This is a genomic window from Streptomyces sp. NPDC001502 (genome assembly GCF_042894785.1).
Lineage (GTDB): Bacteria > Actinomycetota > Actinomycetes > Streptomycetales > Streptomycetaceae > Streptomyces > Streptomyces kutzneri.
This window is the reverse complement of sequence record NZ_JBIAVW010000033.1, coordinates 1-57374: the sequence shown is the minus strand read 5'-3', so window position 1 is coordinate 57374 and position 57374 is coordinate 1. Positions and strand designations below refer to the sequence as shown.

Annotated in this window: 50 protein-coding genes and 1 riboswitch (1 of these 51 running past the window's edge); of the genes, 18 read left to right on the top strand and 32 right to left on the bottom strand. The window is 71.9% G+C overall.

Going from position 1 to position 57374, the window contains the following annotated elements; all coding sequences use genetic code 11:
• From ACFY0D_RS36930 to ACFY0D_RS36910, 5 genes are all read right to left on the bottom strand, one after another.
• Positions 1 to 770, bottom strand: partial view of a Na+/H+ antiporter gene (locus ACFY0D_RS36930; protein WP_390802269.1) — the 5' portion only. It extends 823 nt beyond the left edge of the window; only the first 770 of its 1593 coding nucleotides appear in the window; the start codon lies at positions 768 to 770; its stop codon lies beyond the left edge, outside the window.
• A 194-nt stretch (positions 771 to 964) separates the two neighbouring features.
• Positions 965 to 1432 (bottom strand): GNAT family N-acetyltransferase, encoded by a 468-nt coding sequence (locus tag ACFY0D_RS36925; RefSeq protein ID WP_351156165.1) that lies wholly within the window; start codon positions 1430 to 1432, stop codon positions 965 to 967.
• Complete coding sequence (locus tag ACFY0D_RS36920) at positions 1429 to 2370, bottom strand: RluA family pseudouridine synthase (RefSeq protein ID WP_301371694.1); 942 nt, start codon at positions 2368 to 2370, stop codon at positions 1429 to 1431. Before ACFY0D_RS36920 ends, ACFY0D_RS36925 begins: the two co-directional genes overlap by 4 nt.
• Before the next feature lie 41 nt (positions 2371 to 2411).
• Positions 2412 to 2954 carry a signal peptidase II gene (gene lspA / locus ACFY0D_RS36915; RefSeq protein ID WP_258309950.1) on the bottom strand — a complete coding sequence of 181 codons (543 nt, stop codon included), beginning with the start codon at positions 2952 to 2954 and terminating at the stop codon, positions 2412 to 2414.
• 136 nt (positions 2955 to 3090) lie between these two features.
• Positions 3091 to 3840 carry a TraR/DksA family transcriptional regulator gene (locus ACFY0D_RS36910; RefSeq protein WP_390802268.1) on the bottom strand — a complete coding sequence of 250 codons (750 nt, stop codon included), beginning with the start codon at positions 3838 to 3840 and terminating at the stop codon, positions 3091 to 3093.
• Positions 3841 to 4440: 600 nt separating this feature from the next.
• Between ACFY0D_RS36910 and ileS the strand changes: the two genes are divergently transcribed.
• Entirely contained in the window at positions 4441 to 7599 is a 3159-nt protein-coding gene (gene ileS, locus ACFY0D_RS36905; protein WP_390802267.1) for an isoleucine--tRNA ligase, read from the top strand.
• Positions 7600 to 7863: 264 nt separating this feature from the next.
• On the opposite strand, the gene ACFY0D_RS36900 is transcribed toward ileS, so the two are convergent.
• From ACFY0D_RS36900 to rsmH, 16 genes are all read right to left on the bottom strand, one after another.
• Entirely contained in the window at positions 7864 to 9102 is a 1239-nt protein-coding gene (locus ACFY0D_RS36900; protein WP_390802266.1) for a DivIVA domain-containing protein, read from the bottom strand.
• 82 nt (positions 9103 to 9184) lie between these two features.
• On the bottom strand, positions 9185 to 9481 hold the full coding sequence (locus ACFY0D_RS36895; RefSeq protein ID WP_390802265.1) for a YggT family protein: 297 nt from the start codon (positions 9479 to 9481) through the stop codon (positions 9185 to 9187).
• 60 nt (positions 9482 to 9541) lie between these two features.
• Positions 9542 to 10159: a cell division protein SepF gene (locus tag ACFY0D_RS36890; RefSeq protein ID WP_350996358.1), complete on the bottom strand. Its 618-nt coding sequence runs from the start codon at positions 10157 to 10159 to the stop codon at positions 9542 to 9544.
• A 149-nt stretch (positions 10160 to 10308) separates the two neighbouring features.
• Positions 10309 to 11028 carry a YggS family pyridoxal phosphate-dependent enzyme gene (locus ACFY0D_RS36885; protein WP_390802264.1) on the bottom strand — a complete coding sequence of 240 codons (720 nt, stop codon included), beginning with the start codon at positions 11026 to 11028 and terminating at the stop codon, positions 10309 to 10311.
• Positions 11015 to 11779, bottom strand: a complete 765-nt coding sequence (gene pgeF, locus ACFY0D_RS36880) for a peptidoglycan editing factor PgeF (protein ID WP_390802263.1) — start codon at positions 11777 to 11779, stop codon at positions 11015 to 11017. The genes ACFY0D_RS36885 and pgeF overlap by 14 nt, the downstream gene beginning before the upstream one ends.
• Before the next feature lie 17 nt (positions 11780 to 11796).
• Positions 11797 to 13002: a cell division protein FtsZ gene (ftsZ, locus tag ACFY0D_RS36875; RefSeq protein WP_052872570.1), complete on the bottom strand. Its 1206-nt coding sequence runs from the start codon at positions 13000 to 13002 to the stop codon at positions 11797 to 11799.
• 279 nt (positions 13003 to 13281) lie between these two features.
• Positions 13282 to 14172 carry a cell division protein FtsQ/DivIB gene (locus tag ACFY0D_RS36870; protein WP_390802262.1) on the bottom strand — a complete coding sequence of 297 codons (891 nt, stop codon included), beginning with the start codon at positions 14170 to 14172 and terminating at the stop codon, positions 13282 to 13284.
• 31 nt (positions 14173 to 14203) lie between these two features.
• Positions 14204 to 15298: an undecaprenyldiphospho-muramoylpentapeptide beta-N-acetylglucosaminyltransferase gene (gene murG / locus ACFY0D_RS36865; RefSeq protein WP_301371687.1), complete on the bottom strand. Its 1095-nt coding sequence runs from the start codon at positions 15296 to 15298 to the stop codon at positions 14204 to 14206.
• A 6-nt stretch (positions 15299 to 15304) separates the two neighbouring features.
• On the bottom strand, positions 15305 to 16666 hold the full coding sequence (gene ftsW / locus ACFY0D_RS36860; protein ID WP_390802261.1) for a putative lipid II flippase FtsW: 1362 nt from the start codon (positions 16664 to 16666) through the stop codon (positions 15305 to 15307).
• A 70-nt stretch (positions 16667 to 16736) separates the two neighbouring features.
• Positions 16737 to 18254, bottom strand: coding sequence for a UDP-N-acetylmuramoyl-L-alanine--D-glutamate ligase (gene murD / locus ACFY0D_RS36855; RefSeq protein WP_390802260.1), 1518 nt, complete (start codon positions 18252 to 18254; stop codon positions 16737 to 16739).
• Positions 18236 to 19306 carry a phospho-N-acetylmuramoyl-pentapeptide-transferase gene (gene mraY, locus ACFY0D_RS36850; RefSeq protein WP_390802259.1) on the bottom strand — a complete coding sequence of 357 codons (1071 nt, stop codon included), beginning with the start codon at positions 19304 to 19306 and terminating at the stop codon, positions 18236 to 18238. The genes murD and mraY overlap by 19 nt, the downstream gene beginning before the upstream one ends.
• Positions 19303 to 20733, bottom strand: coding sequence for a UDP-N-acetylmuramoyl-tripeptide--D-alanyl-D-alanine ligase (gene murF / locus ACFY0D_RS36845; RefSeq protein WP_390802258.1), 1431 nt, complete (start codon positions 20731 to 20733; stop codon positions 19303 to 19305). Before murF ends, mraY begins: the two co-directional genes overlap by 4 nt.
• Entirely contained in the window at positions 20730 to 22454 is a 1725-nt protein-coding gene (locus ACFY0D_RS36840; RefSeq protein ID WP_390802257.1) for a UDP-N-acetylmuramoyl-L-alanyl-D-glutamate--2,6-diaminopimelate ligase, read from the bottom strand. The genes murF and ACFY0D_RS36840 overlap by 4 nt, the downstream gene beginning before the upstream one ends.
• A gap of 44 nt (positions 22455 to 22498) precedes the next feature.
• Complete coding sequence (locus tag ACFY0D_RS36835; RefSeq protein WP_390802256.1) at positions 22499 to 24520, bottom strand: peptidoglycan D,D-transpeptidase FtsI family protein; 2022 nt, start codon at positions 24518 to 24520, stop codon at positions 22499 to 22501.
• 90 nt (positions 24521 to 24610) lie between these two features.
• Entirely contained in the window at positions 24611 to 25123 is a 513-nt protein-coding gene (locus ACFY0D_RS36830; RefSeq protein WP_390802287.1) for a hypothetical protein, read from the bottom strand.
• A 23-nt stretch (positions 25124 to 25146) separates the two neighbouring features.
• Entirely contained in the window at positions 25147 to 26076 is a 930-nt protein-coding gene (rsmH, locus tag ACFY0D_RS36825) for a 16S rRNA (cytosine(1402)-N(4))-methyltransferase RsmH (RefSeq protein ID WP_053702208.1), read from the bottom strand.
• Positions 26077 to 26439: 363 nt separating this feature from the next.
• Between rsmH and ACFY0D_RS36820 the strand changes: the two genes are divergently transcribed.
• From ACFY0D_RS36820 to ACFY0D_RS36805, 4 genes are all read left to right on the top strand, one after another.
• Positions 26440 to 27054, top strand: a complete 615-nt coding sequence (locus ACFY0D_RS36820; protein ID WP_390802255.1) for a beta-class carbonic anhydrase — start codon at positions 26440 to 26442, stop codon at positions 27052 to 27054.
• Positions 27055 to 27191: 137 nt separating this feature from the next.
• Positions 27192 to 28202: an AAA family ATPase gene (locus ACFY0D_RS36815; protein ID WP_390802254.1), complete on the top strand. Its 1011-nt coding sequence runs from the start codon at positions 27192 to 27194 to the stop codon at positions 28200 to 28202.
• A complete protein-coding gene (locus ACFY0D_RS36810) occupies positions 28202 to 29578 on the top strand; it encodes a DUF58 domain-containing protein (RefSeq protein WP_390802253.1) in 1377 nt (458 codons plus the stop codon). The genes ACFY0D_RS36815 and ACFY0D_RS36810 overlap by 1 nt, the downstream gene beginning before the upstream one ends.
• A complete protein-coding gene (locus tag ACFY0D_RS36805; RefSeq protein ID WP_390802252.1) occupies positions 29575 to 31989 on the top strand; it encodes a transglutaminaseTgpA domain-containing protein in 2415 nt (804 codons plus the stop codon). Before ACFY0D_RS36810 ends, ACFY0D_RS36805 begins: the two co-directional genes overlap by 4 nt.
• 437 nt (positions 31990 to 32426) lie before the next feature.
• Here ACFY0D_RS36805 and ACFY0D_RS36800 read toward each other — a convergent pair whose 3' ends face one another.
• The 3 genes from ACFY0D_RS36800 to ACFY0D_RS36790 are packed head-to-tail and all read right to left on the bottom strand — an operon-like array spanning position 32427 to position 36050.
• Complete coding sequence (locus ACFY0D_RS36800; RefSeq protein WP_030016832.1) at positions 32427 to 33059, bottom strand: TetR/AcrR family transcriptional regulator; 633 nt, start codon at positions 33057 to 33059, stop codon at positions 32427 to 32429.
• Positions 33060 to 33088: 29 nt separating this feature from the next.
• The gene (locus tag ACFY0D_RS36795; RefSeq protein ID WP_390802251.1) at positions 33089 to 35185 is read right to left on the bottom strand and encodes a YhgE/Pip family protein; all 2097 of its coding nucleotides are present in this window, start codon (positions 35183 to 35185) and stop codon (positions 33089 to 33091) included.
• Complete coding sequence (locus ACFY0D_RS36790) at positions 35157 to 36050, bottom strand: ATP-binding cassette domain-containing protein (RefSeq protein ID WP_390802250.1); 894 nt, start codon at positions 36048 to 36050, stop codon at positions 35157 to 35159. Before ACFY0D_RS36790 ends, ACFY0D_RS36795 begins: the two co-directional genes overlap by 29 nt.
• 172 nt (positions 36051 to 36222) lie before the next feature.
• Here ACFY0D_RS36790 and ACFY0D_RS36785 point away from each other — a divergent pair, with 172 nt between their 5' ends.
• The 5 genes from ACFY0D_RS36785 to ACFY0D_RS36765 all read left to right on the top strand — a co-directional run bounded on the left by ACFY0D_RS36785 (position 36223) and on the right by ACFY0D_RS36765 (position 40422).
• Positions 36223 to 36717 (top strand): SAV_6107 family HEPN domain-containing protein, encoded by a 495-nt coding sequence (locus tag ACFY0D_RS36785; protein ID WP_390802249.1) that lies wholly within the window; start codon positions 36223 to 36225, stop codon positions 36715 to 36717.
• 73 nt (positions 36718 to 36790) lie between these two features.
• Positions 36791 to 37549, top strand: a complete 759-nt coding sequence (locus ACFY0D_RS36780; protein WP_390802248.1) for a methyltransferase — start codon at positions 36791 to 36793, stop codon at positions 37547 to 37549.
• A 294-nt stretch (positions 37550 to 37843) separates the two neighbouring features.
• On the top strand, positions 37844 to 38245 hold the full coding sequence (locus ACFY0D_RS36775) for a DUF3040 domain-containing protein (RefSeq protein ID WP_351156223.1): 402 nt from the start codon (positions 37844 to 37846) through the stop codon (positions 38243 to 38245).
• 82 nt (positions 38246 to 38327) lie between these two features.
• Positions 38328 to 38954 (top strand): DUF4126 domain-containing protein, encoded by a 627-nt coding sequence (locus ACFY0D_RS36770; RefSeq protein WP_351156226.1) that lies wholly within the window; start codon positions 38328 to 38330, stop codon positions 38952 to 38954.
• Between the two features lie 49 nt (positions 38955 to 39003).
• Complete coding sequence (locus ACFY0D_RS36765; RefSeq protein ID WP_390802247.1) at positions 39004 to 40422, top strand: phytoene desaturase family protein; 1419 nt, start codon at positions 39004 to 39006, stop codon at positions 40420 to 40422.
• A gap of 4 nt (positions 40423 to 40426) precedes the next feature.
• Here ACFY0D_RS36765 and ACFY0D_RS36760 read toward each other — a convergent pair whose 3' ends face one another.
• The 5 genes from ACFY0D_RS36760 to ACFY0D_RS36740 form a co-directional block, all read right to left on the bottom strand.
• On the bottom strand, positions 40427 to 41302 hold the full coding sequence (locus tag ACFY0D_RS36760; protein ID WP_390802246.1) for a hypothetical protein: 876 nt from the start codon (positions 41300 to 41302) through the stop codon (positions 40427 to 40429).
• A gap of 50 nt (positions 41303 to 41352) precedes the next feature.
• Entirely contained in the window at positions 41353 to 42267 is a 915-nt protein-coding gene (metF, locus tag ACFY0D_RS36755; RefSeq protein WP_389113670.1) for a methylenetetrahydrofolate reductase [NAD(P)H], read from the bottom strand.
• Between the two features lie 142 nt (positions 42268 to 42409).
• Complete coding sequence (gene thiE, locus ACFY0D_RS36750) at positions 42410 to 43045, bottom strand: thiamine phosphate synthase (protein ID WP_390802245.1); 636 nt, start codon at positions 43043 to 43045, stop codon at positions 42410 to 42412.
• 86 nt (positions 43046 to 43131) lie between these two features.
• Positions 43132 to 43497 (bottom strand): Rv2175c family DNA-binding protein, encoded by a 366-nt coding sequence (locus ACFY0D_RS36745; RefSeq protein WP_030724382.1) that lies wholly within the window; start codon positions 43495 to 43497, stop codon positions 43132 to 43134.
• Between the two features lie 138 nt (positions 43498 to 43635).
• Positions 43636 to 44856: an NAD(P)/FAD-dependent oxidoreductase gene (locus ACFY0D_RS36740; protein WP_390802244.1), complete on the bottom strand. Its 1221-nt coding sequence runs from the start codon at positions 44854 to 44856 to the stop codon at positions 43636 to 43638.
• Positions 44857 to 44937: 81 nt separating this feature from the next.
• A riboswitch (TPP riboswitch) is annotated at positions 44938 to 45049 on the top strand.
• Between ACFY0D_RS36740 and thiO the strand changes: the two genes are divergently transcribed.
• The 6 genes from thiO (at position 45047) to ACFY0D_RS36710 (ending at position 51893) form a co-directional block, all read left to right on the top strand.
• Positions 45047 to 46225: a glycine oxidase ThiO gene (thiO, locus tag ACFY0D_RS36735; protein ID WP_390802243.1), complete on the top strand. Its 1179-nt coding sequence runs from the start codon at positions 45047 to 45049 to the stop codon at positions 46223 to 46225. It overlaps the preceding riboswitch by 3 nt.
• Entirely contained in the window at positions 46222 to 46422 is a 201-nt protein-coding gene (thiS, locus tag ACFY0D_RS36730; protein ID WP_390802242.1) for a sulfur carrier protein ThiS, read from the top strand. Before thiO ends, thiS begins: the two co-directional genes overlap by 4 nt.
• Before the next feature lie 5 nt (positions 46423 to 46427).
• Positions 46428 to 47222: a thiazole synthase gene (locus ACFY0D_RS36725; protein ID WP_390802241.1), complete on the top strand. Its 795-nt coding sequence runs from the start codon at positions 46428 to 46430 to the stop codon at positions 47220 to 47222.
• A 1271-nt stretch (positions 47223 to 48493) separates the two neighbouring features.
• Positions 48494 to 50410 (top strand): Stk1 family PASTA domain-containing Ser/Thr kinase, encoded by a 1917-nt coding sequence (gene pknB, locus ACFY0D_RS36720; protein ID WP_390802240.1) that lies wholly within the window; start codon positions 48494 to 48496, stop codon positions 50408 to 50410.
• 9 nt (positions 50411 to 50419) lie between these two features.
• On the top strand, positions 50420 to 51277 hold the full coding sequence (locus ACFY0D_RS36715; RefSeq protein WP_390802239.1) for a deoxyribonuclease IV: 858 nt from the start codon (positions 50420 to 50422) through the stop codon (positions 51275 to 51277).
• 91 nt (positions 51278 to 51368) lie between these two features.
• Complete coding sequence (locus tag ACFY0D_RS36710; RefSeq protein WP_390802238.1) at positions 51369 to 51893, top strand: DUF4396 domain-containing protein; 525 nt, start codon at positions 51369 to 51371, stop codon at positions 51891 to 51893.
• Between the two features lie 13 nt (positions 51894 to 51906).
• Here the strand turns inward: ACFY0D_RS36710 and ACFY0D_RS36705 are convergent, their stop codons facing one another.
• Positions 51907 to 52539, bottom strand: coding sequence for a sulfite oxidase-like oxidoreductase (locus ACFY0D_RS36705; protein WP_390802237.1), 633 nt, complete (start codon positions 52537 to 52539; stop codon positions 51907 to 51909).
• 173 nt (positions 52540 to 52712) lie between these two features.
• Between ACFY0D_RS36705 and bfr the strand changes: the two genes are divergently transcribed.
• Positions 52713 to 53189 (top strand): bacterioferritin, encoded by a 477-nt coding sequence (gene bfr, locus ACFY0D_RS36700; RefSeq protein WP_301371661.1) that lies wholly within the window; start codon positions 52713 to 52715, stop codon positions 53187 to 53189.
• Between the two features lie 6 nt (positions 53190 to 53195).
• Here the strand turns inward: bfr and ACFY0D_RS36695 are convergent, their stop codons facing one another.
• Both ACFY0D_RS36695 and ACFY0D_RS36690 read right to left on the bottom strand, forming a co-directional pair.
• A complete protein-coding gene (locus tag ACFY0D_RS36695) occupies positions 53196 to 53453 on the bottom strand; it encodes a bacterioferritin-associated ferredoxin (protein ID WP_037864914.1) in 258 nt (85 codons plus the stop codon).
• Positions 53454 to 53635: 182 nt separating this feature from the next.
• Positions 53636 to 54991 (bottom strand): class II 3-deoxy-7-phosphoheptulonate synthase, encoded by a 1356-nt coding sequence (locus tag ACFY0D_RS36690; protein ID WP_390802236.1) that lies wholly within the window; start codon positions 54989 to 54991, stop codon positions 53636 to 53638.
• Between the two features lie 339 nt (positions 54992 to 55330).
• Between ACFY0D_RS36690 and ACFY0D_RS36685 the strand changes: the two genes are divergently transcribed.
• Complete coding sequence (locus ACFY0D_RS36685; RefSeq protein ID WP_390802235.1) at positions 55331 to 57232, top strand: anthranilate synthase family protein; 1902 nt, start codon at positions 55331 to 55333, stop codon at positions 57230 to 57232.
• Positions 57233 to 57374: the final 142 nt, after the last annotated feature.

The window sequence follows — 57374 nt, the reverse complement described above, 5'->3', positions numbered from 1 at the left end:
AGCACGTCGTCGGCGTCGCTCGCGTACTCGGCGAGGAACAGGGCCGTCGTCAGCACGGCCAGCACCCCCGACCCCTGGAGTTCCTCGGCCACCACGTACGCGACGAACGGCACCAGCAGCGTCAGCCCGATCTGCAGGGTGGCGTCGCCGAGCCGCCCCATGAGCCGGTTGGCGATCCACCCGAGCGCGAGCCCGACGGCCACGGCCACCACGGCGGAGAGCACGAACTCCCCGAGCGCGTCGGGCCAGGAGAAACTGCCGCTCACTACGGCGGCGACCGCCACGTGGTACAGCACGATCGCCGTCACGTCGTTGAAGAGCCCCTCGCCCTCCAGGATCGACACCATGCGGCGCGGCAGCCCGAGCGATCCGGCGACGGCGGTGGCGGCCACCGGGTCGGGCGGGGCGACGAGCGCGCCGAGGGCGAGGGCGGCGGCGATCGGCAGCCCGGGCACGACGGCGTTGGCGACGGCGGCGACGGCACCGGTGGTGACGAACACCAGGGCCACGGCCAGCAGCAGGATGGGCCGGACGTTGGCGGCGAACTGCCGCCAGGACGTGCGCTGCACGGAGGCGTACAGCAGCGGCGGCAGCACCAGCGGCAGGATGAACTCGGGCGGGATCTCGACGTTCGGCACGGCCGGCACCAGGGCGAGGATCACCCCGCCGATGGTCATCAGGACGGGCGCGGGCAGTTTGAGCCGGTCCCCCAGCGGCACCGTGACCACGGCCCCGAGCAGGAGCACGAACAGCAGAGCAAGCTGATCCACTCCCCCACCCTGCCAGTCCGCTGCGCTTGGCGGTGCGGGTCGGGGGCCGTGTCGGGGCTCCGCCCCGAACCCCCTACGGCGCTCCGCGCCCGCGCCTCAATCGCCGGCGAGGCTGAAAGATTCAGCCTCTCCGGCGATTGAGGCGCGGGGGTCCGGGGGCAGCGCCCCTGGCAACGGCGGCCGCAGCGTTCCGGCTACGGGAGGGGGCGGCGCATCGCGCGGTGGGGGATGCCCGCGTCCTGGAATTCCGGGCCGTAGGCCACGTATCCGAGCCGCTCGTAGAAGCCCAGCGCATGCGTCTGCGCCCCCAGGTCCACCGCCGACAGGCCCCGACGGGCCGCCTCGGCCTCGATCGCGCGGACCAGCGCCACACCCACGCCCAGCCCGCGCGCGGACTTGGCGACGGCCAGCCGGCCCAGCGAGCCGACCGCCGGGTCGCCCGTCTTGCCGAGGGCCGCCGGTCCGTGGAGCAGCCGGCCCGTGCCCAGCGGCACCCCGTCCGCGCCCACGGCCAGGACGTGCACCGCGTCCGCGTCGTACGCGTCGTACTCGATCGACTCCGGCACCGACTGCTCGACCACGAAGACCTCGGACCGCACCGCGAAGCAGGACTTCAGGTCCTCCTCCGAGGCGGCGACCCGCACCTCGACCGGCGAGGTCACTCGCTCTCCGCCCGGATCACGTCCAGCGCGTGCTGCAGGTCCGCCGGGTAGGTGCTCTCGAACTCGACCCACTGCCCGTCCGACGGGTGCTCGAAGCCGAGGCGCACCGCGTGCAGCCACTGCCGGGTCAGACCGAGCCGCTTGGCGACGGTCGGGTCGGCGCCGTAGGTCAGGTCGCCGACGCAGGGGTGCCGGTGCGCGGACATGTGCACGCGGATCTGGTGCGTACGCCCGGTCTCCAGCTTGATGTCGAGCAGCGAGGCGGCGCGGAAGGCCTCGATCAGGTCGTAGTGGGTGACGGACGCCTTGCCGTCCTGGATCACCGCCCACTTGTAGTCCGCGCTGGGGTGGCGGCCGATCGGCGCGTCGATCGTGCCGCTCATCGGGTCCGGGTGGCCCTGCACCAGCGCGTGGTAGCGCTTGTCCACGATCCGCTCGCGGAACTGGTTCTTGAGCGAGGTGTAGGCGCGCTCCGACTTCGCGACGGCCATCAGGCCGGACGTGCCGACGTCGAGGCGGTGCACGATGCCCTGGCGCTCGGACGCGCCGGAGGTGGAGATGCGGTAGCCGGCCGCGGCGAGGCCACCGATGACGGTGGTGCCGGTCCAGCCGGGGCTCGGGTGGGCGGCGACGCCGACCGGCTTCATGATGACGACGATGTCGTCGTCATCGTGGATGATCTCCATGCCGGGGACGGGCTCGGCGACGACCTCGACCGGCCGGGCCGGCTCGGGCATCTCGACTTCGAGCCAGGCGCCACCGTGCACACGCTCGGACTTCCCGACGACACTGCCGTCGACCGACACCTTTCCCGCGGCCGCGAGATCGGCCGCCTTCGTCCGGGAGAAACCGAACATACGGGCGATGGCGGCGTCGACGCGCTCGCCCTCAAGGCCATCGGGAACGGGCAGGGTGCGGATCTCGGGAATCGTACTCACCCGTCGAGTATGCAGGACGGGGCGGACGAGCCGTCCCGCGATCAGTCCTTGTGGACGGTCCCGTCGGGGTCCAGACCCTTGAAGGACAGCAGGACGATCAGGATGCCGCCGCACACGATCGCCGAGTCCGCGAGGTTGAAGACGGCGAAATGGGCGGGTGCGATGAAGTCGACGACCGCGCCCCGGAACACACCCGGAGAACGGAAGATCCGGTCGGTCAGGTTGCCGAGCGCGCCGCCGAGCAGCAGGCCGAGCGCGATCGCCCACGGCAGGCTGTAGAGCTTGCGGGCCAGCCGCACGATCACCACGATCACCGAGGCCGCGATGCAGGTGAAGATGATGGTGAAGGCCTCACCGAAGCCGAAGGCGGCGCCCGGGTTGCGGACCGCCTCGAACTTGAGCAGGTCACCGATGATCTCGATCGGCGGCTGGTGCTCCAGCTTCGCCACGACCAGCATCTTGCTGCCGAGGTCGAGCAGGTAGGCGAGCACCGCCACGACGAGCAGAGCCGTGATCCGGCGGCGCCCCTTGGGCCCGGCGGACTCCGGCTGGGTGTCGTCCCCGACCTCCGGCGTACCGATGATGCGCTCCGCCTCTGCCACGTGAGTCCCTCGAACTAGCTCGAACCAGGCTCCTCCTGGACCCTGACGGAACACGAGGGTACGTCAGGGCCCCCGCGCGCCGCCTGCCCCACCTCTCCCCGGCCCGTCCGGGCACCCCCTAGTGCCGCCGTTCCTGCTTCTGCTTGCAGTCCACGCACAGCGTGGCCCGTGGGAAGGCCTGCATCCTGGCCTTGCCGATGGGCTGCCCGCAGTTCTCGCAGAGGCCGTACGTGCCCGCCTCCAGCCGTTCCAGGGCCCGCTCGGTCTGCTCCAGCATCGAGGTGGCGTTCGCCGCGAGGGCCAGCTCGGACTCGCGGGTGATGTTCTTGGTGCCCGTGTCGGCCTGGTCGTCGCCCGCGCCGTCCCCGGAGTCCCGCATCAGGCCGGAGATCGCCGCCTCCGAGGCGTCGAGCTCGGCCCGCAGCCGCAGCACCTCCGACAGGAGCTCCGCACGGGCGTCCTCGACCTCCTTGGAGGTCCAGGGGTCCTCTCCGGGCCGTACGGCGAGCTCGCCGGGGGCCAGGGCCGCCGTGGCCCGTGCCTTGGGGAGCCCGCTGGTGGCGGCCGCGGCCGTCTTCCTCGCCGTACCCGCGCTCTTCTTGGCAACCACTTTCCGGACTCCCGTCTTCTTCGCGGCATGTGCCGCCCCCTCGGCCGCGGCCTTCTTGGCCGTGGCCGTCCGCTTCTCGACGGCGGTCGTCTTCTTGACGGCGGTCGCCTTCCCGTCCGGAGCGAGCGCGCCGGCAGCGGTCTTTCGGGCAGCGGTCGCCTTCTTGGCGGGGGCCGCGTCCTCGGAGACCGCCGCCTTCCCGGCGGCCTTCCCGACAGCCTTCTTGGCAGTACTCCCGGCGGTCTTCTTCGCCACCATGGCCGCGACCCCTTCACATACTGTGATCTCTGCTCGCGAATCGTGCCGGAACGATAAATCGACACCGGCCCCGCGGCAACGGGGCACGCATCCATCGAGGTCAACCTGCATCCGTTGTGCCCAGCAGGAGCCCCGGTAATCCGCCCCTCCCGCCCCACCCGAGCCGCAAGCGGCAGCGCAGGCCCATTCGGGTCACGCCGGGGGGCGCGCCGGGGTCACGCGCGGGCCCTCCCCGCAGCCCCGCCACGCCGGGCCGGCGGGCCCCGCACGGGCCCCCGTAAACCGGTCTGCCGTGCACCCCCCGGGCCCGTACACTGAGCCCAGCGAAAGGCATGGACGGGGACGAGTAGCGTCGTACGCAGCCAGGAGCGACCCGGGGACGGTGAGAGCCCGGGGGCGAGCGCGATGCGAAGGATCACCCCTGAGCCGCCGGAAGAAAGCCCGCACGGGATCCCGTACGGCGAGTAGAACCGGCTTCGCACCCCAATGAGGGGGCCACCGGATCCGTCCGGCGGCCAAGGAGGGTGGTACCGCGGGAGCAGCAGTGCTCTCGTCCCTCCGGACGGAAGTGACACCCCGCCGGAGGAAGAGTTCAGCCTCATGACCACACCGCCGCAGTACCGCCCGGTACCCGCCCAGGTCGACCTGCCTGCCCTTGAGCACGCCGTCCTCGACTTCTGGCGCGAGAGCAAGACCTTCGCCAAGACCCTGGAGCAGTCCGAGGGCCGCCCCGAGTGGGTCTTCTACGAGGGCCCGCCCACCGCGAACGGCATGCCCGGCGCGCACCACATCGAGGCCCGCGTCTTCAAGGACGTCTTCCCCCGCTTCCGCACCATGCGCGGCTACCACGTGGCCCGCAAGGCCGGCTGGGACTGCCACGGCCTGCCCGTCGAGCTCGCCGTCGAGAAGGAGCTGGGCTTCAACGGCAAGAAGGACATCGAGGCGTACGGCATCGCCGAGTTCAACGCCAAGTGCCGCGAGTCCGTGACCCGCCACACCGACGCGTTCACCGAGCTCACGACCCGGATGGGCTACTGGGTCGACCTGGACGACGCCTACCGCACCATGGACCCCGAGTACGTGGAGTCCGTGTGGTGGTCGCTGAAGGAGATCTTCAACAAGGGCCTGCTCACCCAGGACCACCGCGTCGCCCCCTGGTGCCCCCGCTGCGGCACCGGCCTCTCCGACCACGAGCTGGCCCAGGGCTACGAGACGGTCGTCGACCCCTCGGTCTACGTCCGCTTCCCGCTGACCTCCGGCCCGCTCGCGGGCGAGGCGGCGCTGCTGGTGTGGACGACGACGCCGTGGACCCTGGTGTCCAACACGGCCGTGGCCGCGCACCCCGAGGTCACCTACGTGGTGGCCACGCGCACCGGCGCCGAGGGCTCGGAGAAGCTGGTCGTCGCCCAGCCGCTGCTGGAGAAGTCCCTCGGCGAGGGCTGGGAGGCCACCGGCGAGACCTTCACGGGCAAGGAGATGGAGCGCTGGACGTACCAGCGCCCCTTCGAGCTCGTCGAGTTCCCGGCCGAGGCCCACTACGTCGTGAACGCCGAGTACGTCACGACCGAGGACGGCACCGGTCTGGTCCACCAGTCCCCCGCCTTCGGCGCCGACGACCTCGCGGTCTGCCGCGCGTACGGCCTGCCCGTCGTGAACCCGGTCCGCCCCGACGGCACCTTCGAGGAGGAGGTCCCGCTGATCGGCGGCGTCTTCTTCAAGAAGGCCGACGAGAAGCTGACCGCCGACCTCGACGCGCGCGGCCTGCTCTTCAAGCACATCGCCTACGAGCACAGCTACCCGCACTGCTGGCGCTGCCACACGGCCCTGCTCTACTACGCGCAGCCGTCCTGGTACGTCCGCACCACCGCCGTCAAGGACGCGATGCTGCGGGAGAACGAGAAGACCAACTGGTTCCCCGACTCGGTCAAGCAGGGCCGCTTCGGCGACTGGCTGAACAACAACATCGACTGGGCGCTGTCCCGCAACCGGTACTGGGGCACCCCGCTGCCGATCTGGCGCTGTGAGGAGAACCACCTCACCTGCGTCGGCTCCCGCGCCGAGCTGTCCGAGCTCTCGGGCCAGGACCACTCGAACCTGGATCCGCACCGCCCGTACATCGACGAGGTCACCTTCCCCTGCACGGCGGAGGGCTGCTCGCTGGAGGCCGTCCGCGTCCCGGAGGTCATCGACGCCTGGTACGACTCGGGCTCGATGCCGTTCGCGCAGTGGGGCTACCCGTACAAGAACAAGGAGATCTTCGAGAAGCGCTACCCGGCGCAGTTCATCTCGGAGGCCATCGACCAGACGCGCGGCTGGTTCTACACGCTGATGGCGGTCGGCACCCTCGTCTTCGACAAGTCTTCCTACGAGAACGTGGTCTGCCTGGGCCACATCCTCGCCGAGGACGGCCGGAAGATGTCCAAGCATCTGGGCAACATCCTGCAGCCGATCCCGCTCATGGACCAGCACGGCGCGGACGCGGTGCGCTGGTTCATGGCGGCCGGCGGCTCCCCGTGGGCGGCGCGGCGCGTGGGCCACGGCACGATCCAGGAGGTCGTCCGCAAGACCCTCCTCACGTACTGGAACACGGTCGCCTTCCAGGCCCTGTACGCCCGTACGTCGAACTGGGCGCCCTCCGCCTCCGACCCGGCCCCGGCCGACCGCACGGTCCTCGACCGGTGGCTGCTCTCTGAGCTCCACACGCTCGTCGCCGAGGTCACCGAGGCGATGGAGTCGTACGACACCCAGCGCGCGGGCAAGCTGCTCTCCGCGTTCGTGGACGACCTGTCCAACTGGTACGTCCGCCGCTCGCGCCGCCGCTTCTGGCAGGGCGACGCGGCCGCGCTGCGGACCCTCCACGACGTGGTCGAGACGGTGACGCGGCTGCTCGCCCCGCTGACCCCGTTCATCACGGAGCGGGTCTGGCAGGACATGGTCGTCCCGGTCACCCCGGACGCCCCGGAGTCGGTCCACCTCTCCACCTGGCCGGTGGCGGACACCGCGGCGATCGACCCGGCGCTGTCCCAGCAGATGCAGCTGGTCCGCCGCCTGGTGGAGCTGGGCCGGGCGACGCGTGCGGAGTCGGGCGTCAAGACCCGCCAGCCCCTGTCCCGGGCCCTGGTCGGCGCGGTGGGCTTCGACGCGCTCTCCCCCGAGCTGCAGTCCCAGATCACGGAGGAGCTGAACGTCACCTCCCTGGCCTCCCTGTCGGAGGTCGGCGGGTCCCTGGTCGACACGACGGCGAAGGCGAACTTCCGGGCGCTGGGCAAGCGCTTCGGCAAGGGCGTCCAGGACGTCGCGAAGGCGGTGGCCGCGGCCGACGCGGCGGCGCTGTCCCTGGCCCTGCGGGCCGGCTCCGCCGTGATCTCGCTGAACGGCGAGGAGATCTCCCTCTCGCCGGAGGAGGTCATCATCACGGAGACCCCGCGCGAGGGCTGGTCGGTGGCGTCCGACTCGGGCGCGACGGTCGCCCTGGACCTGGAGATCACCCCGGAGCTGCGGCTGGCGGGCCTGGCCCGTGACGCGATCCGCCTGATCCAGGAGGCCCGGAAGAACTCCGGCCTCGACGTGGCGGACCGCATCGCGCTCCGCTGGTCCTCCGCGGACCCGGAGGTCGTGACGGCCCTGACGGACCACGCGGCCCTGATCGCGGACGAGGTCCTGGCGACGGACTTCGCGTCCGGCGAGGCGGACGGCACGTACGGCGACCCGTTCACGGACGAGGCCCTCGGCCTGACGTTCCGCCTCCGCAAGGCGTAGCCCGCGGCCCGAGCGGCCCGTCCTCTCCCGGGTGGGGGGACGGGCCGCTTTCGTCATTCCCGCCTCGCCGGCGTTTGAGGCGCGGGGCGCGGGGCGGAGCCCCCGTCTTTCAGCCCCTCCGGCGTTTGAGGCGCGGGGCGCGGGGCGGAGCCCCCGCAGCGGCGCCGCGGACGGGTACGCGAACGGGCCGGGCCCGAGGTTCCGTGGGGAACCTCGGGCCCGGCCCGTAGAGCGCGGCTGCCGACCGCAGAACGGCGGCGGCGCCTAGTTGTCGTCCTCGTCGATCAGGAAGCCCCGCATCGGCGACGGCGCCTGCATCGGCTGCGGCGCAGCCGGCCGGACCGGAGCCATCGGCTGGGTCATCGCCGGGGACATCTGCTGCTGGTTGCCGCCGTAGGACGGGGCACCCATCGGGGAGGGACCGCCCATGGGGGACGGGCCGCCCATCGAGGGGCCACCCATCGAGGGACCGCCCATGGAGTGGCCCATCGCACCGGCCGGAGCCATCGAGGACGACGGCGACGGCGGCAGCGCGGGACCGGCCGGGTTCCGCGGCGGGGCCAGGCTGTCGTCCGCCTGGGTCTCCAGCTGGCGCAGCTGCGACTCCAGGTAGGACTTCAGACGCGTACGGTACTCACGCTCGAAGCCCCGCAGGTCCTCGACCTTGCGCTCCAGCGTGGCGCGGGCGGACTCCAGGGAGCCCATCGCGACGCGGTGCTTCTCCTGCGCGTCCCGCTCCAGCGCGTCGGCCTTGGCGCGGGCGTCCCGCTCCAGGCCCTCGGCGCGCGACCGGGCCTCGCCGACGATCTTGTTGGCCTCGGAGCGGGCCTCCGCGATCGCCTGGTCGGCGGTCTGCTGCGCCAGCGACAGGACACGGGCGGCGCTGTCGCCACCGGGGCCCTGCTGCGGGAGCTGCGGCTGCTGCTGGTGCATCGGCTGACCCATGGGCTGCATCTGCTGCCCCATCGGCTGCATCTGCTGGCCCATGGGCTGCATCTGCTGGCCGAGCGGGTTCTGGCCGCCCATCGACTGCTGCTGCATGCCCTGGGGGCCGCCCATGGGCTGCTGCTGCATGCCCTGGGGTCCACCCATGGGGTGCTGCTGCATGGGACCGCCCATGGGGCCGCCCATCGGGCCGGGGCCCTGCTGGCCCTGGCCGCCGGGGCCCGGCGGAAGCTGCGGCTGGCCGCCCGGGAGCTGCGGCGGGCCCATCTGCGGCTGCTGCTGCTGCGGCGGGCCGGATATGGCAGCGGGCACGGGGGCGCCGGGGCCGCGCTGGTCCTGGGGTTCCGGCTTGCGCATGCCCTGCTGCTGCTGGCTCTGCGCGGCGGCACGCGTGGCGGCGGCCAGCTTGGCGCGCAGGTCCTCGTTCTCGCGCAGCAGGCGCGTCAGTTCGGACTCGACCTCGTCGAGGAAGGCATCGACCTCGTCCTCGTCATAGCCTTCTCGGAGGCGGACGGTCGTGAACTGCTTGTTCCGCACGTCCTCGGGAGTCAGCGGCATGTCTTCTTCACCTCTACGTAGTCGTCGGCAGTCGGCAAGACCGTATCGGGACTGTCCCCGCGCCCGCGGGGAAGCACATCGTTCACGAGCCGCTCGCAGCGGTGCGCACGAAACTGATGAGGATGTAAACGATGATCATCAGAACGAAGAAGGACAGGTCGAGTGCCACGCCCCCGAGACGCAACGGCGGAATGACCCGCCGAAGAAGCTTGAGTGGTGGATCGGTGACGCTGTAGGTGGCCTCCAGTACGACCACCATCGCCTTGCCGGGTGTCCAGGAACGTGCGAACTGGAACACGTAGTCCATGACCAGGCGGAAGATCAGCACGACAAGGAAGCACGCCAAGGCGAAGTAGATCACGTCCAGTACGACACCCATCCCGCGCTTCCCTCTCCCCTGCTCCCGCTGTGTTCCCGGCCCCGTGTCTGACGGATCGGTCTAGCTTTGGTTGAAGAACCCGCCCTCCGCGATGCGGGCCTTGTCCTCCGCCGTGACATCGACGTTAGCAGGCGACAGCAGGAACACCTTCTGTGTCACGCGTTCAATGCTGCCGTGCAGACCGAAGACGAGTCCGGCGGCGAAGTCCACGAGACGCTTCGCGTCCGTGTCGTCCATCTCCGTGAGATTCATGATCACCGGAGTGCCCTCACGGAAGTGTTCCCCGATGGTACGGGCCTCGTTGTAGGTCCGGGGGTGCAGCGTCGTGATGCGGTACGGCTCCCGCTCGGAGACGACCTTGGGCATGATCACGGGGGCGTTCTTCTCCAGGTTTGTACGATCAGGTGTGATGGATGCCACGGGGGCGATTCGCGCAGGACGTCCGTTTTCCACCGGAATTGGGATAGGTTCGCGCTGCGCTGGAGGCTGTGCGACTCGTACCGGTTCGTCCGATACGGGCGATTGGTGCACGGGCTGCTGTCGGCGATCCCGCTCCCGAGCCCGCTCCATCTCCGGCTCGGGCTCGAACTCGTCGTCGGGGTCGTACCCCGGGTTGTCGTACCGGTCGTCCTCCACGAGGCCGAGGTAGACCGCCATCTTGCGCATCGCGCCGGCCATTCTCCGAGTCCTCCGCTCTGTGGTGGATCGCCCTGTCGCAGGTGCCGCCGTGTCACGAATGTCACCAACTGCCCGCGATCCACTAGGTCTGCCCGCCCATCAGCGGGAATGACCATATTTTCTGCTGTGGTCCGACTTTCTTCGCGACGTTACCCGAGCCGGGGTCTCGCGCCGAGTACCGCAGTGCCGACGCGTACATGTGTCGCACCGGCCGCCACGGCCTGTTCCAGGTCTGCGCTCATCCCGGCCGACACCATCGTGGCAGCCGGATGGTCCACGCGCACGCGGGATGACAATTCCATCAGCCGCTCGAAGGCGGCCTGTTCGCGTCCCGCGTAGGGGCCGGACAGCGGAGCGACCGTCATCAGGCCGTCGATGCGCAGTCCCGGCGCCCCGGCGACGAGGTCCGCCAGCTCCGCGAGCTGCTCCGGCGCCGCACCGCCGCGGGTCCCGCGCTCCCCGGACTCCGCGTCGAGGGCGATCTGCACGAGGCACCCGAGCTCCCGGCCGGCGTTCACCGCGGCCGCCGAGAGGGCGGTCACGAGTTTCGGCCGGTCGACCGACTGCACGACGTGCGCGTATCCCGCCACGGAACGGACTTTGTTCGTCTGCAACTGACCGACGAAGTGCCAGCTGAGCGGCAGATCCTCGCAGGCCGCGGCCTTGGGGGCGGCATCCTGGTCCCGATTCTCCGCAACATGACGGACGCCCAGGTCCGCCAGCAGTCGTACGTCGCTCGCGGGGTAGGTCTTGGTGACCACGATGAGCGTCACCTCTTCCCGTCCCCGCCCCGCCGCCGCGCAGGCGGACGAGATACGTTCCTCCACCCGCGCCAGGTTCTCGGCGAGCTCCGACTTACGATCCGTCATTCTTCTTTTCCCCCGGCGGTCCGGGGGGTGTCCCCCGGGAAAGCTCTGTCAACCAGACATATCCGGCAAGGCGTCCGGTCACCCGGTCGCGGCGGTACGAGAAGTGGTCCCGCGACTCCAGTGTGCAGACCGGGGAGCGGCCGCTGTTCACCACCCCCGCCTCGGCGAGCTGGGCGTGCACCCCGGCGACCACGTCGACGGCCGGTGTCCCCCAGCTCGTCTCGGCCCGGGCGGCGGGCACCACCTGGGCCACCGCCTCCCGCATCTCGGCGGGCACCTCGTAACAGTGTCCGCAGACCGCGGGTCCCGTACGGGCGACGATCCGCCCGGGATCGGCCCCGAGGGAGACCATCGCCTCGACGGCGGCGGGCACCACCCCGGCGACCAGTCCCGGCCGCCCGGCATGGGCGGCCGCCACGACCCCGGCGACGGGGTCCGCCAGCAGGACCGGCGTGCAGTCGGCGGTGAGCACGGCGAGGGCGAGCCCCCGACGGGCGGTCACCACCGCGTCCACGGCCGGGATCTCAGCGTCCCCCCAGGGGCCGTCGACCACGGCCACGTCCCGGCCGTGCACCTGGTTCATCCAGACCACCCGGTCCGGCGCCAGGCCCAGGGACTTCGCCGCCCGTGCCCGGTTCGCGAGAACGGCGGCAGGGTCGTCTCCGACCGCGCCGCCGAGATTGAGCTCCTCGTACGGAACGGCGCTCACTCCGCCCCACCGGTCGGTGAAGGCGAAGTGGGCGCCGCCCACGTGATGCTGCTCCGGTGTCACTTCAAGAAGTCCGGAACATCCAGCTCTTCGGCCGGGCTGTCCTGGTACGGCCGGGCCGTGGGGACCTGCGGCGCGGGGGCCTGGACCTCGACCGGGGCCGCCTCGACCGGAGCCGGGGGCTCCTCGCGCGGGGTGACCGAGCCGAGTCCGCCGAAGGCCGGGCGGGCCGGCTCGGCGGCGCGGACCGGAGCCGGGGCCGGCTCCTCGCGCTTGGTGGACGCGGCGCCGATGACGTTGTCCCGGCGGGCCGGGGGCTGTCCGCCGTCGAACCCGGCCGCGATGACGGTGACCCGTACCTCGTCGCCGAGCGCGTCGTCGATGACGGCGCCGAAGATGATGTTCGCCTCGGGGTGCGCGGCCTCGCTGACCAGCTGCGCGGCCTCGTTGATCTCGAAGAGACCGAGGTCCGAGCCACCGGAGATGGAGAGCAGCACGCCACGGGCGCCGTCGATGGACGCCTCCAGGAGCGGGGAGGAGATCGCCATCTCGGCGGCGGCCACGGCGCGGTCGTCGCCGCGGGCCGAGCCGATGCCCATCAGGGCCGAGCCGGCCTCGGACATCACGGACTTGACGTCGGCGAAGTCGAGGTTGATCAGACCCGGGGTCGTGATGAGGTCGGTGATGCCCTGGACGCCCGAGAGCAGGACCTGGTCGGCCGACTTGAAGGCGTCGAGCACGCTGACCTGGCGGTCCGAGATGGACAGCAGTCGGTCGTTGGGGATGACGATGAGGGTGTCGACCTCTTCGCGGAGCTCGGCGATGCCGTCCTCCGCCTGGTTCGCGCGGCGCCGGCCCTCGAAGGTGAACGGCCGGGTGACCACACCGATCGTCAGGGCGCCCAGCGAGCGCGCGATGTTGGCGACGACAGGTGCGCCGCCGGTGCCGGTGCCGCCGCCCTCACCGGCGGTGACGAAGACCATGTCGGCCCCCTTGAGGACCTCCTCGATCTCCTCGCGGTGGTCCTCTGCCGCCTTGCGACCGACGGCCGGGTTGGCGCCGGCGCCGAGGCCACGGGTGAGTTCACGGCCGACGTCGAGCTTGACGTCGGCGTCGCTCATCAACAGCGCCTGGGCGTCCGTGTTGATGGCGATGAACTCGACGCCCTTGAGACCGACCTCGATCATTCGGTTGATGGCATTGACACCACCGCCGCCGACACCGATGACCTTGATGACTGCGAGGTAGTTCTGCGGTGCTGCCACGTCGAAGGCCTCTCGCCTCGAGTTACGTGTCGCCGCCTCGCGGGCCTGCGTTGCGACGACTGATGCCGAAATAGGGACGGTCCGAACGCGCCGACCCGAACCCTCACCCTGAAGTTTAGGGTTAGGGGTGTGCCTGTTCCTCGGACTCTTCCGAACAGGACACTAAGTCGACAAGTAGCGCGTGTTCAACGAACACGCCGAACCTCCCGTTTTTCTTTTCACCCTATGTGATCACCCGTATCGCTGGCCAACCAGGGTGCGCCGCTGTTGGACCGGACGTCAACTCCCGGACGCAGCAGGGGCGGTGGGGACGCTCACGTCGAAGTGAACGGCCTTGGGAGCGGCTTTCAACAAAGCGTTCAATGCGCGTCCCTTCGCGTCGCTCTGTTCACCGCTCCCCCACGTGACGGACCGGCCCCCGGTGAGCTCCAGTACGACCGAATCGTAGGAACCCACCTTGACCTGCACGGTTTCCTTGGCGATCGGCTCCGGGAGGGCGCCCGCGACGAGTACGGCCTCGTGCAGCAGCCGCTCCTCGTCGAAGCGGCGGGCGCTCGGCGATCGACCGGCGTTCAATTCGAGGACCGGAACACCTGCGGGTGCTTTCGGAACCGTGTCGAATCGCACACCCGATGCGTCCACTTCCACGAAGTTGGCGTCCTTTTTGATGAGCAGGACGGGTTTGCGTTCCGTCACTTTCAGACCGATGCCGTGCGGCCAGGCCCGCACCACGTCGACCGAATCGATGCGGGGCAGCCGGCCGCGGACGCGGCCCTCGATCTCGTCGGTGTCGACGCTCACCAGGGGCGCGCCGACCGGGACGGCCGCGGCGCCGAGGACCTGCTCGGAGGTGAGCACGTCCATGCCGGTGGCGGCGACCTTCTCCACGCGGAGCCAGGAGGAGCCGTAGAGCACCCAGGTGCCGCCCCCGGCGAGGAGCACCGCGGCGGCCAGCGAGGCCAGCACGGGGCCCCGGCGCAGGCGTGCGCCGGGACCCTTGGGGCCGGACCTCTGCGCCGACTTCGGGGCTTTGGGGGGCTTGGGGGGCTTGGGAGCCTTGGAGCCCTTGGGAGCCTTCGGCGGCTTGGGAGCGCCGGTGCCCTTGCGGGCATCCGGGCCGGACCGATCAGAAAACGGTGTTCCGCGCCGCGCGGTCGTCCCTCCGGCCACTCCTGTGCCTCCTGCGTCTGCGCTACCCGCCTCAGCGGGACCTGTGGGCCGCGATCGCCTCGTAGACCATGCCGACCAGGAGCTCGTCGGCGTCCCGGCGGCCGAACTCACCGGCGGCGCGGGACATCTCGTACAGGCGGTGCGGGTCGGACAGCACCGGGAGGATCTGGCCGAGCACCCAGTCGGGCGTCAGCTCCGCGTCGTCGACGAGCAGGCCGCCGCCGGCCTTGACCACCGGCTGGGCGTTGAGCCGCTGTTCACCGTTGCCGATCGGCAACGGGACGTAGGCGGCGGGAAGCCCGACGGCGGAGAGTTCGGCGACGGTCATCGCTCCCGCGCGGCACAGCATCATGTCGGCGGCGGCGTACGCGAGATCCATCCGGTCCACGTACGGTACCGGCACATACGGCGGCATCCCGGGCATGTTGTCGACACGCGGCAGTTCGTTCTTCGGCCCGACGGCGTGCAGGATCTGGATCCCGGAGCGCTGGAGGGTCGGCGCGACCTGCTGGATCGTCTCGTTGAGGCGGCGGGCGCCCTGCGAGCCGCCGGAGACCAGCAGCGTGGGCAGGTTGGGGTCCAGGCCGAAGGCGGCACGCGCCTCCGGGCGGACCGCGGCCCGGTCGAGGGTGGAGATGGAGCGGCGCAGCGGGATGCCCACGTAGCGGGCCCCGCGCAGCTTGCTGTCGGGGGTGGAGACCGCGACGGCGTGCGCGTACCGGGAGCCGATCTTATTGGCCAGTCCGGGCCGGGCGTTGGCCTCGTGGACGATGATCGGCACCCCGAGGCGCTTGGCCGCGAGGTAGCCGGGCAGGGCCACGTAGCCGCCGAACCCGACGACGCAGTCGGCCTTGGTGCGGATGAGGATCTCCTCCGCGGCCTTGATGGTGCCGCGCAGCCGTCCGGGGACGGTGATCAGTTCCGGGGTCGGCTTGCGGGGCAGCGGAACGGCGGGGATCAGGCCCAGCTCGTAGCCGCGTTCCGGCACCAGGCGGGTTTCCAGTCCGCGCTCCGTGCCGAGGGCGGTGATGCCCACTGAAGGGTCCTGCCTGCGCAGGGCGTCCGCGAGGGCGAGCGCCGGCTCGATGTGGCCGGCGGTCCCCCCACCGGCGAGTACGACATGCACCGAAATTCACCGCTCTCCGGACGGACGCTTCTTGACGCGCCGTCTCATCGACTTCCATCTCACCCCGGTCCGCCACCAGCCGGTCTTCGGCTGTCGCATCGCGAGGGCCGCGCGCGCCGCCGGCTCCTCACGCGCGAAGGCGATGAGCAGTCCGACCGCGAACATGGTCGGCAGCAGGGCTGACCCTCCGTAGGAGAACAGCGGGAGCGGGACTCCGGCGATCGGCAGCAGGCCGAGCACCGCACCGATGTTGATCACGGCCTGGGCCGTGATCCAGGTGGTCACGCCTCCCGCGGCAAACCGTACGAAGGAATCCTCCGTGCGTCCGGCCACGCGGATACCCGCATAGCCTAGAGCCGCGAACAGGGCGAGAACCGACAGCGTCCCCGCCAGACCCAGTTCCTCCCCGGTGATGGCGAAGATGAAGTCGGTGTGGGCTTCCGGCAGTTGCCCCCATTTTTCCACACTTGCACCGAGGCCGGAACCGAACCATCCGCCCGAGGCGAGGGCGTAGATCCCGTGAACGGCCTGCCAGCAAAGGTCGTTCTTGCCCGGTTCTGTCGCACCGAGGCATTCCAGCCGGTCCATCCGGTGCGGGCTCGTCTTGATGAGCAGTGCGACGATCGCACCCGCGAAGGCGAGCACCCCGACGAACATCCGGGTCGGGGCCCCGGCCAGCCAGAGCAGACCGAACAGGATGGCGCCGAGGATCATCGCGGTGCCCATGTCCCCGCCCAGCATGATCAGCCCGAGCAGCAGGAAGGCCACCGGGACCAGCGGCACCAGCAGGTGCTTCCACTGGCTCAGCAGCCCCTTGTCGCCCTTGCGTGCCAGCAGGTCGGCGCCCCACAGGATCAGTGCCAGCTTGCCGAACTCACTGGGCTGCAGCATGAACGGACCGCCAAGGGAGATCCAATTCTGGTTGCCGTTGATCGAGACGCCTATCCCCGGGACCTGGACCAGGACCATCAGGAAGAGCGTGCCGGCGATCACCGGATACGAGAGCGCCCGGTGGAGTTTGACCGGCATCCGGGAGGCGACCAGCAGGAGTGCGCCACCGATGAGGGCGGCCAGGAACTGCTTCTTGAAGAAGTACGCGTCGCCGAGGCCGAGCTGGAGGGCCTTGATCATCGAGGCGGAGTACACCATCACCAGACCGAGCACGGTGATGAGCAGGGAACTGCCGAAAATCAGGTAATAGGCGGTGAGCGGCCGGTCCCAGGCCTTCTGCAACTGCCGCTGCGTACGTCGCAGCCGGGCCAGCGGCCCGCGCCCGGCGGGCCGCTTCGAACGCACCGCAGGGCGTTTGCGGCCCTGCGCCTTCACGGCGGACGGCCGCCGCCCCGGCAGCATCTGCTTGGCCGGCATCTGTGATCTTCCCCTCCACTCGTACGAGGCGAGCTGCCGGCCGGAGGGAACCTGTCCCGGAGCCCCCGGCCTAGGCCGTGTCCGCAGCGTTCTCGGCGGCCAGTTCGCGCACCGCGTCGGCGAATGCGTCCCCACGCTTGTTGTAGTTCGCGAACATGTCCATCGAGGCACAGGCAGGTGCCAGCAGGACCGTGTCGCCGGGCTCGGCGAGCGCGGCGGCTTCCCGGACCGCTGCGAGCATCGCCCCAGTGTCGGTCCGGTCGAGGTCGACGACCGGGACCTCGGGGGCGTGTCGCGCCAGTGCCTCGGCGATGAGCGCCCGGTCGGCGCCGATCAGCACGGCGCCGCGCAGCCGCTTCGCGGCGTTCTTCACGAGCTCGTCGAAGGTCGCGCCCTTGGCGAGGCCGCCGGCGATCCAGACGACCGGCTCGAAGGCCGCGAGCGAGGCCTCGGCCGCGTGCGTGTTGGTGGCCTTGGAGTCGTCGATGTAGGTGACCGAGCCGACCTCGTCCACGTACGCGACGCGGTGGGCGTCGGGGCGGAAGTCGCGCAGTCCGTCGCGAACGGCGCGCGGCTCCACGCCGAAGGCGCGGGCCAGGGCAGCGGCGGCGAGCGCGTTGGCGATGTTGTGCGGGGCCGGCGGGTTGACGTCGGTGACCTCGGCGAGCTCCTGGGCGTTCTTCTGCCGGTTCTCCACGAAGGCCCGGTCGACGAGGATGCCGTCGACGACGCCGAGCATGGAGGGGCCGGGGGCGCCGAGGGTGAAGCCGATCGCGCGGCAGCCCTCTTCGACGTCGGCCTCCATGACCAGGTTCTCGGTGGCCGGGTCGGCGACGTTGTAGACGCAGGCGACCGTGTTGCCCTCGTAGATCCGGCCCTTGTCGGCGGCGTACGCCTGCATCGAGCCGTGCCAGTCGAGGTGGTCGGGGGCCAGGTTCAGCACGGCCGCCGAGTGGACGCGCAGCGAGGGCGCCCAGTGCAGCTGGTAGCTGGAGAGTTCGACGGCGAGCACGTCGTACTCCTGCTCGCCGAGCACCACGTCGATGATCGGGGTGCCGATGTTGCCGACGGCGGCGGTGCGCAGCCCCGCGGCCTTCAGGATCGACGCCAGCATCTGGGTGGTGGTGGTCTTGCCGTTGGTGCCGGTGATCGCGAGCCAGGGGGCCGGGGCCCTGCGGGGGGCTGCGGCCGCGTCCTGGCCGGAGCGCGCGGCGCGCAGCTCCTGGCCGACCTCGCGCAGCAGCCAGGCGATCTCCACGTCCCCGACCACGTCCACGCCGGCCTTGGCGGCGGCCTCGAACAGCGGGCTGTCGGGCTTCCAGCCCGGCGAGGTGACGACCAGTTCGGTGCCCTCGGGCAGTACCTCGCCCGCGTGCCCGCCGTCCGCCAGGCGGCCGAGGCGGACGGTGATGCCCTCCGCCGCGAGTTCGGCGGCCCGGGCGCGGTGCGCGTCACCGTCGCCGTTGTCGACGACGGTCACCACTGCGCCGAGGCCGGCCAGGGCGCGGGCGGCACTGATGCCGCTCACGCCGAGACCGGCGACGGTGATGTTCTTGTCCTGCCAGGACGTCACTTGTCGGCTGCCCATCCCGCGTAGAAGAGACCGAGACCAACGATCACGCACATGCCCTGGATGATCCAGAAGCGGACCACGACCAGCACCTCGGACCAGCCCTTGAGCTCGAAGTGGTGCTGCAGTGGCGCCATCCGGAAGACCCGCTTGCCGGTCATCTTGAAGGAACCGACCTGGATGACGACCGACATCGTGATGAGCACGAAGAGGCCGCCGAGGAGCGCCATCAGGAACTCCGTGCGGGAGCAGATGGCGAGGCCCGCGAGCGCGCCGCCGAGGGCGAGCGAGCCGGTGTCACCCATGAAGATCTTGGCGGGCGAGGTGTTCCACCACAGGAAGCCGAAGCAGGCGCCCATGAGGGCGGAGGCGACGACCGCGAGGTCGAGCGGGTCGCGCACCTCGAAGCACGCGTTCGGGTTGGTGAGGTCACCGGCCCTGGCGCAGGACTCCTGGAACTGCCAGACACCGATGAAGGTGTAGGCGCCGAAGACCATCACGGCGGCGCCGGTCGCGAGACCGTCCAGGCCGTCGGTGAGGTTCACGCCGTTGGACATCGCCAGGATCATGAACAGCGCCCAGACCACGAACAGCACCGGACCTATCGACCAGCCGAAGTCCGTGACGAACGACAGCTTGGTGGAGGCCGGGGTCAGCCCGCGGGAGTCCTTGAACTGGAGGGCCAGTACCGCGAAGGCGATGCCGACGATCAGCTGGCCGGACATCTTCGCCTTGGCCCGCAGACCCAGCGAACGCCGCTTGACGATCTTGATGTAGTCGTCCAGGTACCCGACGATGCCCATGCCGGCCATCAGGAACAGGACGAGCAGGCCCGAGAAGCTCGGCTCCTCACCGGTGAGGACCTTCGTCAGGGCGTACGCGATGAGCGTCGCCAGGATGAAGGAGATACCGCCCATGGTGGGCGTGCCCTTCTTCCCGGCGTGGCCGCGGGGGCCGTCGTCGCGGATGAACTGGCCGTAGCCCTTGCGGGCGAGCAGCTTGATCAGCAGCGGGGTGCCGATGACGGTGAGGAACATGCCGATGACACCGGCGAACAGGATCTGCCTCATCGGTCGGCGACCTCGCCCTCGACAGTGCTGTCGAGAAGGCCCTGGGCCACCCGCTCCAGACCGGCCGACCTGGAAGCCTTCACCAGCACGACGTCACCCGGGCGCAGTTCACTGCGCAACAGGTCGACCGCCGCCTGTGCGTCGGACACGAGCACCGACTCCTCACCCCACGAACCCTCGTTATATGCGCCCAGTTGCAGCCAGGATGCTTCCCTGCCCCCGACTGCGACGAGCTTGCTCACGTTGAGCCGGACGACAAGCCGCCCGACCGCGTCGTGCTCGGCGAGAGCGTCGTCTCCGAGCTCGGCCATCGGGCCGAGCACCGCCCACGTGCGTCCCCCGTTCGCCCTGCCGGCACCGCCCATCGCGGCGAGCGCGCGGAGTGCGGCCCGCATGGACTCGGGGTTCGCGTTGTAGGCGTCGTTGACGATCGTCACACCGTCCGCCCGCTCGGTGACCTCCATCCGCCACCGGGACAGCGTGCCCGCCCCGGAGAGCGCCGTGGCGATCTCCTGTGCGGACATGCCCAGTACATGGGCGACGGCGGCCGCGGCGAGCGCGTTCGACACGTGGTGCTCACCGTACAGCCGCAAGGTCACGTCGCTGCACCCGGTCGGTGTGTGCAGTGTGAAGGAAGCCTGCCCCCTGTCCGTCATGCGCACTTCGGTGGCCCGGATTTCGGCGTCCTCGGCCTCACCGAACAGGACCGTACGGGCCTTCGTGCGCCCGGCCATCTCACGAACCAGCAGGTCATCGGCGTTGAGGACGGCGACTCCGCCCTCCGCCTCGGCCGGCAGGGCCTCGACCAGCTCCCCCTTGGCCTGCGCGATCTGCTCACGGCCGCCGAACTCGCCGATGTGGGCGGTGCCGACGTTGAGGACCAGACCGATCCGCGGGGGCGTCAGTCCGGTGAGGTAGCGGATGTGGCCGATGCCGCGGGCGCCCATCTCCAGGACCAGGTGCTGGGTGTCCTCGGTGACGCGCAGCGTCGTGATCGGCAGGCCGATCTCGTTGTTGAGGTTCCCGGGGGTCCACACGGTGGGCGCGTGGTGCTGCAGCACCTGCGCGATCAGGTCCTTGGTGGAGGTCTTGCCGGCGGATCCGGTGAGGGCCACGACGTCGGTGCCCAGGCGGGTGACCACGGCCCGGGCGAGTGCGCCGAGGGCGGCCACCACGTCGGGGACCACGATGGCCGGTACGCCGACGGGCCGGGTCGCGAGGACGCCCACGGCCCCGGCGGACACCGCGCGCCGCGCGTAGTCGTGGCCGTCGACCCGCTCGCCGACGAAGGCGGCGAACAGGCTGCCCGGCCCGACCTCACGGGAGTCGTAGACCACGGGGCCCGTGACCTGAACGGACGGATCCGGTATGTCGTGGGGCCGCCCGCCGGTGATGTCGGCGATCTCGGCGAGGGAAAGGGCGATCACTGGTTCACCTCGGCCTGTCGGACCTGAGTCGTTTCATCGAGCGCGGCCGTCCGGTCGAGCACGGCCTGGTGCTCGATCGCGGCGCGGAGCACCTCGCGGTCGTCGAAGGGGCGTACGACACCGGCGGTGTCCTGGCCCTGCTCGTGCCCCTTGCCGGCCACCAGCACGGTGTCACCGGGCCGGGCGCGGGCGACGGCGGCGGCGACGGCCGCGGCCCGGTCGGCGTCGACCAGGACGGTGCCCCGCTCGGCGGGCGGCACGGACACGGCGCCCTCGAACATCGCGGCGAGGATCGCGAGCGGGTCCTCGGAGCGCGGGTTGTCGGAGGTCAGGACGGCGACGTCGGCGAACCGGGCGGCCGCGGCCCCCATCGGGCCGCGCTTGGTGGTGTCACGGTCGCCGCCGCAGCCGAGCACGATGTGCAGCTTGCCCTCGGTGACCTCGCGCAGCGCGCGCAGCACCGATTCCACGGCGTCCGTCTTGTGCGCGTAGTCGACGACGGCGAGGTACGGCTGTCCCGCGTCCACCCGCTCCAGCCGGCCGGGGACCCCGGGGACCGCGGCGACGCCGTCCGCGGCGGTCTGCGGGTCGAGGCCGGCGGCGGCGAGCGTGACGATCGCGGCGACGGTGTTGGCGACGTTGAACGGGCCGGGCAGCGGCGCGGTGGCGCGGACGCGCTGTCCTTCGGGGCCCAGCAGGGTCAGGGTGGAGCTCGCCGGGCCGAAGACCACGTCCTCGGCGCGCCAGTCGGCGGCCGGGTCGCCCGCGGCGGAGAAGGTGACGACCGGGACGGTGGCCTCCTTGGCCAGGCGGCGGCCGTACTCGTCGTCGAGGTTGACCACGCCCAGGCGGGCCCGGCGGGAGGTGAAGAGCCCCGCCTTGGCCTGGAAGTAGTCCTCCATGCCGGAGTGGAACTCCATGTGCTCCGGGCTCAGGTTGTTGAAGACGGCGACGTCGAAGACGCAGCCGTCGACCCGGCCGAGCACCAGGGCGTGGCTGGAGACCTCCATGGCCACGGCCTCGACCCCGCGTTCGCGCATGACCGCGAAGAGGGCCTGGAGGTCGGTGGCCTCGGGGGTGGTCCGCTCGGACTTGATGCGCTCGTCGCCGATGCGCATCTCGACGGTGCCGACCAGTCCGGTGCTGCGGCCCGCCGCGCGCAGGCCGCCCTCGACGAGGTACGCCGTGGTGGTCTTGCCGGAGGTGCCGGTGATGCCGATCTGGAGCAGGCCCTCACCGGGGCGTCCGTAGATCGCGGCGGCGAGCTCTCCCATCCGGCCGCGCGGGTCGTCGACGGTCAGGACCGGCAGGCCGGTCGCCGCGGCGCGCTCCGCCCCCGCAGGGTCGGTCAGCACGGCGGCGGCGCCGAGGCCGGCCGCCTGGGCGGCGAAGTCGGCGCCGTGCGTCCTGGCTCCCGGCAGGGCCGCGTACAGGTCACCGGGGCGGACCGCACGGGAGTCGTGCGTGATGCCGGTGATCTGCGCCGCACCGGGCGCCGGGATGCCCAGCAGGGTGGCCAGCTCGCCCAGCGGGCTCGGGCTGGCCGACGCGGGCCGGGGCGCTCCCGGCGGCGTTGCCGGGGCTTTCTGGGTCTTTCTGGGCTGATCAGCGTGGGGCACGGCGGTGAGCGTACCGGGCGCGGCGGGCCGCCCGCGAAGTGAGGCCCCGGCCTCGGCGTCGGCGGTCGTCGGGTTCCCGGGTTTCGGGGTGATGGTTGTCACTGATGGTGCCTCACGCTTTTCTGGCGGGCCGGCCTGGCTGTGGGTCACTGACCGGGCTGCGGACTGGGCTGCGGGGCGGGCTGCGCGGCGGGCTGAGGAGCGGCGTCGTAGGTGACGGGGAGCCCGGCAGGCGCGGTTCCCGTGGGGGCCACCTGGAGGGTCTTGAGCGCGAACTCCATGACCTTCTTGTAGATGGGGCCGCAGATCTGGCCGCCGAAGTAGCTGCCCTTCGTGGGGTTCTGGATGGCGCAGTAGACGGTGATGCGCGGGTTGTCCGCGGGTGCGAATCCGGCGAAGGAGGCGGTGTAGCCCTTGTAGCGGCCGGTGGCCGGATCCACTCGGTTGGAGGTGCCGGTCTTGCCGCCGACCCGGTAGCCGGGGATCCGCGCCTTGGTGCCGGTGCCCTCCTGGTCGTCGACCACGGATTCGAGCATCTCGGCGAGGGTCTTGGCGGTCTCGGCACTGACCACGCGGCTGCGCTCGGGGGCCGGGGCCGGGGTGAAGCGGCCGTCGGGGCCCTTGGTGCCGCGTACCAGCGTCGGCTCGATGCGGACCCCGCCGTTGGCGATGGTCGAGTACACGGAGGCGGCCTGCATGGCGTTGAGGGAGAGTCCCTGGCCGAAGGGGATCGTGTACTGCTGGGAGGTGGACCAGTCCTTGGCGTCGGCGAGGATGCCGCGGGACTCTCCGGGGTAGTTCAGGCCGGTGGGCCGGCCGATGCCGAACTTGGTCAGGTAGGAGTGCAGGACCTCGTTGGCCTCGGGCTGGGTGGGGCCGAGCTGGCCGGTGGCCAGGATGGTGCCGATGTTGGAGGACTTGGCGAGGACCCCGTTGAGGGTCAGGTACCAGGTCGGGTGGTCGATGTCGTCCTTGAACAGCCGGTCGCCGCGGTGCAGCCGGTTGGGGACCTCGACACGGGTCTCCGGGGTGGCCTTCTTCTCCTCCAGCACGGCGGCCATCGACATGACCTTGGCGGTGGAGCCGGGCTCGTACACGTCCTGGAGCGCGGCGTTGCCCATGGCGGCGGATCGGGCCCGGGTCAGGTCGTTGGGGTCGAAGCCCGGGGCGTTGGCCATGGCCAGTACCTCGCCGGTGCGGGTGTCCTGGACGATGACGTAGCCGCGGTCGGCCTCGGACTTCTGGACCTGCTCGGCGATCGCGCTCTGCGCCGCCCACTGGATGTCCCGGTCGATGGTCAGCTGGATGTCCTCGCCGGGGACGGCGGGCTTCTCGTTGGAGTCGGCGGTGGGCACCTGGCGGCCGCCGGACTGGGCGTAGGTGATCTCGCCGTCCTTGCCGGACAGCTTCTTGTCGAGGGAGGACTCCAGGCCTCCGGCGCCCTTGCCCTCGGCGTTGACGTAACCCAGTATCCCGGCGGCGAGGTCGCCGTTCGGGTACACGCGCTTGCTGCTGGTCTCCTTGAACACGCCGGCGAGGACGTTGGCGCCGGGGCCGTTGCTCCGCTTGTCGGCCGCCGCCTTGTCCGCGAAGACCCGCTTGAGGTCCTTGATCTGGTTCCAGACCTGGGGGGTCTGGCGCTGGGCGAGGACGACGTACCGGGAGTTCTTGCTGCTCAGCCGCTGGGTGAGCTCCTTGGCGTCCTTGCCGAGGATGGGCGCGAGGAGGGCGGCGGCCTGCTGCGGGGCGTCGGGGGCCTTGCTGTCCTGCGGGGTGAACATCTTCGGGTCGGCGGTGATGTCGTACGCGTCGACGCTGGTGGCGAGGGCCACGCCCCGGCGGTCGGTGATCTCACCGCGCTCGGCGGCCAGCTTGACGCTCGTGTAGCGGTTCTTGGAGGCCTCGGCGGAGAACGCCGCGGCGTCGACGGCCTGGACCTGGAGCAGGCGGACCACGAAGGCCAGCATGACGAGGGTCAGGCCGACGCTGACCAGGCGCAGCCGGGGCCGCGGGCTGCCGAGCCGGATCGTGTGCGGGGTACGGGGGCCCGTCGGCCGCCGGGTCGCGGGGCGCGAGGCCGGGCGGGCGGTGGCCCTGGCCCGGTCGCCGGCCCGCGGCGGCCTGGCCGGTCCGGGCACCCGCCGCCGGGGCGGCTCCTGCGGGCTCACGCGGCCACCACCGGGGCAGTGCCGGGGCTCCGCCCCGAACCCCGCTCCTCAAACGCCGGAGGGGCTGGATGGGAACGGTGGATCACGGCGTCACCTTCCGGGGGTCTGGTTGGGCTGCGGGGAACCACTGGCGGCGGAGGGCGCGGCGGAGGGCACCGGCTGGCCCGGGGCGGCGGCCGGCGCCGGGGCCGACGCGGCGGGTGCGGCCGGGGGGCTCGGGGTCGGCGACGGCGGGGCTTCGGCCGGTGCCGCGCTGCCGGCGACCTTGCCGTCCGGGCCGATGAAGACCGGGCTGCCGCCGGGGACCAGGCCCAGCTCGTGCGCCCGGCGCTGGAGCGCGTCGGGCGCGGAGTAGGCGTCGACGTCGCGCTGCAGCGCCTGCTCCTCGTCGGTGAGGGCTGTGGTCTCCTTCGTGAGCTTGCTGAGCTGGAAGGAGCCTTCGTTCAGTGCCGAGTTCAGCAGCAGCAGGCTGATCAGGCCGCCGCCGAGCAGGGCCACGACCAGCAGGACGAACGGCATCCGGGCCGCCTGCCCGCCGGGCCGCGGGCGGGCGGGGCGGCCGCCGAGCGCCCGGCCGAGGCGGGCCGCCTGCCCGCGGGTCAGCGTGGCGACCTTCCCGGCCTTGGTCACAGTCGCGCCTCCCGGATGCGTTCGACGCCGCGGAATCTGGCCGGGGCGGCCCGCCGGTTCTCGGCGATCTCCTCCTCGGTGGGCAGCTCGGCGCCGCGCGTGAGCAGTTTCAGCTTCGGCTGGTACTTCTCCGGCACCACCGGCAGGCCGGGCGGGGCCGTCGAGGTCGCGCCGGCCGCGAAGACCTGCTTGACCAGCCGGTCTTCCAGCGAGTGGTACGAGAGCACCGCGATCCGGCCGCCGACCGCGATCCGGTCCACCGCCGCCGGGATGGCCCGCTCCAGCCCGGAGAGCTCCCCGTTGACCTCGATCCGCAGCGCCTGGAAGGTCCGCTTCGCCGGGTTGCCGCCGGTCCGCTTGGCGGCCTGCGGAAGGGAGTCGCGGATCAGTTCGACCAGCCGGGCGCTGTTGGTGAAGGGCTCCTTCTCCCGCTCCCGGACGATTGCCGAGACGATCCGCTTGGCCTGCTTCTCCTCGCCGTACTGGCGCAGGATCCGCACCAGCTCGCCCGGCGCGTAGCTGTTGAGCACCTCGGCGGCGCTGATGCCCGTCGTCTGGTCCATGCGCATGTCCAGCGGCGCGTCCTGGGCGTACGCGAACCCGCGGTCGGCCTCGTCCAGCTGCATGGAGGAGACGCCCAGGTCGAAGAGGATGCCCTGGACCGCCGGAATGCCCAGCCCGTCCAGGACCTCGGCGAGGTCGGCGTAGATCGCGTGGACGAGGGTGGCCCGGTCGCCGAAGGGCGCGAGCCGCTCGCCGGAGAGCCGCAGGGCCTCCTTGTCGCGGTCGAGGCCGATCAGGTGGGCCTCGGGGAACCGGGTCAGCAGGGCCTCGCTGTGGCCGCCGAGGCCGAGGGTGCAGTCGACGACGACGGCCCCGGGCCTCTCCAGCGCCGGGGCCAACAGGTCCAGGCACCGCTGGAGCATCACCGGGACATGTCGGGACTCGCTAGTCAAAGCGCCCTCTCAGATAACGGCGCGGCAGGCGTACGCACCACCGGGTCCCCGCATCCGCGGCCGGCGCCGGGGAAGGTGGCGCCGGCCGGCCGGTGAGCGGGAGAGGGCCGGGCCGTACGTACGCGCCGCGCACGCGGAGTGTTCATCGGGGGCCGGGCGGCCGGTCAGGGCCGGGCTCCGGCCGGTTCGCGTCACTTTAGTGCAACGGTCGCCGCGGTCAACGAACCGCCCCGCGCGCCGTGCACGGCTCTCGGGACGAACCGGCAAATGCCGCGAATCACCCGAACAGCCGCGTCACGCCCACCCCTGTGGGTTAGCTCACAACAAGCCTCGTTGGCGTTCTTTGTCCGCTCTCACGCGAGGCCACAACCCGCCGTGACCACTAACGTCGTACCCATGACGACTTCCGCATCCCTGCCTGCCGAGTCCGCGTCCGAGGCATCCGTCGGCGGATCCGTCACCGACCGGCTGGTCGAGGCGAATCAGCGCTACGCCGCGGAGTTCTCCGACCCCGGCATGGACGCCCACCCCGTCCTCAAGGTCGCCGTCGTGGCCTGCATGGACGCCCGCCTCGACCTGCACAAGGCCCTCGGCCTGGAACTCGGCGACTGTCACACGATCCGCAACGCGGGCGGTGTGGTCACCGACGACACGATCCGCTCCCTCACGATCAGCCAGCGCGCCCTGGGCACCCGCACGGTGATACTCATCCACCACACCGGCTGTGGTCTGGAGAACCTGACCGAGGACTTCCGGCACGAGCTGGAGGACGAGGTCGGCCAGCGCCCCGCCTGGGCCGTCGAGGCCTTCCGGGACGTCGACCAGGACGTTCGCCAGTCGATGCAGCGGGTCCGCACGAACCCGTTCCTGCCCCACAAGGACGATGTGCGAGGCTTCGTCTTCGATGTGCACACCGGGCTCCTGCGGGAGATCGATCCCAGCTCTTGAGTGACACAAGGCCGTAACGCCGTCAAGAATGCGGGATGGCACCACCCGGGATCCCCGGGCCCGGTGTCCGTGTTTCGGGGTGGGCCGGTTCATGCGCCAAGGGCGTCGGCCCTGGGAAAGGGCCGAGGAGAACCAAGGTGACGACGTACGACGACCGAGCGAGCCTCGCGGATCTGACCAGCACGGTGGAGCGGGTGCGCCGGTCGGTCGAGAGCGTGATCGAGGGCAAGCCCGAGGTCGTCCGCCTCGCGCTGACCGTGCTCCTCGCCGAGGGACACCTGCTGATCGAGGACGTACCCGGCGTCGGCAAGACGATGCTCGCCAAGACGCTCGCCAAGTCCATCGACTGCTCGGTCCAGCGCATCCAGTTCACGCCGGACCTGCTGCCCTCCGACATCACCGGCGTCAGCATCTACGACCAGCAGCGCCGCGAGTTCGAGTTCAAGCCCGGCGCGATCTTCGCGCAGATCGTCATCGGTGACGAGATCAACCGCGCCTCGCCGAAGACCCAGTCCGCGCTGCTGGAGTCGATGGAGGAGCGCCAGGTCACCATCGACGGCACGACCTACACGCTGCCCACCCCCTTCATGGTCGTCGCCACCCAGAACCCGGTGGAGATGGAGGGCACGTACCCGCTGCCCGAGGCCCAGCGCGACCGCTTCATGGCCCGCGTCTCCGTCGGCTACCCCAGCCCCGAGGCCGAGCTCCAGATGCTCGACGTGCACGGCGGGGTCTCCCCGCTCGACGACCTGACGTCCGTCGCGCACTCCCACGAGATCGTCAAGCTGATCGAGGCGGTCCGCGAGGTGTACGTGGCCGAGCCCGTCAAGCGCTACGTCGTCGACCTGGTCTCCGCCACCCGCACCCACCCCGACCTGCGGCTCGGCGCCTCGCCCCGGGCCACCCTGCACCTGCTGCGCGCCGTGAAGGCCTCCGCCGCGCTCGCCGGCCGGGACTACGTCCTGCCCGACGACGTCCAGGCCCTGGCCGCCCCGGTCCTCGCACACCGGCTGCTGCCCACCGCGCAGGCCCAGCTGAACCGCCGCAGCGCCGAGCAGGTCGTCGGCGAGATCCTGCAGCGCACCCCCGTACCGGCCGCGCACGCCCGCGGCGAGATGCCGCCCGGCGCGGGCATCCGGGGCTTCTGATGAGCGCCGGTGGCCCGCGCGGCGCCGGTGGCCCGGGGGACGGCGGCGGACTGCGCGCGTCGCTGTCCGGACTGACCACCCGCGGCCGCTCGTTCCTGGCCGCCGGGATAGCCGCCGCCGCCTGCGCGTACGTCCTGGGCCAGGGCGAACTGCTGCGGGTCGGCATGCTGCTCGCCCTCCTGCCGCTGATCTGCGTCTACGCCCTCCACCGCACCCGCTTCCGGGTCTCCGGCAGCCGCCGGCTCAGCCCGGGGCGGGTCCCCGCGGGCAGCGAGGCCCGCGTGCAGCTGCGCATGGACAACGTCTCCCGGCTCCCCACCGGCCTGCTGATGCTCCAGGACCGGGTGCCCTACGTACTGGGCCCGCGCCCGCGGTTCGTACTGGACCGGGTCGAGCCCGGCGGCCGCCGCGAGGTGTCCTACCGGGTCCGCTCCGATCTGCGCGGCCGCTATCCGCTCGGCCCGCTGCAGCTGCGCCTCTCCGACCCCTTCGGGCTGGTCGAACTGACCCGTTCCTTCAGCACCTACGACACCCTCACCGTCATCCCGCGCACCGAGCCCCTGCCGCCGGTCCGCCTGGCCGGCGAGTCCAACGGCTACGGCGACGGCAGCCGCCGCTCCCTGGCCCTGGCCGGCGACGACGACGTGATCCCCCGCGGCTACCGGCGCGGCGACGACCTGCGCCGGGTGCACTGGCGCTCCACCGCCCGCTACGGCGAGCTGATGGTCCGCCGCGAGGAGCAGCCGCAGCGCAGCCGCGCCACCGTCCTGCTGGACACCCGGCGCCTGGCCTTCGACGGCGCCGGCCCCGACTCCGCCTTCGAGTGGGCCGTCTCGGCGGCCGCCTCCAGCCTGGTGCACGTCCTGGAACAGGGCTTCTCCGCACGGCTGCTCACCGACACCGGCGACGCCGTGCCCGGTGAGGGCGGCGGCGGTTTCTCCTCCGGCGGGCAGGAGTCCGCGGAAGCCGCCGGGCTGATGCTGGACACCCTCGCGGTCGTGGGGCACTCCGACGGCGCCGGACTCTCCCGCGCCTACGACGCGGTGCGCTCCGGCGGCAGCGGCGGCTTCGGCGGAGCCGGCGGTGACGGGCTCCTCATCGCCTTCTTCGGCGACCTGGACGACGTACAGACAGAACTGGCCGCCCGGATGCGCCAGCGCACCTCGGGTGCGGTGGCCTTCGTCCTGGACTCCGCGAGCTGGGGCGGACAGCCCGCTCCGGGGCACGCCGTGCCCGCGCTGGAGGAGCGGCTGCGCAGGCTGCGCGACGCGGGCTGGACCGCACTGGCCGCCCCGCCCGGGGTGGCCTTCGGCGAACTGTGGCGCCAGGCCGGAACCGCGCGCGTCGGTACGGGAACCACCGGAGGTCGGGAATGAGCGGGCGGGCGAAACTGACGCTGTTCGCGGCACTGGCGACGCTGCTCACCTCGTGGTCGCTGAACCCGCTGGTGGACTCGCAGGCCTGGCTGCTGCAGGCGGCGCTGCTGCTCGCCGTGCAGAGCGCGGTGGGCGCCGGGGTCCGGCGGGTGCCGCTGGCCCGGACGCTGACCGTGGCCGCGCAGGCGCTGGTCTCGCTGCTGCTGCTCGCGTTCCTCTACGCCGGCAAGGGCGAGTCCCACGGGGACGGGCCGCTGGCCTACCTGGTGACCGACTTCGGCGCGCTGTTCGGTCAGGGCGTCCGGGACGTGGGCGAGTTCGCCATCCCGGCCCCGCTGACGGACGGCATCAAGCTGCTGCTGGTGTCCGGCGTGCTGCTGATCGGGCTGCTGGTGGACACCCTGGCGGTGACCCTGCGCACGGCCGCCGCGGCCGGGCTGCCGCTGCTGGCGCTGTACTCGGTGGCCTCGGGCCTGGCGGGCGGCGGGGACGCCTCCTGGTTCTCCTTCCTGCTCGCGGGCTGCGGCTACCTGATGCTGCTGCTGTCCGAGGGCCGTGACCGGCTCGCCCAGTGGGGGCGCGTCTTCGGCGCGGCCCCGCGCCGGGGCGCCGCCGACTCCGGCCTCGGCAACGGGGCGGGCGGGCAGGCGACGGCGCCCGTGAAGTTCGGGCGGCGGATCGGCGCGGTGACCCTGGGCCTGGCGCTGGCGGTGCCGGCCGTCCTGCCCTCGCTCGGCGGCGGGCTGCTGGGCGGCACGCAGGACGCCGACGAGGACGGCGGCGGCGCGGGCGGGACGATCTCGGCGGTCAACCCGCTGGTCTCCCTGCAGAGCAACCTGAACGCGCAGGACAACCGCGTGATCATGCGGTACCGGACGAACAGCCCGCAGCAGGGCGAGCAGTACCTGCGGATCGTGGCCCTGGACGAGTTCAACGGCGTCAAGTGGGAGGCCTCCGGGCGGGCCCTGATCGACGTGCCCGAGGAGCTGCCGGCACCGCCCGGGCTCCGCGCCCCGGTCAGCGGCAGCGCGGTCGAGGTCACCACCAGCATCTCGGCGGCGGACTACTTCACCCAGCGCTACCTCCCCATGCCGTACCCGGCGACGTCCGTGAACATCGGCGGCAAGTGGCGGTTCGAGCCGGTCGGCCGGACCCTGGTCGGCGACCAGCTGGGCCGCGACAGGTTCCAGAACGTCCAGGGCGCCGAATACGTAGTGCGCAGCCTGCTGCTGAAGCCGACGGCCCAGCAGCTCCAGAAGGCCCCGGAGCCCGACCCGGCGATCCGGGAGGAATACACGAAGCTCCCGGACAACCTGCCGCCGGCGGTCGCCGAGCGGGCCCGTCAGGTGACGCAGGGGGCGAAGGACGACTACACGCGGGCCGTGAAGCTGCAGGACTACTTCGCCGTGAACGGCGGGTTCCGCTACAACACGAAGACGGCCTCGGGAACGGGTCCGCAGGCGGTCGCCCGGTTCCTCGACGACAAGGAAGGCTTCTGCGTCCACTTCGCCTTCTCGATGGCGGCGATGTCGCGCTCGCTGGGCATCCCGGCCCGCGTCGCGGTGGGCTTCACGCCCGGCGAGAAGCAGTCGGACGGCAGCGTGAACGTGTCGATGCGCGACGCGCACGCCTGGCCCGAGCTGTACTTCGAGGGTGTGGGCTGGACCCGCTTCGAGCCGACGCCCCGCTCCGGCATCAACATTCCGGACTACTCCCGGGCCCAGACGCCGGCCGCCCAGCCGTCCGCGCCGGCGCCGTTGCCCTCGGCGAGCGCGGTGCTGCCTTCGACGGAGCCCTCGGCGACCCCCGAGTGCCCGCCGGCCCTGAAGAAGCTCGGCGAGTGCGGCGCCGCGGCGCCCGTGCAGAACGCGAGCGGCGGGGGCGGGCCGTCGGTGACGACGGTCCTCGGCTGGGCGGGACTCGTGGTGGCGGTGCTGGGCCTGCCCCTGCTCCCGCTGCTGTGGCGGACGCGGCTGCGGGCCCGGCGCCTGGCGACCGGGGAGGTCCTGACGGCCTGGCGGGAACTGGGCGACACCGCCTGGGACGCGGGTGTGGTCCCGGACGAGGCGCTGTCCCCGCGCCGGGCGGCGAGCCGGATCGTGGAGCTGGGCCGCCTGGAGCCGGAACCGGCGGCGGCGGTGCACCGGGTCGCCGGTGCGGTGGAACGGGCCTTGTACGCACCCCCGGGCGCGGAGGTCTCGTACCCGGAGCTGGCGGACGACGTACTGCTGGCCCGTACGGGCCTGCTGGCGTCCGCGGACCGGCTTCCCCGGCTGCGCGCCCTGCTGCTGCCCCGCTCGGCGGCCCGCATCTCCTGGGCCCTCTCGGCCCGCCGGTCCGCGGTCACCGCGGCGCTGTCGACCCGCCTGACGGCCGCCCGCCTCCGGCTCCCGCTGAGGAACCGCGGCTGAGCCAGACCAGCCCCGCCAGGGGGCACCTCCCAGCGGTAGCCGGGGGAGTTCGAGGCGCGGGGTCCGGGGCGGAGCCCCGGCAACGGTGGCGCGCCGACGCACGAACGGCAGAACCCGCGGACGCGAAAAGGCGGTGAGGCTCGATCCCCCCGAGCCCCGCCGCCTTCTCACGTCCTGCGTCACCGGGTTACGTGTCCCCCGTCCCGGTCACGGAAGGAGGCACCCGGTCCGCTCCGCAGCCCCGTGTCGGCGGTGCGGACCGGGTCTCCTGTCCGTTGCTCCCAGTCTGGCGTCCGCGCAGGTGGGAGCCCATCCGCGCACGTACTCATTTCCGCGCCTAGGTACGGATACTCAGCCGGCGCGGCCGGCCCCACCAGTTCTACGGGGCGGCGCGCCCGCGCGGCACCGCCGACTGGGGGGTCCCGGCGCGCCGGGACTCAGCGGTTGCCGCTGACCCGGCCCCGCAGCAGCAGCGACAGCGCCGAGTGCACGTCGTCCAGGGACCGCTCGCTCTGGAAGGACTGCCAGTCCAGCGCGGCCACCAGCACCATCCCGACCATCGCGGCCGCCGTGAGCGGCACGTCGATCTCGGCGCTCAGCTCACCGCGTTCGACGCCCTCGCGCAGCACCTTCTCCACGACGGCCACCGCCTCCTGCCGGACCACCATCAGCGTGGACTGCCACGCCCGGTTGGTGCGCCACAGCTCGGCGACGTAGAGCTGGGTGAAGGCCGGGTACCGGTCGATGAAGACGAGCCCCGCGCGGATCATGGCGTCGAGCGCCTCGACACGGCTGCCGCCTCGGGCCTCCGTCTCCTCGGCCGCCGTCCGCAGAGAGACCGTCAGCAGGCCGACGCCGTGCCGCAGCAGCTCCTCGAAGAGCTCGTTCTTGCTCGCGAAGTTGTAGTAGACCGTGCCTTTCGCGACGCCCGCCCGCTCGGCGATCTCATCGACCGTGGTCGCGGAGAAACCCTGCTCGGCGATCAGGGTGACGGCCGCTTCGTAGAGCTTCTGCCGGGTGATCGCACGACGGCCCCCGCCGGTACCCGTACCGGTGCTGCTGCTTTCCATGGCGCTGATTGTCACAGGTCAACACGTCCCTACAGGCTCAGTTCCGGGTGCAGTCGGTCCATGGTCCACACCTGCTTGCCGCGGGCGGCGAGCGCGGTGAGGGCCAGGGCGCCGGCCGTGAAGGCCAGCAGGACCGCGCCGCCCTGCCAGACCGGGGCGAGGTCGCCGCCGGTGATGAGGCGGCGCAGGCTCTCGACGATGTACGACATCGGCAGGTACGGGTGGATCCAGTTGAAGAAGTCCGGGCTGGTCTGCACGGGGTAGGTGCCGCCCGCCGAGGTCAGCTGGAGCATCAGGACGGCCAGCACCAGGATGCGGCCGGCGGCGCCGAACTTGGCGTTCAGCCACTGGACGATCGCCGCGAAGCAGCCGGTGACCAGCATCAGGAAGCCGATGGTCAGGGCCGGGTGGGCCATCTTCAGGCCGAGTCCGGGCGCCCAGTGCAGTACGGACATCAGCAGGGCCACCTGCGCCGTGCCGAGGCCCGCCACGGGCAGCCAGCCGGCGAGGGCGACCCGCCAGGGCGAGGCACCGGCGGCCAGGGCCCGCCGGTTCAGCGGGGCGATCAGCATGTAGGCGACCATCGAGCCGACCCAGAGGGACAGCGGGATGAAGTAGGGCGCGAAGCCGGTGCCGTAGTTGGGCGCCTTGTGCAGGGACTGGTTGGCGAGCTGGATCGGGTCGGCCATGACCTGGGTGCGCTGGTCGCGCTGCTGCTGGTCGTAGTCGGGGATCTTGCCGGCGCCCTCGTGCAGGCCGCCGGCGAGCTCGCCGGTGCCGTCGACGAGCTTGTACATGCCGCCGTCGAGCCGGTGGGCGCCGTCGCCGAGCTTGCCGACGCCGTCGGTGAGGGCGCCGGAGCCGGTGGTGGCGGAGCCGAGGCCGGTGTGCAGCTGGGCCATGCCGGCGGACACCTTGTGGGCACCGGCGTTGAGGGCGTTGACCTTGGCGACGGCCGCGTCGAGATCGCTCGCGAGCCGCGGGGCCTTGTCGACGAGCTCGCGGGCCTTGTTCTCCAGGTCCGTGAGCTGGGTGCGGAGCTTGGCGACGTCACCGTTGGCGTTCTTGGCCAGGGTGCTGACGTCCCCGCTGAGCTCGGCGGCCTCGGCCGTGCTGTCCCTGACCGTCTTCAGGTCGGGGCAGGAGGCCAGGTGCGGTTCGCCGCCGGCGGTCACGCAGTGCTTGGTGTAGTACGTGTCGGCGACGGTGGCCGCCTTCTTGGCGGCAGCGGCGGCGGCCGGGGCCTTCTCGGCGAACTTGTCGAGGTGGTTGCGGACGACCTTCGCGCTGTCGGCGACCAGTTCGGCGGTGTCGGCCAGGTTCTTGGGGTCCTTGACGAAGGGGCGGGCCTTGTCCGCGGCCCCGTTGACCTTGTCGGCCAGCGCCTGGGTACCGTCCGCGACGTCCTTGGAGCCGGTCTCCAGCTTGCCGGCCGCCGTGTTCAGCTTCTGGAGGCCGCTGTTGAGCTCGCCGGACTTCTCCTGCGCCGTGTCGAGGCCGTCGGCGAGCTCCTTGGCGCCTTCCTGGGCCTTGCCCGCGCCGTCCTTAAGCTTGTCGGCGCCATCGGCGGCCTCGGCGGTCTTGTCGTGCAGGTCGGAGAAGTTGACGAAGATCTTGTCGAGGAAATTGCGGGAGGCGTTGGCGGACGCCGCCGAGCGGACCTCGGCGAAGACGGTGCGCGAGATCGAGCCGACGATGTAGTTGTTGGCGTCGTTCGTGCGGACCTGGAGGGCCCCGGTGGTGGGGTCCTCGCCGGAGCTGGAGGCGATCTTCGCGCTGAAGTCGGCGGGCATGGTCAGGGTCAGGTAGTACGTACCGTCCTCCAGGCCCTTGGCCGCCTCCTTCGCGCTCGCGTCGTGCCATTCGAAGGACTTCTTGCTGGCGTGCAGCTTCTTGGCGATCTCGGCGCCGACGTCGAGGCGCTTGCCGTCGACGGTCGTGCCCTTGTCGTCGTTGACGACGGCGACGGGCACCCGGTCGAGGTTCTTGTAGGGGTCCCAGAAGGACCACAGGTACAGGGCTCCGTAGAGCAGCGGCAGCAGGAGCAGCGCGACGAGCGCGGCCCGGGGCAGCTTCCCCCGCCCGAACCGCTTCAGCTCAAGCGCGGCCAGCTTCGGCGAGCGCATCGTCCGCCCCCTTCGTGTCGTCGTTCTCGGAATCGCTCTTGGCGTCGTGCTTCGCGTCGTGCTTCGTGTCGGTCTCGGAGCCGCTGTCGGCGTCTGCGTCCGCGTCCAGGTCGCTCTGCGCGACGGCGGGCGCGTCCGGCGCGTCCGGCCCGGCCGGCCCGGCCGGCTCCTTGGGGGAGGTCCGCAGGACGACCGCGTCGGCGGGCGCCTCGCTGCACACCGCGAGGACGGTGATCCCGCGGGCGGCGACCGTGCGGAGCAGGTCCCAGGCCTCGGCGCGTTCGGTGTCCGACAGCTTGAGGTCGAGGTCGTCGAGGGCCAGCAGCCCCGGGGAGCCCAGCAGCGCGATGGCGACGGACAGCCGTACGGACTCCAGCCGTTCCAGATCCCGTACGGAGGTCCGCTCGCCCTTGGGCAGCGTGGCGAGATCCAGTCCGGCGGCCTCCAGGGCGGCGGCGATCCGCGCCTCGGCGGCGGCGCGGCGCTCGGCCCGGGGCCGCAGCATCGCGCGGACCGGAGCGCCGTAGTGGCGCTGGAGCAGGGCGCCCTCGCGCAGCTGTTCCGCGACGGTGAGGGCCTGGTCGAGCTCGTTGACCCCGGTGACCGGGCCGAGTGCGGTGATCCGGCGGACCGCCGTCATCCGCTTCGGCAGCCGGTGGCCGCCGACCTCGGCGTGGCCCCGGGTGGGCTTCATCCGCCCGGTGAGGGCGAGGAGCAGGCAGGTACGACCACTGCCGGAGGGGCCTTCGACCGCGATGAGCGAGCCGGGCGCCGCGTCGATACCGACTCCCCGGAAGGCCCATCCCCGCGGGCCCTTGAGTCCGAAGTCCTCGGCCTTGACGGCCGCGCCGTGCGGGCTGTCCACGCCGTCCCCCTTCTTTTTGAACTGACCGGTCAGTTCAAAAACTAGCATCCTTCTTCGCACCAGGTGCGCAGGAGGGGGTAGTTGCCCGGTTCGTGACCGTAAAAGCCCAGGTCAGCGCAATTGTCAGTGGGGCGCGTCACGATGGGGGCAACGCATCGACAGGAGGTTCGTCATGGCCACACCGTCCCCGTCCCCTGTCCACCCCGTCCTGCGCAAGTCGACGGCCCCACCGGCCGCCCTCGACCTGCTCGCCAAGGCCCACAGCGGCCTGGCCGAGGCCGCCCGGCTGACCCGCCCCAACGAGCGCTACGCCACCGCCCACCTCGCCGCGCTGCGCACCGCAGCGGCCGTGCTCGCCGCGCGCGCCCGGCCCGAACCGGTGAGCCCACGGCGGCGGCCCCGGATCCGCAGCGCGTGGGAGGTGCTGCCCGAGATAGCGCCGGAGCTGGCCGAGTGGAGCGCCCTCTTCGCCTCCGGCGCCGCGCGCCGGGCCAGGGCCGAGGCGGGGATAGCGGACGCGGCGAGCCGCCGGGACGCGGACGATCTGGTGCGGGCGGCCTCGATGTTCCTTCGCCTGGTGGAGCGGATGCTCACCGTCCGGACGGCGCCCCAGCCCCTGGAGAAGACCCTGCCGCAACCACGTCCGGAGCATCCGGACGCGGGATGAGCTGCCCGGCGACGGAAGGCAATAGGGTGGGCCAGGACCGCTCACCCTTTACCGCGCCGAGGAGCCATCAGCCGTGTCGGACACTTCCCTCCCCCGTGCCTCCCTCCGCACCGCCGTGGTGTGGGAGGTCCTCAAGGAGGCGCTCGACCGCCGGGTGAAGGCGACCGGGCGGGATGTGCTGGACGTGCTCGACACCGGTGGCGGCACCGGCAAGTTCGCCGTGCCGGTGGCCCGTCTGGGCCACCGGGTCACCGTGGTCGACCCCAGCCCGAACGCGCTGTTCGGGCTGGAGCGCCGGGTGGCCGAGGCCGGAGTCGCCGATCTGGTGCGCGGCGTCCAGGGCGACGCCCAGGGCCTGTTGGACGTCGTCGAGCAGGACGCCTACGACGTGGTGCTCTGCCACGGCGTGCTGGAGTACGTGGACGACCCCGCGGAGGGCGTGGCCAACACGGTGGCCGCGCTGCGGGCCGGCGGCACGCTGAGCCTGCTGGCCGCCGGTCTCGGCGGGGCCGTGCTGGCCCGCGCCCTGGCCGGGCACTTCACGGAGGCCCGTACCGCCCTCACCGACCCGGCCGGCCGCTGGGGCTCCGGCGACCCGGTACCGCGCCGCTTCACCGCCGAGCAGCTCTCCGAGCTGGTCGGCGGCGCCGGCCTCGCGGTCGGCGCGGTGCACGGCGTGCGCATCTTCGCCGACCTCGTGCCCGGGGTCCTGGTGGACACCGAGCCGGGCGCCGTGGAGGCGCTGCTGCGCCTGGAGGAGGCCGCCGCCGAGCTGCCCGCCTTCCACGCCGTCGCCACCCAGCTGCACGTCCTGGGCGAGAAGCGAGCCTGAACTGCGACCTTCCGCGCGCGGAGTCGGCCACACACCCTCCGATCCGCCGGTCGGCCCCGTATGATCAGGTGCAAGACCGGCATGGTGGACGGACCATTGGGGAATAAGCGCCTCAGTGACCGCCCCCGCGGCGGTACGGTTTTCACGCAGCGCTTTCACCGGCTGCGTCATTTCTGGGCCGCGCTCATTTGGAACGCGGCGCAGAGGGCGGGTGTCACGGGGGCGATTCCCCGCCTATCCTGAAGGGGACCCCTGGTCGCTACCCCCCGCGACCGACGGATGAGGAGGACTCCCGTGCCGCTCTCGGAGCACGAGCAGCGAATGCTCGAGCAGATGGAGCGAGCGCTGTACGCCGAAGATCCCAAGTTCGCGACAGCGCTTGAGGGAAGCGGACTGCGTACGTACACCCGGCGACGGGTCTACCAGGCAGTCGCAGGCATTGTGGTGGGTATCGCGCTCCTCATGACCGGTGTGATCATTCCGAACGTGCTCTGGATCAGCGTGGTGGGTTTCCTCGTCATGCTGGGATGTACGGTCCTGGTGGTCACCGGTTGGCGCAAGGCACCCAAGCCTGGCGAGCAGCCCGTCTCCGGAAGTACCGGCGGTCCGGCCCGTGGCCGGAACCGGCAGCGTCGGTCGATGATGACCCGCATCGAGGAACGGTGGCAGCGCCGCCGTGACGAGCAGGGGCAGTAGCCCCGGACAACGTGGGTGAGGGGATGGCCGCCGTGCGGCCGTCCCCTCACTTTTCTGCGTTCCCGTACGGCATGATGATCCGATGAGTGTGCTCCCCCTGGTCTTCACCAGCGGCTGGGCCAGTGGGATCAACGCTTACGCCGTGGTCCTCCTGCTCGGCATCTTCGGCCGCACCGGCCTCACCGACGACGTCCCCGCCTCCCTGCAACGCACGGACGTGCTGATCGTCGCGGCGGTGCTGTTCCTGTGCGAGGCGATCGCCGACAAGGTCCCGTACATGGACTCGATATGGGACACCGTCCACACGGTGATCCGGCCGGTGTCCGGTGCGGTGATCGGTGCGCTGCTGGCCGGGCAGACCGGCTCGCTCCCGGAGATCACCGCCGCCGCGGTCGGCGGCTCCACGGCGCTGGCCAGCCATTTCGTCAAGGCCGGCACCCGGATGGCGATCAACACCTCGCCCGAGCCCTTCACCAACGTGGGGATGAGCATCGCCGAGGACCTCGGCGTGGCCGGGCTCGTCACCTTCGCGATGTTCAATCCCGAGGCCGCCGCGATCATCGCGGCCGTGCTGCTGGTCATCGGGCTGGCCATACTGTTCTTCCTCTGGAGCCGGATCCGCCGCTTCCTGCGCCGTCGCGCCCAGCGCCGCGAGGAGAAGCGGCTTGCCGCCGGGGCCCGCGAGACCACCGGGGCCCCACCCCGCTGACCACAGGGTCACCACGGGGGCCGGCACGGGGGTCGATAGGCTCGGCCGCATGGCACGAATTGCGGTGATCGGCGCCGGCATGGGCGCGATGGCTACGGCGGCCCGGCTGGCCGTGGCGGGGCACCAGGTGACGGTGTACGAACGCGGGACGACCTACGGCGGAGCCGTGGGCCGGTACGAGCGCGAGGGCTTCGCCTTCGACACCGGGCCCGGGCTGCTGCACCTGCCGGCCGTCTACCGCGATCTCTTCGTGAAGACCGGCAAGCGGCCGCTGGAGACCTGCGTCGACATGGTCCAGGTGGACCCCGCCGTCCGGCACGTCCTCCCCCACCACGGCATCGACGTCACCCTCCCCGGCGCCTCCCGCGGCGGTGTCGCCGCCGCCCTGGAATCCGCCTTCGGCCCGGGCGCGGGCGAGCGCTGGAACGCCGTCCTGGGCCGCGCCCGCGACGCCTGGGACGCCACCCGGCGCCCGCTGCTGGAGGAGCCGCTGCGGCCCGGCGCCCGGCAGAGCCTGGGAGACGACCCGTACCCGGCCCTGCGCCGGAGCGGCCTGCTGCGCCGCCGTACGCCGACCCTCGCCGAGGTGGCCGACCGGGAGCTGGGCGGCGCCCTCGCGGAGCTGCTGACCGGCCTGGTGCGCGGGTACGGCATCGACCCCGCCTCCGCGCCGGCCTCGGCGGCCGTGCTCCCGTACATGGAGCAGACCTTCGGCAGCTGGTACGTACGCGGCGGGATGCGGGCCCTGGCCACCGCCGTGTACGAGCGCTGCCTGGAACGCGAGGTCGCCTTCGTCTTCGGGGCGGAGGTCCGGGAGGTCCTGGTCACGGACGGCCGGGCGGCCGGTCTGCGGCTGGCCGACGGCACCGAGGCGGCCGCCGACACCGTCGTGTGCGGGATCGACCCCCGGCAGCTGCCGGCCGGTTCCCTGTCGTGGCCGCCGGACGCGGTCCCCGCCCGCGGGGACGGCGTACCGGGGCGGATCACGCTCCTGCTCGCGCTGCGCGGCGCCCGCCCCGCCACCGCCGTGCACCGCACCCTGGTCCACGCCTCCGGGGCGCAGGTCACCGTCATGCGCCCGGACGATCCGGCCACCCGGCCCGACGAGGAGCACGAGGCGGTCACCGTGAGCGCCGTGCCCGGGCCCGGGACCTCGGACCCCGCCGAGCTGCTGAACCTCGCCGAGAAGGCCGTACAGGGGTTGCGGGAGCGGCTGTTGTGGCACGAGGTGCGCACCCCGGCCGACATCGAGGCGGCGACCGGTGCGCTGGGCGGCGCGGTGCCCCCGCCCGCCCTCGCGGGGGCCGGGGGCCGGCTGCTCCGGCCGGCCAACACCACGGCCGTGCCCGGGCTCTACCTGGCGGGCGGCTGGGCCCACCCCGGCGGCGGGCTGGCGCACGCCGGGATGACCGGGGCCCTGGTGGCCGGACTGATCGTGGAGGGCGCGGAGTTCCGCGGCTCGCAGTGAGCCGTCAGTAGCGGTATTGCTCGTACCCGCCCTGCTGGGGGTACGGGTACTGCTGCTGCTGCGGCGGCTCGCCCTGGTCCTCCATCGGGTAGGACTGGCCGGCCCCGTCGGTGGACCGCTGCTGCGGGACCCAGACCCCGCCGGGCGGGGTGTCCGTGGAGTACTGCTGCTGCCCGTAGTCGGCGTACGGGGTGTAGTCGTACTGCTGGGGCGGGGCCATGCCGCCGCCGGTGCCGATGTACGGGTCCGAGTAGGCGGCGTAGACCTGCTGCTGGTCGCCCGTCGGGTAGCCGCCCGAGTAGTCGTAGCCGCCCTGGTTCTGCTGGTCGTAGTACGCCGCGTACTGGTGGGCGTCCTGCTCGGCCGTGGTGAACGGCGAGGCGAAGGCCGCCGTCCGGTCGGCCTCGGGCGCGAGACTCTGTATCCCGTAGGACCCGGATTCCTCGGGGACCGGCTCCGGGCTGTAGACCGCCGGGGGCGCGTCCCGGAACGACCGCTCCTCCGGGGCCCCGTCCCCGGCGCCGCCGGTGTCGGTGTCCTCGTACTGCAGCGCGGTGACCTGGAGGGCTGGCTCCTGCTTGGTGCCCGCGGCCCGGCGGCGGCGCGTCTGCCGTACGGGCTGTCCGCCGCGGCGCAGCGCCCAGCCGGCGACGAAGCCCTTGCGGAAGGACAGCGTCACCAGGGTCTGGCCCACGGCGAACGCGAGCGCGCCGGCGCCGATGACCGGCACCGACGGCAGTATCACCCCGGCGACCACGCCGAGGAAGCCGGCGAAGGCGAGCAGGCGCCAGCGGAGCCGGGCCTTGTACTGCATCAGGACCTCGGCAAGCAGCCACAGCGCGACGAAACCGAACGCGATGTAGAGGACCGTCATTCCCATGCATGGCCCCTCTCGGTACGGCCGCCGGCGCGGGAACGGGAGGCGGCCGCTCAGGCCCGCTGGTGCAGGCCCAGGTTCTCGTAGATTTCGAGAGTCGCCGTGGAATTGTTGAGCGTGATGAAGTGCAGCCCCGGGACACCCTCGGACAGCAGTCGCGCGCAGAACTCCGTGGCGAACTCGATGCCAATGGAGCGTACAGCGGCCGGGTCGTCCTTGACGGCGAGCATGCGCTCTTTCACGTCTGCGGGGAAGACCGCGTTGCTGAGCTGGGGCAGTCGGTCGAGCTGCTTGATACCCACAACAGGCATGACCTCGGGGATGATCGGGGTCTCGCAGCCCGCCTTTTCGACGCTGTCGCGCAGCCGCAGATAATTCTCCGGATCGAAGAACATCTGGGTGATCGCGTAGTCGGCACCGGCGTGGCACTTGTCCACGAAGTGCCGGATGTCCGTGTCCCAGTCCGCCGAACGCGGGTGCATCTCGGGGAAGGCGGCGACGCCGACGCAGAAGTCGCCGGACTCCTTGACCAGCCGGACCAGGTCGGCGGCGTAGTGCACGCCCTCGGGGTGCGCCACCCACTCGCCCATCGGGTCACCCGGCGGGTCTCCGCGCACGACGAGCATGTTCCGGATCCCGGCGTCCGCGAACTGCCCGATGACATTGCGCAGCTCGGCGACCGAGTGGTCCACGGCGGTGAGGTGCGCGACGGGAGTCAGGGTGGTGTCGGCGGCGATTTCCTGGGTGGCCTTGACGGTGCCGCCGCGGGTGGAGCCGCCGGCTCCGTAGGTCACGGAGACGAAACTGGGGGATACCGCCTCGACCCGGCGCAGGGCGTTCCAGAGGTTGCGTTCGCCCTTCTCCGTCTTCGGGGCCCAGAACTCGAAGGAGTACGAGCGCCCGGACGCGAGGAGGTCGCGGACCGTGTGTGCACGATCCGACCAGGTGGAAGCGGTACCAGAGGCCATGTGGGCAGGTTAGACGCGGCCCGGCGGACACCGAAGCCTTGTCCACGTTTTGGACACGTTTTTGGACACTTGGAGGGCCTGCTCTGGCCGGAAGGCGTCCGTACGGGGGAACGCGACCGCCCGCCGGCCGGGCGGCCGGGAATCAGCCGAGGCGGGCCCGGACCCGCTTGGCGAGCTCCGCGGCGGCCGCGCCGGGGTCGGTGGCCTCGGTGAGGGCGCGGACGACCACGATGCGGGTGGCTCCGGCGTCCAGCACCTGGTCCAGGTTCGAGCCGTCGATGCCGCCGATGGCGAACCAGGGGCGGTCCTGTTCCAGGGAGGCCGCGTACCGGACCAGGTCCAGGCCCGGGGCGTGGCGGCCGGGCTTGGTGGGGGTGGGCCAGCAGGGGCCGGTGCAGAAGTAGTCCACGCCGGCTTCGGCGACGGCTGCGTCGACCTCGTCCTCGGCGTGGCAGGACCGGCCGATCAGCACCCGCTCGCCGAGGATGGCGCGGGCGGCGGGGACGGGGATGTCGCCCTGGCCGAGGTGCAGGACGTCGGAGCCGATGGCGTGGGCGACGTCGGCGCGGTCGTTCACGGCGAGGAGCTTGCCGTGGCGGCGGGCGGCCTCGAAGAAGACCTGGAGGTGTTCGAGCTCCTCCCCCGCCTCCATGCCCTTGTCGCGGAGCTGGACGATGTCCACGCCCGAGGACAGGACGGCGTCGAGGAATGCGGGGAGGTCACCCTGGCGCTTGCGGGCGTCCGTGCAGAGGTAGAGCCGGGCGTCGGACAGCTGCATGGGTGTACCCCCCGTGATGGATGCGGTGTACGGGCCGGGGCCGCGGCCGTGGGCCCGTACACCGCTGTGGAGCGAAGGCGATCAGGTCAGAGGGCGAGCGCCTGAGCGCGGCGCTTCACCTCCGTGCCGCGATTCTCGCTCAGCGCCTGCACGGGGGTGCCGGGCAGGGTCGGATCCTCGGTGAAGAGCCATTCGAGGATCTCCTCCTCGGTGAAACGGTCGTCGCGCAGCACGGTCAGCAGGCCGACGAGGCCCTTGACGACCTTGTCGCCGTCGATGAAGGGGGCCGGTACCTGCAGGGAGCGGTTCTCGCCCCGGCGGACGGCGATGAGCTGCCCTTCCTTGACCATCTGGCGGACCCGGGTCACCTCGATGTTCAGCATCTCCGCGATGTCGGGGAGGTACAGCCACGAGGGGACAAGGGCATCGATCTTTGCGTCAATCTCGGTCACAGGCACAAGCCTGCCATCTCGGCTCCGCCGCCGGTACCTGAGCAGCCCCGTCCGGGTCGCGGCCCGTGCCAGGGCTCCGCCCCGGACCCCGCGCCTCAAACGCCGGCGGGGCTGGATTTCCGGCCCCGCCGGCGGCCGTCAGGCCGTGGCCGACTTCAGCGGGGTTCCGGGGTCGGAGACCTTGGCGGGGTCGACCGGCACCCCCGTCTCGATGAGCTTGCGGCCCTGCGCCAGGTCGCGGGGGCGTCCCACGGCCAGGACGGCGACGAGTGCGCCGCCGCGCAGCCAGCACACCGACCAGGCGGGACCGGCCGGGTCCCCGCGCAGGAGCAGGGTGTCGGCCCCGCCGTGGTGTCCGGCGTACTGCACGAAGCGCCCGAACTGCTCCGACCAGAAGTACGGCACCGGGTCGTAGATCTGGGCCGGCTCCCCGGCCAGGATGTTCGCCGCGACCGTCCGCGGCCCCTGGAGCGCGTTGTCCCAGTGGTGCACGAGCAGCCGCGTCCCGTACCGCCCGGACGGGAAGGAGGCGCAGTCGCCGACCGCGTACACCCCGGGCAGCGAGGTCCGCAGGTACGCGTCCGCGGTGACCGAGCCGTCGGGGCCGCGCTCCACGCCGGTCCCGTCCAGCCATGCGGTGGCGGGGCGCGCGCCGATGCCCACCACCACCGCGCCGGCGGGCAGGGTCCGCCCGTCCGCCAGCAGGACCCGCCCCTCCTCGATCCCGGCGACCTTCGCCCCGGTGATCAGCTCCGCGCCCGCCTCCCGGTACCAGCGCGCCATCGGCTCGGTGACCTCGGCGGGCAGCGCCCCCGCCAGCACCCGGTCCGCCGCCTCGACCACGGTGACCTCGCAGCCCGCCTCCCGGGCGGCGGTGGCGAACTCGGCGCCGATCCAGCCCGCGCCGACGACCACGGCCCGGGGCGACGCGGCCAGCACCGGGCGCAGCCGGGCCGCGTCGTCCAGGGTGCGCAGCAGGTGGACGCCCGGGACGCCCTCGGTCCCGGGGAGGGTCAGCGGCTGCGCGCCGGTCGCCAGTACGAGGGTCCCGTACGGGACCGGTCCGGCCTCGGTGTCCAGCTCGTGGACGGCGGCACGCAGTCCGGTGACCTCGGTGCCGAGCCTGAGGTCGATGTCGAGGCCTTCGAAGTCCACGTCGAAGGCGGAGTCCTCGGCCTTGCCGAGGAGTACCGCCTTGGACAGCGGGGGCCGGTCGTAGGGCTGGTGGGGTTCGGCTCCCAGCAGGGTCACGCGGCCGGTGTAGCCCTGTTCGCGCAGGGCCACCGCGGTCTGCACCCCGGCCATTCCGGCGCCGACGATCACGACGCCGTGCTGATTCTGTTCCGTCTGCTCGCTCACGCCGCCACCCTAATCATCTGACGCTCCGTCAGGAATAGGTGCCGCCTTACCCGCCATCCACCGCCGGGTTAGTCTGGCCACCGTACCTATCGCGGGAGTCCGGCGCACCGGGCTGAGAGGGAGGCTGGCCGGCCTCCGACCGTACGAACCTGATCCGGGTCATGCCGGCGAAGGGAGGGGCTGGACGCCCATGCACTCATCCCGAACATCTCGGAAGGGATCCGACGTCCTCGTCATCGGGGGCGGAATCATCGGCCTGGTCACCGCCTGGCGGGCCGCCGCGCGCGGACTGAGCACCGTACTCGCCGACCCCGCACCCGGCGGCGGCGCCGCCCAGGTCGCGGCCGGCATGCTCGCCCCCGTCACCGAACTGCACTACGGCGAGGAAACCCTGCTGGGCCTCGGCCTCGCCTCCGCCGCCCGCTATCCGCAGTTCGCCGCCGAGCTCGCCGAAGCCAGCGGCGGCCTGGACATCGGCTACCGCGCCTGCGGCACCCTCGCCGTCGCCCTCGACTCCGACGACCGCCTCCACCTGCGCGAACTGCACGCCCTGCAACGCCGCTGCGGCCTGGAGTCCGAGTGGCTCACCGGCCGCGAGTGCCGCCGCCTGGAGCCCATGCTCGCCCCGGGCGTACGCGGCGGCCTGCGCGTCGACGGCGACCACCAGGTCGATCCCCGCCGGCTCGCGGCCGCCCTGCTGGCCGCCTGCGAACGCGCCGGCGTGACCATCCACCGGACCGGCGCGGAGCGGCTGCTCACCACCACCGACCGGGCGACCGGAGCTCTCCTCGACGACGGCACGGAGCTGCTCGCCGACCAGGTGGTCCTCGCCGCGGGCTCGTTCACCGGCCGGCTGGCGGGCGTACCGCCGGAGGTCGCGGCCCCCGTACGGCCGGTCAAGGGGCAGGTCCTGCGGCTCACCGTGCCGGCGGCGTACGCGCCGTTCCTGTCGCGGACCGTACGGGCCGTCGTACGCGGCAGCCACGTCTACCTGGTGCCGCGCGAGAACGGCGAACTCGTCGTCGGCGCCACCAGCGAGGAACTCGGCTGGGACACCACCGTCACCGCGGGCGGGGTCTACGAACTCCTGCGCGACGCCCACGAACTGGTCCCCGGCATCACCGAACTCCCGCTCACCGAGACCCGGGCGGGGCTGCGCCCCGGATCCCCCGACAACGCCCCGCTGCTCGGCCCGACCGACCTGCCGGGCCTGCACCTGGCCACCGGGCACTACCGCAACGGGGTGCTGCTGACCCCGCTCACCGGCGAGATCCTCGCCGAGCTGCTGGCCACCGGCGAACTGCCGGAGATCGCGCGCCCCTTCACCCCCCGCCGGTTCTCCGCCGCACGTCAGGAGTCGTACGCATGACCATCTCCGTCAACGGCGAGCCGCGCGAGGTCGCGGCCGGCGCCACCCTCGACACGGTGGTCGCCACCCTGACCACCGCCCCCTCCGGGGTCGCCGCCGCACTCAACGAGACCGTGGTCCCGCGCGGGCAGTGGCCGGCCACCATCGTGGGCGACGGCGACCGGGTCGAGATCCTGACCGCGGTACAGGGGGGCTGAGCGGCATGGCGGACGACCTCTTCACCCTCGGCGGGCGGACCTTCACCTCCCGCCTGATCATGGGCACGGGCGGGGCCCCGAGCCTGGACGTCCTGGAACGCGCCCTCGTCGCGTCCGGCACCGAACTCACCACGGTCGCGATGCGGCGGCTGGACCCCACCGTCCAGGGCTCCGTCCTGTCCGTGCTGACCAAGCTCGGCATCTCGGTCCTCCCCAACACGGCGGGCTGCTTCACGGCGGGCGAGGCCGTCCTCACGGCCCGGCTGGCCCGTGAGGCGCTCGGCACGGACTGGATCAAGCTGGAGGTGGTCGCGGACGAACGGACCCTCCTGCCGGACGGCGTCGAACTGCTGGACGCCGCCGAGATCCTGGTGGACGAGGGCTTCACGGTCCTCCCGTACACCAATGACGACCCGGTGCTCGCACGGAAGCTGGAGGACGTGGGCTGCGCGGCGATCATGCCGCTCGGGTCCCCCATCGGGTCCGGCATGGGCATCCGCAACCCGCACAACTTCGAGCTGATCACGGAGCGCGCATCGGTCCCGGTCATCCTGGACGCGGGCGCGGGCACGGCGTCGGACGCGGCCCTGGCGATGGAACTGGGCTGCGCGGCGGTGATGCTGGCCTCGGCGGTGACCCGCGCGCAGGAGCCGGTCCTCATGGCGTCGGCCATGCGCGACGCCGTCTCGGCGGGCCGCCTCGCCTTCCGCGCGGGCCGCATCCCCCAACGCCGCTTCGCCGAAGCCTCCTCCCCCACGGAAGGCCGCGCCAGCCTGGACCCGGAGCGGCCGGCGTTCTGAGGCGGGGCGGGCGGTGGCTTCGGGGGGCGGGAGCCGGATGGGCGGAGCCGGATGGTGTCGGGGTGGCTTCGGGGCGTGCGGGAGCCGCTTGATCGGAATCAGGGAGGCGTATGGGGGTTTCCCGTCAGTCTCATCGTCTCTCCGGTTCGGGCCGGTCCCTCAAGGGCGCTCCTTCGTCGCGTCGCTTCGCGATGGCCTTCGGCCACCCTTGACCGACCGTCCCGCCCCGGACATACGAAGACTGCCGGGAAACCCCCAAAGGAACGGGCCGGGCGTTCAAGGATCAGGACGGGGCGATCAGAGATCCGCGACCTGGTCGGGCGTAGGGGCTTGCTCCCGAGGCGGGGCCCATTCGGACCGATCGCCGGGTCGGGGGAAGCGCATCCAATCGCTACGCGCTCCTCATCTCCCAGCGTCCGACGGCCGTCTGGGGCTGGACATAGGCCGCCCCAGATCGCTACGCGCTTCTCCACGACCGCGACCGACGGCCGGCAGGGGTTGATGAGAGCCGCTGAGAGGGGCAGACGGCCGGCAGATCGGCTATTCCGTCGTAGAACCGGGTCAACGCGAGCAGCACCCCATAAGTCCATGAACAAACAGGTGCAATTGGGGTGAATGGTTGGCCTTTCTGGCCGTCCATGTGCGCTGACCCGCATCCACGACGACATAGCCGCTGTCCCGGCCTTCTTCACCCCAGCCGGCCGTCAGACGCCTCCCGGGAGGATCGCCTGCGGGTCGTGGGCGGCCTATGTCCAGCCCAGGACGAGATGGAGACGCTGAGAGATGGGGAGCGCGTAGCGATTGGACGCGCCTCCCCCGACACGGGCCCTGCTCTGTGATGGGCCCCGCCTCTCGACCGTGGCTCTTCGCGCCCGACCGGGCAGCACATCTCTGGCCGCCCCGCCCCTGAAAAGGAACTCCCGGCCCGTTCCTTTGGGGGCTTCCCGGCAGTCTTTCGTTTCTCCGGGGCGGGACGGTCGGTCAAGGGTGGCCGAAGGCCATCACGCAGTGACGCGACGAAGGAGCGCCCTTGAGGGACCGGCCCGACACGGAGGGACGATGGGACTGACGGGAAACCCCCATACCCATCCCTGATTCCGGGCAAGAGGATCCCGACCCCCGAAACCCCCGCCCCACCTCCCCGACCCCGCCCCGGCCGCTCCCGTCTTGCGAAGCCCCCGCCCCGCCCCCGCCCCGCCCCCGCGTCACAGCTGCGCTGCAAGGCGACCCGCCCAGGACGGTCGCCGCGTGGTGGCTCGTAGAATCGGCGGGTGGATACGACCCTGGATGACCCCCTCGTCGGGCGCGTGCTCGACGGCCGCTACCGCATCGACGCCCGCATCGCGGCCGGCGGCATGGCCACGGTCTACCGGGCCCTCGACACCCGCCTCGACCGTGTGCTCGCCCTGAAGGTGATGCACCCGGCCCTCGCCGCCGACGCCGCCTTCGTCGACCGGTTCATCCGCGAGGCGAAGTCCGTCGCCCGGCTCGCGCACCCGAACGTGGTCGCCGTCTTCGACCAGGGCACGGACGGGCCGTACGTGTACCTGGCCATGGAGTACGTCTCCGGCTGCACGCTGCGCGACGTGCTCCGCGAGCGCGGCGCGCTCCAGCCCCGGGCCGCCCTCGACATCCTCGAACCGGTCCTCGCCGCCCTCGGCGCCGCCCACCGGGCCGGCTTCGTCCACCGCGACATGAAGCCCGAGAACGTGCTGATCGGGGACGACGGCCGGGTGAAGGTCGCGGACTTCGGGCTGGTCCGGTCGGTCGACTCGGTGACCAACACCACCGGCTCCGTCCTCGGCACCGTCTCCTACCTGGCCCCCGAGCAGATCGAGAACGGCATCGCCGACACCCGCGTGGACGTCTACGCCTGCGGTGTCGTCCTCTACGAGATGCTCACCGGCTCCAAGCCCCACCTCGGCGGCACCGCCGCGCAGGTGCTCTACCAGCACCTGCACGAGGACGTCCCGCCCCCGTCCGCCGTGGTCCCGGGGCTCGCCGTCGGGCTCGACGAGCTGGTCGCGCAGGCCGCCGCCCGCAATCCCGACCTGCGTCCCTACGACGCGGCCGCGCTGCTCGGCCTCACCCGCGAGGCCCGCGCGCTGCTCAGCGACGCCGAGCTGGACGCCGTGCCCCCGCAGGCGCGCGCCGAGGAGCGCTCGTCCGCCGAGGACCGTACGGGTGTGATCCCGCGTCCGGTGTCCGCGCAGCAGCCCGTGCAGCACACCTCCCGCCTGGAGATGCCGTCGGCGCCGCCCGCTCCGCCCGCGCACCGGCCGGCGGCCTCCGCGCGGCGGCCCCGTCGCGGGGTGCTGCTCGTGATCGCGGGCGTGCTGCTCGCGCTGGGGCTCGGGGTCGGCGTCTGGTACATCAACTCCGGGCAGTTCACCAAGGTCCCCAACCTGCTCGGCAAGACCGAGGCGCAGGCCCGCTCCCAGCTGTCCGCGGCCGGGCTCGGGGTGAAGGGGGTGGACCGGAAGTTCAGCGACGCCTTCGACCGCGGGACGGTGATGAACACCGATCCCCCGGGCGGCCGGCGGATCCGCGGCAACGGGGCGGTGACCATCACGATCTCCCGCGGCCCCGAGGTCGTGGCCGTGCCCAACCTGAAGGGCCGGCCCCTGGAGGAGGCGACCGCCGAGCTGACGCAGTCCGGGCTGGCGCCGGGCATGGTGACGCAGGCCTTCAGCCAGGACATCGCCCAGGGTTCGGTGATCAGCACCAATCCGGCCGGCGGCGAGAAGCGGGCGCCCGACACGGCGGTCTCGCTGGTCGTCAGCAAGGGCCGCCCGGTGCCGGTCCCGAGCGTGACCGGGATCCCCGCCGACCAGGCGAAGGCGACCCTGGAGGCCGTGGGCCTCAAGGTCACGACGGCTCCCGAGCAGGTCAACGCCCCCTTCGCGGCCGGTACGGTCGCCAACCAGTCGGTCGGCGCCGGCACCCAGGCCGCGGCCGGGGACACGGTCACGCTGACCGTGTCCAAGGGCCCCCGGCAGATCCCGGTCCCGAACGTGACCGGTCAGGACGTGGACGCGGCCCGCAAGGCGCTGGAGGCCGCCGGCTTCAAGGTGAAGGTGGACCGGCCGCTGATCTCCTTCAGCAACACGGTCGACACCCAGTCGGTGCCGGCCGGGCAGAACGCCCCCGAGGGCAGCACGATCACCATCAAGACCAAGGGGCTGTAAGCCGTAGTGATGCGCAATCCAGTGGGCGGGCACGTCCCCGTCGCCGGGGGGCTGGCCTCGGTCGGTCTGACCTACGCCAGGGAGATGGGGGCGGAGGCCGTCCAGGTCTTCGTCGCCAATCCGCGCGGCTGGGCCACCCCGGTCGGCAATCCGGCGCAGGACGAACGGTTCCGGGCGCAGTGCGCGGCCGAGTCCATCCCCGCGTACGTGCACGCCCCGTATCTGATCAACTTCGGCTCGCACACCGAGGCGACCGTGGAGAAGTCGGTGGAGTCGCTGCGCCATTCGCTGCGCCGCGGCCGCGAGATCGGCGCGCTCGGAGTGGTCGTGCACACCGGGTCGGCGACCGGTGGCCGCCCGCGGGAGGCGGCGTACGCGCAGGTCAGGGAGCACATGCTGCCGCTGCTGGACGAGCTGACGCATGACGACGACCCGTTCCTGCTGCTGGAGTCCACGGCCGGGCAGGGCTCCTCGCTGTGCTCGCGCACCTGGGACTTCGGGCCGTACTTCGAGGCGCTCGACCACCACCCGAAGCTGGGGATCTGCCTGGACACCTGCCACATCTTCGCGGCCGGTCACGATCTGGCGGAGCCGGGCGGGACGAAGGTGATGCTGGACCTGCTGGTGGACACGGTGGGCGAGGGCCGGCTGAAGCTGGTCCACGCGAACGATTCCAAGGAGGGCGTCGGCGCCCACAAGGACCGGCACGCCAACATCGGCCAGGGGCACATCGGCCGGGACGCCTTCGCGGAGCTGTTCACGCACCCCGCGATGGACGGCGTGCCGCTGATCACCGAGACGCCCGGCGGCAAGGAAGGGCACGCGGCGGACGTCGCGCTGCTGAAGGAGCTGCGCGGCCCGCAGTGATCCATCGTTCCCTTGAGGAATACCCCTAGGGGGTATACGGTTCCGTCCTGTCGACGGGACCGCTGCCCGGCGTTCCCACGAGGGGGTTGTCATGGAGCACATGCACGAGGGGCACGAAGGGCACCACGGGTCCGCGCACGAGCACCCCGCACCGGCGCCCGCGCACGGCGCCGGCGGCCCGGTCAGCTGGGGCACGGCCGCCCGGGCCACCCTCCACTGCCTCACCGGATGCGCCATCGGCGAGGTGCTCGGCATGATCATCGGTACCGCGCTGGGCTGGGGGAACGTCCCGACGATGATCCTGGCGATCGTCCTCGCGTTCTTCTTCGGCTACGCGCTCACCCTGCGCGGGGTCCTCGCCGCCGGCGTCGACCCGCGTACGGCCATCCGGGTGGCGCTGGCCGCGGACACCCTTTCCATCGCCGTCATGGAGCTGATCGACAACGGGGTCATCGCCCTGTGGCCCGGCGCGATGGACGCGCACCTGTCGGAGCCGCTGTTCTGGATCGTCCTGGCGATCGCACTGGCGGCCGCCTTCGTGATCACGACCCCGGTCAACAAGTGGATGATCGGCCGCGGCAAGGGTCACGCGGTCGTGCACCGGTACCACCACTGAGCGCGGGGCGCCCCTACAGTTCGGGGCCCTCCCCGGGCTCCTCCTGGTACGAGTAGCGCTGCTCGCGCCACGGGTCGCCGACGTTGTGGTAGCCGCGCTCCTCCCAGAAGCCGCGGCGGTCGGCGGTCATGTACTCGATGCCGCGGACCCACTTGGGGCCCTTCCAGGCGTACAGGTGCGGGACCACCAGGCGTACCGGGAAACCGTGCTCGGCGGTGAGCAGTTCACCGCCCTCGTGGGTGGCGAAGACGGTCCGGTCGGAGGCGAAGTCGGCCAGCCGCAGGTTGGAGCTGAAGCCGTACTCTGCCCACACCATCACATGCGTGACCTGGGGGGCGGGGGGAGCCAGGGCGAGGACCTCACGGGCGAGCACACCGCCCCATTCGGCGCCCTGCATGCTGAACTTCGTGACGCAGTGCAGATCGGCCACGACGGAGTCGAACGGCAGAGCCGTGAACTCCTCGTGGTTCCAGCAGTGCTTGTCCCCGTCGGCCGTCGCGCCGAAGACGCGGAACTCCCAGCGGTCCGGCTTGAACTTGGGTACGGGCCCGTAGTGGGTGACCGGCCAGCCCCTCTGCAGCCGCTGCCCCGGTGGAAGCTCCAGCTGCTCTGCTCCCGGAGATTCCCGGCTTTCCGGCTGACCCATGACTCCATGGTGACAGACTGGGCAGGGTGGTCATGACCAGGTCTTGGCCGATTCGGGCAAGTCGCGGTAACTCCCACTAAGGAGGCACTTACTGGACGGTCCCCGGCGGCGGTGCAAGGATGCGCGCAACTGCCCCGTCACATAGCTGACATTGCCTGGAAGGAGCCTCTGCGATGCAGGGCGACCCCGAGGTCCTTGAGTTTCTGAACGAGCAGCTGACCGGCGAGCTGACGGCCATCAACCAGTACTGGCTGCACTACCGCATCCAGGACAACAAGGGCTGGACCAAGCTCGCCAAGTACACGCGTGAAGAGTCCATCGACGAGATGAAGCACGCGGACAAGATCACCGAGCGCATCCTGATGCTCGACGGTCTGCCGAACTACCAGCGTCTCTTCCACGTGCGCGTCGGACAGACGGTCACGGAGATGTTCCAGGCGGACCGCCAGGTGGAGGTCGAGGCGATCGACCGCCTCAAGCGGGGTATCGAGGTCATGCGCGGCAAGGGGGACGTCACCTCCGCGCGGCTCTTCGAGGACATCCTCGAAGACGAGGAGCACCACATCGACTACCTGGACACCCAGCTGGAGCTCATCGAGACCCTCGGCGAGGCGCACTACCTCGCCCAGCAGATCGAGCAGCCGAGCTAACCGGCTCTAGGCCGCTTCCGCCAGCTCCGCCGAACGGGCCGTACCCGGCTCCGCGGCGAGCACGGCCGCCGTCTGACCCTTCTCCAGCAGCTCCCGGCGGGGACACGCCCCACGGCCGAGGATGCCCTGGATGGTGCGCACGCACGATCCGCAGTCGGTGCCGGCCTTGGTGGCCGAGGCGATCTGACGCGGGGTGCAGGCCCCGGCAGCCGCGTGCTCCTTGACCTGCTTGTCGGTGACACCGAAGCAAGAGCAGACGTACACGCGGTTCACCTCCCAGGGCGGAATGGTTCAGCGGTTCAGCGGTTCGACGAGCCATCCCCATTTCGGTGAGGCTTACCTAACCGTACCCAAAGTTAGGGTCGCCTAAAAGCCCTGGATACGACAGTGGGGCGCGGATCACATCGATCCGCGCCCCACTGTCGTACGAAGGTACTGACTGATCTCTACTGGTCGCGGTACATCTCGGCGACGAGGAACGCCAGGTCAAGGGACTGGCTGCGGTTGAGCCTCGGGTCGCAGGCCGTCTCGTAGCGCTGGTGCAGGTCGTCGACGAAGATCTCGTCGCCGCCGCCCACGCACTCGGTGACATCGTCACCGGTGAGCTCGACGTGGATGCCGCCCGGGTGGGTGCCGAGTGCCTTGTGGACCTCGAAGAAGCCCTTGACCTCGTCGAGCACGTCGTCGAAACGGCGCGTCTTGTGGCCGGAGGCCGCCTCGAAGGTGTTGCCGTGCATCGGGTCGGTGACCCAGGCGACGGTCGCGCCGGAGGCGGTGACCTTCTCGACGAGCTCGGGGAGCTTGTCGCGGACCTTGTCGGCGCCCATGCGGACGACGAAGGTCAGCCGGCCCGGCTCGCGCTCGGGGTCCAGACGGTCGATGTACGTCAGGGCATCGTCCACCGTGGTGGTGGGGCCGAGCTTGATGCCGATCGGGTTGGCGATCTGCGAGCAGAACTCGATGTGCGCGTGGTCCAGCTGGCGGGTGCGCTCACCGACCCAGACCATGTGGCCGGAGGTGTCGTACAGCTTGCCGGTACGCGAGTCGGTGCGGGTCAGCGCGCCCTCGTAGTCGAGCAGCAGCGCCTCGTGGGAGGCGTAGAACTCGACGGCCTTGAACTCGGCCGGGTCGGTGCCGCACGCCTTCATGAAGTTCAGCGCGTTGTCGATCTCGCGCGCGAGCTGCTCGTACCGCTGACCGGACGGGCTGGACTTCACGAAGTCCTGGTTCCAGGCGTGCACCTGGCGCAGGTCGGCGTAGCCACCGGTGGTGAAGGCGCGCACCAGGTTGAGCGTCGAGGCGGACGCGTTGTACATGCGCTTCAGCCGCTCGGGGTCCGGGATCCGGGCCTCTTCGGTGAAGGCGAAGCCGTTGACGGAGTCGCCGCGGTAGGTCGGCAGGGTGACGCCGTCGCGGGTCTCGGTGTCCTTGGAGCGCGGCTTGGAGTACTGGCCCGCGATGCGGCCGACCTTGACGACGGGCACGGAGGCGGCGTACGTCAGGACGGCGCTCATCTGGAGCAGCGTCTTCAGCTTGGCGCGGATGTGGTCGGCGGAGACACCGTCGAAGGCCTCGGCACAGTCGCCGCCCTGGAGCAGGAACGCCTCGCCCTTGGCGACGGCTCCCAGACGGGCACGCAGCTGGTCGCACTCACCCGCGAAAACGAGGGGAGGATACGACTCGAGGTCCGCGACGACAGCGCGCAGAGCCTCGGCATCGGGGTACGAAGGCTGCTGCGCCGCGGGAAGGTCTCGCCAGGTCGCCTTGGCGGCGAGGGCTTGGTTTTCAGCGTTCACGGTCACCTCGTACACATTACGGCGTCACACGCCGCGTTCAGCCCCCCGCCCACAACGTGAGACGAACCAGCTCAAAGGTCACGGGCGCCCGGCGGAACGGAATCCATGGTTCAGCTCACGCCATGAGACAGATCCTGCCCCGCGGGGGCGGTCTGGGCTAAGGTGCCCACCATGTACGCGCACTCGAACCAGAACTGGTGGTGGCCCGCTCCCGGCGGCCCACTTCTCGCGCGTACCTGAAGACACGCACGACGCGAAGGCCGCCCCGAGGGGCGGCCTTCCGCGTTTTCGACCACGTGGTCGGATCCAGGGGCCGCTCCTCCCACCGGAAGGACGCTCCGCCCCATGAACCCCAGCCGACCCGACCGACTGAGCCGACTGCTCGACCCCGCCTGCCCGCCGTTCGCCCTGCTGCGCCGGCGGACTCCCGGCCGCGACCACGACACCGTCGAGGTGCTGATCGGGCAGGTGGGCGAAGTCGAACACCTCGCCGACCTGCCCGTCGGCGAGCTGCCCGCCCTCGCCCTCGTCCCCTTCCGGCAGATCCGGGAGCGCGGCTTCGACGTACGCGACGACGGCACGCCGCTGAGCGTGCTGGTCGCCGAGGAGGCGTACGAGATCCCGCTCGCCGAGGCGCTGGCCGCGCTGCCGCGGCACCCGGTGCGGGTCGACGGCGGCGGCTTCGACGTCCCCGACGAGGAGTACGCGGCCACCGTCCGGCGGGTCATCGAGGACGAGATCGGCCGCGGCGAGGGCGCGAACTTCGTCATCCGGCGCACCTACGAGGGCCGCATCGACGGATTCGGCCGGGCCGACGCGCTCGCGCTGTTCCGGCGGCTGCTGGAGGGCGAGCGGGGCGCGTACTGGACGTACGTCGTCCACACCGGGGAGCGGACCCTCGTCGGCGCCAGCCCGGAGGTGCACGTGCGGATGTCCGGAGGGACGGTCGTGATGAACCCGATCAGCGGCACCTACCGCTATCCGGCCGGGGGGCCGACGGCCGACTCCCTCCTCGCCTTCCTCGGCGACCGCAAGGAGACCGAGGAACTGTCGATGGTGGTCGACGAGGAGCTGAAGATGATGTGCACGGTCGGCGACATGGGCGGGGTCGTCGTCGGACCGCGGCTGAAGGAGATGTCCCACCTCGCGCACACCGAGTACGAGCTGCGCGGCCGGTCCTCGCTGGACGTGCGGGAGGTGCTGCGCGAAACCATGTTCGCGGCGACCGTCACCGGATCCCCCGTGCAGAACGCCTGCCGCGTCATCGAGCGGTACGAGGCCGGCGGGCGCGGCTACTACGCGGGCGCGCTGGCCCTGCTGGTCCAGGACCCGGCGGGGGCGCAGACCCTCGACTCCCCCATCCTGATCCGCACCGCCGACATCGCGGCGGACGGCACGCTGCGGGTGCCGGTGGGCGCCACGCTGGTGCGGCACTCGGATCCGGCGGGCGAGGTGGCGGAGACCCATGCGAAGGCGGCGGGGGTGCTGGCGGCGCTCGGGGTGCGGCCGGCCGCGCCGCGCCCGGCCTTCGAGGGGGCCCGGCTGGCGGACGACCCGCGGGTGCGGGCGGCCCTGGCGGCGCGCCGTCAGGACCTGGCGCCGTTCTGGCTGCGAATGCAGGAGCGGCCCCCGGCCCCGGCCGGACACGCGCTGGTGGTGGACGGCGAGGACACCTTCACGGCGATGCTGGCACACGTGCTGAGGGTGGCCGGGCTGGAGGTGAGCGTACGCCGCTACGACGATCCGGGGCTGCGGGCGGCGGCCCTGGCCTGGGAGGGCCCGATCGTGCTGGGCCCCGGCCCGGGCAATCCGGCGGAGGCAGCGGACCCCAGGATGCGGATGCTGCGCGCGCTGGCGGCCGACCTGCTGGCCGGGCACCGCCACGGCCTGGTCGGGGTCTGCCTGGGCCACGAGCTGTTGGCGGCCGAGCTGGGCCTCCCGCTGATCCGCAAGGCGGAACCGGCGCAGGGGGCGCAGACCCGGATCGATCTGTTCGGGGCCGGGGAGGTGGTCGGCTTCTACAACACGTACACCGCGCACTGCGACGACGCCCTGGCCGCGCGGCTCGCCGCCGACGGGGTGGAGGTGGCCCGTGATCCGGCGACGGGCGAGGTCCACGCCCTTCGCTCCGCGGCCGGCGTCGCGGGGGTCCAGTTCCATCCGGAGTCGGTCCTCACCCTGCGCGGCGCGGACCTGCTGCGCGAGCTCCTGACGGGGGTCACGACCGGGGTCCGGGCCGCTTCCTAGGGGTGTCCTGTCGATCAGGGCGGATCAGGGAGCGGTGGTCGGTGCCGTGGGGTCTCCCCAGGCCCGCCAGGGCCGAGGGGAAGGATCGCGAGGCGGACGAGGGAGGCGACGCGGAGCGTCGCCGGCCGAGGACAACGCGGCG

What these genes read in the sequence shown, in the direction of transcription:
- murD (WP_390802260.1), bottom strand. Translation starts at nt 18,254, where the DNA reads ATGGGCAGCCGACAAGTGACGTCCTGGCAGGACAAGAACATCACCGTC.
- mraY (WP_390802259.1), bottom strand. Translation starts at nt 19,306, where the DNA reads ATGAGGCAGATCCTGTTCGCCGGTGTCATCGGCATGTTCCTCACCGTC.
- thiS (WP_390802242.1), top strand. Translation starts at nt 46,222, where the DNA reads ATGACCATCTCCGTCAACGGCGAGCCGCGCGAGGTCGCGGCCGGCGCC.
- metF (WP_389113670.1), bottom strand. Translation starts at nt 42,267, where the DNA reads ATGGCCTCTGGTACCGCTTCCACCTGGTCGGATCGTGCACACACGGTC.
- ACFY0D_RS36770 (WP_351156226.1), top strand. Translation starts at nt 38,328, where the DNA reads ATGAGTGTGCTCCCCCTGGTCTTCACCAGCGGCTGGGCCAGTGGGATC.
- ftsW (WP_390802261.1), bottom strand. Translation starts at nt 16,666, where the DNA reads ATGCCGGCCAAGCAGATGCTGCCGGGGCGGCGGCCGTCCGCCGTGAAG.
- ACFY0D_RS36705 (WP_390802237.1), bottom strand. Translation starts at nt 52,539, where the DNA reads ATGGGTCAGCCGGAAAGCCGGGAATCTCCGGGAGCAGAGCAGCTGGAG.
- ACFY0D_RS36795 (WP_390802251.1), bottom strand. Translation starts at nt 35,185, where the DNA reads ATGCGCTCGCCGAAGCTGGCCGCGCTTGAGCTGAAGCGGTTCGGGCGG.
- ACFY0D_RS36895 (WP_390802265.1), bottom strand. Translation starts at nt 9,481, where the DNA reads ATGGGTGTCGTACTGGACGTGATCTACTTCGCCTTGGCGTGCTTCCTT.
- ACFY0D_RS36805 (WP_390802252.1), top strand. Translation starts at nt 29,575, where the DNA reads ATGAGCGGGCGGGCGAAACTGACGCTGTTCGCGGCACTGGCGACGCTG.
- ACFY0D_RS36885 (WP_390802264.1), bottom strand. Translation starts at nt 11,028, where the DNA reads ATGACGGATCGTAAGTCGGAGCTCGCCGAGAACCTGGCGCGGGTGGAG.
- ACFY0D_RS36785 (WP_390802249.1), top strand. Translation starts at nt 36,223, where the DNA reads ATGGCCACACCGTCCCCGTCCCCTGTCCACCCCGTCCTGCGCAAGTCG.
- ACFY0D_RS36810 (WP_390802253.1), top strand. Translation starts at nt 28,202, where the DNA reads ATGAGCGCCGGTGGCCCGCGCGGCGCCGGTGGCCCGGGGGACGGCGGC.
- ACFY0D_RS36765 (WP_390802247.1), top strand. Translation starts at nt 39,004, where the DNA reads ATGGCACGAATTGCGGTGATCGGCGCCGGCATGGGCGCGATGGCTACG.
- ACFY0D_RS36760 (WP_390802246.1), bottom strand. Translation starts at nt 41,302, where the DNA reads ATGGGAATGACGGTCCTCTACATCGCGTTCGGTTTCGTCGCGCTGTGG.
- thiO (WP_390802243.1), top strand. Translation starts at nt 45,047, where the DNA reads ATGCACTCATCCCGAACATCTCGGAAGGGATCCGACGTCCTCGTCATC.
- ACFY0D_RS36710 (WP_390802238.1), top strand. Translation starts at nt 51,369, where the DNA reads ATGGAGCACATGCACGAGGGGCACGAAGGGCACCACGGGTCCGCGCAC.
- ACFY0D_RS36685 (WP_390802235.1), top strand. Translation starts at nt 55,331, where the DNA reads ATGAACCCCAGCCGACCCGACCGACTGAGCCGACTGCTCGACCCCGCC.
- ileS (WP_390802267.1), top strand. Translation starts at nt 4,441, where the DNA reads ATGACCACACCGCCGCAGTACCGCCCGGTACCCGCCCAGGTCGACCTG.
- bfr (WP_301371661.1), top strand. Translation starts at nt 52,713, where the DNA reads ATGCAGGGCGACCCCGAGGTCCTTGAGTTTCTGAACGAGCAGCTGACC.
- rsmH (WP_053702208.1), bottom strand. Translation starts at nt 26,076, where the DNA reads ATGCTCCAGCGGTGCCTGGACCTGTTGGCCCCGGCGCTGGAGAGGCCC.
- ACFY0D_RS36900 (WP_390802266.1), bottom strand. Translation starts at nt 9,102, where the DNA reads ATGCCGCTGACTCCCGAGGACGTGCGGAACAAGCAGTTCACGACCGTC.
- ACFY0D_RS36725 (WP_390802241.1), top strand. Translation starts at nt 46,428, where the DNA reads ATGGCGGACGACCTCTTCACCCTCGGCGGGCGGACCTTCACCTCCCGC.
- ACFY0D_RS36890 (WP_350996358.1), bottom strand. Translation starts at nt 10,159, where the DNA reads ATGGCCGGCGCGATGCGCAAGATGGCGGTCTACCTCGGCCTCGTGGAG.
- ACFY0D_RS36715 (WP_390802239.1), top strand. Translation starts at nt 50,420, where the DNA reads ATGCGCAATCCAGTGGGCGGGCACGTCCCCGTCGCCGGGGGGCTGGCC.
- thiE (WP_390802245.1), bottom strand. Translation starts at nt 43,045, where the DNA reads ATGCAGCTGTCCGACGCCCGGCTCTACCTCTGCACGGACGCCCGCAAG.
- ACFY0D_RS36910 (WP_390802268.1), bottom strand. Translation starts at nt 3,840, where the DNA reads ATGGTGGCGAAGAAGACCGCCGGGAGTACTGCCAAGAAGGCTGTCGGG.
- ACFY0D_RS36800 (WP_030016832.1), bottom strand. Translation starts at nt 33,059, where the DNA reads ATGGAAAGCAGCAGCACCGGTACGGGTACCGGCGGGGGCCGTCGTGCG.